We start from the raw sequence: 53,900 nt of genomic DNA on the forward strand, positions 1-53,900 counted from the left end.
GCAATATTGATCTGGTCGTCATGGCCGGTGAAGCGCAACAGAAACCACTTCTGCTCTTGCCCGCGATAGCGGCCTTTCCAGATTTTCGGAACGATATCGTGGGGCAGATCATAGGGCAGCCAGCCATCAGTCTCGGCCACCACCTCGACCAGATCAGCCGTCACGCCGGTTTCTTCCCACAATTCGCGCAGCGCAGCGTCACGCGGGTCCTCGCCCTTGTCCACCCCGCCCTGAGGCATCTGCCACGCGTCCTTGTGGCGGTCATTGCGCTGGCCGACAAAGATCTTGCCCTCGGCATTCGTCAGCATCAGCCCGACACAGGGGCGATAGGGCAGTTTGGCGATCTCTTCCGGGGTCATGCGGGGCCTCTTGGATAGGGTTCGCGACCTCTCTATCAAGCCGCGCGACAGGCGCAAAGGGGATGACGTTAGGTTTCGCGTGACAATGCTTACGCGAACGTCAATCTATTCCTCAACTTCGGAAGGGAGAGTTCGCCATGACTGCGTACCCAAACATGCTGGCCCCGCTGGACCTGGACTTTACCACGTTAAAGAACCGCGTGCTGATGGGCTCGATGCATACCGGGTTGGAAGAGACCGGCGACTGGAACCGCGTGGCCGAGTTCTATGCGGATCGCGCACGCGGCGGCGTGGCGCTGATGGTGACGGGTGGGATCGGCCCGAACCTCGAAGGCTCGGTCCTGCCGGGGGCGGCGATGATGACCACCGATAAGGACGTGGCGAACCATTCTATTGTAACCGACCGGGTGCATCAGGCGGGCGGCAAGATCGCGATGCAGATTCTGCATGCAGGACGCTATGCCTATGGCCCCAAATGCGTGGCGCCCAGCCCGGTGAAATCCCCGATTTCTCCGTTCCCGCCCAGTGAGCTGGACGAAGACGGGATCGAGAAGCAGATCAGCGACATCGTGAACGCGGCAGTCCTTGCCCAGAAGGCGGGCTATGACGGGGTCGAGATCATGGGCTCTGAGGGGTATTTCCTGAACCAGTTCCTCGTGACCCACACCAACAAACGTGAGGATCGCTGGGGCGGTTCCTATGAAAACCGGATGCGCCTGCCGATCGAGGTCGTACGGCGCACGCGTGAGGCCGTGGGTACGGATTTCATCATCATCTATCGCCTGTCGATGATCGATCTTGTCCCGAATGGCTCGACCCATGAAGAGGTGGTCGAACTTGCACAGCGGATCGAACAAGCCGGCGCCACGATCATCAACACCGGCATCGGCTGGCACGAGGCTCGGATTCCCACCATCGCAACCAGCGTTCCGCGTGCCGCCTTTGCCTGGGTGACCAAAAAGCTGATGGGTAAGGTTGGCATCCCGGTGATCACCTCGAACCGGATCAACACGCCCGAGGTCGCAGAAGAGGTTCTGTCGACTGGCTGCGCCGACATGGTTTCGCTGGCGCGTCCGATGCTGGCGGACGCGGATTTCGTCAACAAGGCGGTTGCCGGTCAGTCCGCGCAGATCGCGCCGTGTATCGCCTGTAACCAAGCCTGTCTGGACCATACGTTCGGCGGCAAACTGACCTCTTGCCTTGTCAACCCACGTGCCTGCCATGAAACCGAACTGGTCATTGGCAAGGCCGAGACGCGCAAGACCGTTGCCATTGTGGGCGCTGGCCCGGCCGGTCTGTCGACTGCAATGACCGCTGCCCAGCGCGGCCATGACGTCACGCTGTTCGATCGCGCCTCGGAGATCGGTGGGCAGTTGAACATGGCGAAACAGGTACCGGGGAAAGAAGAATTCTGGGGGCTGGTCGATTGGTACCGGACCATGATGGATGATCTGGGCGTGAAGGTGGAACTGAACCGCGAAGTCAGCGCCGACGACCTGACCAGCTTTGACGAAGTCGTCATTGCCACCGGCGTTATCCCGCGTGATCCGGAAATCCCCGGTCAGGACCGTGACAACGTCATCAGCTATATCGACGTGCTGCGCGAGAAAGCAGAGGTCGGCAAATCCGTCGCCGTGATCGGCGCTGGCGGTATCGGCTTTGACGTATCCGAGTTCCTGCTGGAGGACGGTCACAGCATCACCACCGACCTGCCAGCCTGGATGAAGGAATGGGGCGTTACCGACCCGGAACAGCACCGCTCGGGTCTGGCACCGGAAGGCCCTCAGCCTGCAGCCCCGGCGCGTCAGGTGACTCTGTTGCAACGCAAGAAACAGGCGCATGGCAAAGGCTTGGGTAAGACCACCGGCTGGATTCACCGCGCGACGCTTAAGATGAAAAACGTCAATTTCGTGGGCGGCGTGAATTACGAGCATATCGACGATGACGGCCTGCATATCAGCTTTGGTGAAGAGCGCGCCGACCCGACTGTGATTGCTGCGGACACCATCGTTCTGTGTTCCGGTCAACTGTCCGAGCGCAGCCTTGCAGACGCCCTGATCGAACGCGGGATCACGCCGCATGTGATTGGTGGTGCGGATGTCGCGGCGGAATTGGATGCGAAACGGGCCATCAATCAGGGCACCCGCCTGGCCGCTTCAATGTAGGGCGCTGAAGTCTACATGGTGTAGGTCAGGCCTGTCTCTTTCTCGAAGCGGGCCATGTAGGTTTCGTAGTCGCTGTAGGCGCGATGGAACAGCAGCCGCGCCATTCGCGTCGCCCGCCATGGCTTTTTGCCGCCGACGTAGTGCCAGATTTTTGGAGTTCTGTTTGCATCACTCAGATGCTGGCGGAAGGCCTTGGACATTTTTCGGTATTTCGGACTGTGCGCGTCAAACCAGATCTGAGGCCGCGTGTTCCACTGAATAGGCAGGCGAAACCAGCGCCCGTGAAACAGTTGGTTCATTCTGTCCTGCTCGGGCAAGTAGGGAATGTGCGGAACCAGCTTCTCGAAATCGCTAATTTCACGTAGTTCACGATCGCCTTGAATGGCCGAACAGTCCATCACCATGATACCGGCGTTGAAATACCCTTCGCCCGGTATGAACCCCAACCTAATGCTCTTGCTCACACGGCTGAGTGACTTTTTATGCTCGCGTCCCGGTCTGAAAATCTGCTGTAGGGAGGGGCGCAGAAAATCCCCTCCGCCAAGCGTCACCAACCCCATATCCACACAAGCGGCAAAGGGCTGCCCTTCAAGGTCCATGTCCAGCAATTCCCAAACATCCGAAACAACCAGAGTGTCCGCATCCACAAAAACGCAGCGCTTTTCGCATAGCTGGGGCAGGAACAGCGGCAGCATCGTGATCGCTGGGAATTTCGATTTATACTCGGAAAAGCCTGGCAGATTTTCCAGATCGAACTTCCGGTACGAAATCGTCCCCCCCGCAAAGGAGCGATTGACCTGCTCAACAATCGCAATGTCTTCGTCTGTGAAATCCTGCCCGAAGATCGTCACATCCAATGGCTTGCTGGCATTTTTGACAGCGGAATATGCGGAAAGCAGAGCCGGGAATAGAAAAGACCTGTTCACGCCATAAACCACCTGCATCGCGCTCCCCCCCTCGATCACGTCAATGTGATGAGAAGGAATAACAGCGAAGAGCAGGCACTTCAAACCCTTAGCGGCCCTCAAAACTCTTGGTTTGCGGCGTTACCCGGCGCCCCCTTTATTCGACCGAAATCGTAATCACTTCGGATACAATGGGCGGGTTGTGCGGCACGTGTCCAGCATCGCCCAGAACCAGTTGCAGCGTGTGCTGACCTGCGGGCAGATCCAGAGTGACCTCGGTCTGGCCACCGCCGAAATGCATGTGGTTTTCGTCTGAGGGCAGCCCATAGAGCAGCTCTTCCGCGCCGTCCTCGCCTTGACCCAGTGGTGGGCGGTTGATCAGCAGGTGGTGGTGGCCGGTATTGTCCGCTTCGGTCCCCGCAGGCGCGACGCCCATGCCGCTGAGGCCAAAGACCACTGTGACCGGCGATTGCACTGTGTCGCCATCGGCAAGGTTCGCGAAATAGACCTGCGCACCCGGCGCGGATGGCGTTTGGTCCTGCGCTCCGGCGACTGTGGCAAACAGAGCAACTGAAATGGTTGTAAAAATGGCTTTCATGATCTCCTCCCTCGTCACAAAAATGCCATTCTCAACCTAGCACATCTTGAATATTTTCCAGAAAACGCCAGTTTGCAGGGCATTCACCATAGCTGGAAACAGCTGTTTCCGCGTTTCTGATACGCAAACGATCCGATTCAAAACCCTGATATTATCCCATGTCCGCCCCGATTCCGCCCAGATTGAGGGGCAAAGTCGTTGCAAGTAGCAAGACCTGGGGAACGAGAATGGATCGACTGACGGAAATGGAAGCCTTTGCCAACGTGGTGGACCAAGGTGGCTTCACCGATGCGGCCAAGAAGATGGGTATCTCCAAATCAGCCGTTTCCAAGCACGTGTCCAGCCTCGAATCGCGGCTGGGGGCACGGCTGCTCAACCGGACCACTCGCCGCGTTTCTCCGACCGAGATTGGACTGGCCTATTATGACCGCGCCCGCCGGGTGCTGAACGACGCAGGTGAGGCGGATTCGCTGGTCACCGCGATGCAATCGGCCCCTTCTGGCCTGCTGCGGATCAGCGTGGCGACAGACTTTGGCGTCAATCATCTGTCGCCTGTCCTGTCGGATTTTCTAGCCACCTATCCCGACATCACCGTGAACATGGTGCTCAATAACCGCTACGTGGAACTGATCTCCGAAGGCTTTGACGTCGCCGTTCGCATCGGAGAGCTGGAAGACAGCACCCTACGCGCTCGAAAGCTGACCGAGACCATCAAGCGCATGGTCGCAGCCCCTAGCTATATCGAGAAATACGGACGGCCGCAGAAGATCGACGATCTGAACGAACACAAGCTGCTGCATTATTCCAGCCAATCCTCGGGCAATGTCTGGCGCCTAACTGCCCCGTCGGGCGAGAAACGTCAGGTGCGCACGGCCGGTTGGCTCAGCGTGAATGACGGGCAATCGTTGTTGAATGCAGCAGTCTCGGGCCTCGGGATCGCCTATCTGCCCAGTTACCTCTATGCCGACGCGCTGAAATCAGGTGAGGTTGTGGATGCAATGCCATCCTTGCCGGACGAAGTGCAAGGCATCTACGCGGTCTATCCTCCAGGCCGCTTCACTCAGCCCAAGGTACGGGCCTTCATAGACTTCCTCGTTGACGCTTATTCCGAAAAAGGCGCAATGGACTGGTAATTCTCCCGGTGAACTGGATCGGCCCGTGCGTTCTTCGTGCGGGTCTTTTTTTGTGCAGACGCGTCAGTTGACCAGCAAGACCGCCTCGACCCTACGGTTCAGATCGCGCCCTTCCGGTGTCGCGTTCGAGGTCAGCGGCGCAAGATAGCCCACGCCCTGTGCCTCGATCCGATCCGCCGCAACGCCATGCGCGTCGATCAGACGGGCGCGCACGGCCTGCGCCCGTTCAGTGCTCACCTTGATATTGGCCTGCAACGCGCCGGTATCATCAGTATGCCCGACCAACGCAAGCCGAGTTGACGGATTGTCGGCCAGGAACTGCGCCAGCAACGACAATGAGGCGAACGGGCCGTCGCCCAGTGCCACCTCGCCGGTGCGGAAATGCAAATCGTCCAGAATCACATGGCCCGACTGCTGCAACGCGTCCAAAAGGCCTTCGGTTCCGCTGGCGGATTGCTCAACGACCACAGGCGTTGGAGCCGGAGCATCAACAGGTGCAACGCGGATCAGTTGCAGATAGCCATCCGGCGGGTTACGGCTGACCAGCAGGCTGAGCGCCACGTCGCCCTTGGTGGCAGACAAAAAACGATAGTCGCGAATGGCGACATACATATCCGGTGTTGGCACCACCTCGGTTCCGAAGCGGAAATCGAACCCGCCGCAGGTCCGGGCCTCACATTCAAACAGGATGTCAAAGCCCTGCGCCACGAGTTGATCCCGTAGCGGAGCCAGCAATTGCAGCGTCGTGCTAGAGCCCGCCTGCAAGCGCCATGTCAGCCGCTCGACCCGCCCCTCGACCGTTCGAGAGGCGACTATGCCATCGGCAACGGGCCCTGTGGGCAGCTCATAGCTGTCCAGCGGCGAGGTCCTCTCGCTGATCTGACGGGCGCTGGCGGGCAGGGTCAAATCTTGCGCCAGACCCGGCCCGGCCATCAGACAAAAGGCAAGGGCGAGGCGTCCGATCATCGGGCTTGCGCGTGATATTCGGGGTTGGGCGCCATGGCGGTCGCACTGGCCACCCGGTTGGACATGTTGAAGAACCCGGTGACGTTGGCGATGTCCCAGATATCCCGGTCACTGAAGCCCTGATCGCGCAGGTGCTGGCGGTCGGCCTCTTCAATCTTGGCGCTTGCGGTGGTCATCTTGGCCGCAAAATCCAACATCGCACGCTGGCGCGCATCCAGAGGGGCGGTGCGGTAGTTCATCACCAGCATCTCGCCCAGTTGCGGATCACCGGACATCTGCCTGACGGCAGCACCATGGGCAACAAGGCAGTAGAAGCACTTGTTGATCGAGGACACGACCACCGCGATCATCTCACGTTCGAGCTTGGACAGCCCGCTCTCTGCCAGCATCAGGTCGTTATACATAGCCGTAAAGGCGTTCAGCTTGTCGATATCGAAAGCGTAGGCTTTCAGCACATTCGGCACCATGCCCAGCTTTTCGAGGCAGACATCAAAGTATTTCTGCGTCTCGGGCGGCAAAGGGTCAGCCATGGGCAGGTTCAGCGCGGTGGGTAGATCGGTCTGGGTCACGGGCTTTCTTAACTCTTTAGACACGTTGACGATAATGGTATTCCCCGACAATCTCCATCCCGAGCGCACGGTAGAGACCATTCGCCCCAGCATTGGCCTTTGTGCAGATCACGCTGAGCGTTTTCGCCCCATTGTCCCGCGCCCAGAAGGCTGCTGCCCGCATGGCCCATTGGCCTAGGCCCTGACGGCGGTGATCGGTTAGAATCTCAAGCGCATGTACCATGGCCACATCGCCTTGCATGGCCATGAACACCGTTCCCGCCGGGCGATCAGAATGCCGCAGCAGGAACGAGGTCTTGGGGCCCGCAGCACGCTCCATCACGGCCAGCCGTTCGGGGCCGATACCACCTTTGGCCCAGATCTCCTCCATGACGGCAAGCGGTGGCCAGATGCCAAACGCGGTCACGCGGGGCAGAGGCTGATCGGTCAGTTGCTCCGGCTGGCAGGCGTAGATGTTGACCGGGTCCAGAACCTCATAGCCGCGCGCTTCCAGTTGGGCGTCGAGCTTGTGGTCATCGGGCCACAGACAAAAGATGCGTTTCTGGCCCATGGTCTGCATGGCACCCTCGGCTGCGATGATATCGGCCGCGGTCGCGTCACCCAGCGCATTGGCGGCAGACACGCGTGATCCACCGCCCTGCCCTTCGCGCAGGCGGAAGGGACCAAGGACGTCATAGCGCGCAGCGGGCCATGTTCCGTCAACGATGTCGGGCCAGTTGATGCTCACAACTCGAGTTCTTTTGCCAATTGGGTCATGGCCGCGTCGATGCGCGCACCCTCTGTCCCCCGGATTACCACGTTCGCGCCGAAGACACCGTTTACCTGAAACGGATAGCAGCCGATGGACAGGTCCGAGAACGCCTCGGCCAGTGCAGACAGCGTGGCAGCAATGTCGCCTTCGCCCCGATCCACCCGCAAAGTCTGCGACAACAGCGGGCTACCGCCCGTCAGGCCCGGCAAAACACTGGCTACCATGGCTTGGAAGACCGAGGGCACCCCGGCCATCACATGCACATTTTCGATGGTAAATCCGGGCGCGGTTGAGACTGGATTGTCGATCAGCGCGGCCCCATCAGGAATGCGGGCCATCCGCAGTCGGGCCTCGTTCAACTCCAGCCCTGACTTGTCGTAATGCGCCTGCAACAGCGCCCGCGCATCATCGCGCACGTCAATCGGGGTCTCGAAAGCGCGGGCGATGCAATCGGCGGTGATATCGTCATGTGTCGGCCCGATGCCCCCGCTGGTGAAGACAGTGTCGTAAGACACCGACAGCGCTTTGACCGCCGCTTCTATAGCCGGGGCATCATCGCTGACAATACGCACTTCTTTAAGATCGATGCCATGCTTGGTCAGCTCCCCCGCAAGGTAATGCATATTCGCATCGCGCGTCCGGCCAGAGAGGATCTCATCCCCGATGACAAGCATTGCAGCGGTTGGATTGGCCATGGCGCGCGCCCCCTCTTGATCGGCTGTTGGGGCAGGTATAGGCCGTGGGGCATGAGATTTGAAACCCCCCTTGTCCCCGCCCGACTGATCCGCCGCTACAAACGCTTTCTGGCCGATTGCACGCTAGAGGATGGGCGCGACGTGACAGCCCATTGCGCCAATCCGGGCTCGATGATGGGGTTGGCTGAACCGGGCGAGAAAATCTGGCTGGAGCCCAATGACGATCCGAAGAAAAAGCTGAAATACGGCTGGCGGCTGGTTGATCACGAGAATGGCCATTTCACCGGCGTCGATACTTCGGTGCCGAACCGGGCACTGCTCGCGGCATTAGAAGGCGGCGAGATCCCCGAACTGGCCGCCTATGAAACCGTCCGGGCCGAGGTGAAATACGGGCAGAACAGCCGCATTGATTTCCTGCTGACCCAACCCGGCCTGCCGGATGCCTATGTCGAGGTCAAAAGCGTCACGCTTTCCCGCCAGCCCGGTCTTGCCGAGTTCCCCGATAGCGTCACCGCCCGCGGCACCAAACATCTGCATGAAGTGGCCGCCATGGCCGAACAGGGCCACCGCGCGATCATGCTGTATCTGGTGCAACGCACCGATTGCGACCGCTTTGCGCTGGCCGCCGATATCGACCCGGCCTATGCGGCGGCCTTTGACGCGGCGCAGGCGCAGGGGGTTGAGCGGTTGGTCGTCGGCACCACCATCTCTCCACAGGGGATCGAGGTCGATGCGGCAAAGCGGTGGGCAATCGGTTACGGCAGGAGAGTGAACTCTCCCAGATAATAGCCTCGCCCTGGTGTGCAGCCCCGATAGGTGCCATCCTCTACCTGCCCCACCACGGCGCAGAGGTCCTGATCTTTGCGGAACGTCTTCCAACGGCTGCAGATCCTGTCGCCCTCTAACCACCAAACACCAGTGTCCCGGCCAAGCCGGGGAACCTCGACTTCAAAACTCTGGTCAGCGTTCACGCGTGCCGTGCCGGTGATGCCGGCACGATTCAACGCAATCTGGCGATCCTCTACCAAAAGCGCCGCAAGCTGATCCCCCGTCAGCATCGTCACCTCTTCGCGGCACCCACAGGTCAGAACGACCAGAAAAGCAACAATCGCCCTGACCATCTAAGCCCTTGTTCCCGCTGATCCATCTTCCTTAGAACCGTGCCGCAAACCGGCGCGGATGGCCACGCGCAGACGGGATGATCAACGAAACTTGAACCTCTATTTGTGGATTTCTGGCCAAAGATCGGCGTCCAGCCCCTTCACAAACGGTGCGAAGTAATCGGCCACAGCCTGCCACCCCCCGACCGAGGCGGTGTTGACCGGTCTCCGCGCCTGAAGGTTGCTGGCCGTTTTGATCGCATCCGAGGATTTGTCGGGCGACAGCATCGCCGGTTCAAAAGGCAGGTCGCAGAGCTGGGCCAACTCCTTGGCACCGTCCTCCAGATTATTCACCAGATGTTCGTAGCTAATGTCATGGACCCGCCCCGGAAGCACGGCATGCCAGTGCTGAATATAGCGGCGATAGCGGTTGGCTTCGGCTGCCATCCAGCTCAGATCATGCGTGTAATACAGGCCACCCGCTCCGAAATGCGTCCGCCACATCGACAGCGCCACATCGCGTGGATCGCGCGTGACGTTCAGGATTACCGCGTTCGGGAAGGCCTGCGCAATCGGCCCCAGAAACGCATAATTCCCCGGAGCCTTATCGATAAAGGCGCGTGTTCCTTCCGCCGTCTGGGGCAAATTATCCGCGTAATAGTCGGCCAGCTCCTGCGCGTCACTTCCAGCGCTCGATTGGCTTTCAGCCTTGCGGGCCCAGTGATGCACGCCCGCCAACTTTCCCAGCCCCTGAACGGTGGAATGTGAGGCCAGAATCCGCTCGATCAGAGTGGTGCCAGAGCGCGGCAAGCCAACCACGAACACCGGGCGCGGGATATCGGTGCGCGGCGCTGAGGCTGGGGCAGGCAGAGGCGCGCTCAGCCGCTGGCGGCAGGCTTTCTCGGCCCGGGTTTCCCAGCTTTTAAACCCATGCTGCAACTGATCATGCGCCTTGCGCAGCTGAAGCATCTCAGTCGCGGTATCGCCATCCTGTTTCGCAAGGCTCGCGGCGGCGAAATGAACGGTGGCTGCGGCTTCCCGATTGGCGTTGCCCGCCTCAAGCAGTTTAGAGGTCAGAGCCTGCAATTCCGCCCTATCCTCAGCTGACAGGTTCGGCAGAGTTGCAAAGAACTCCAGCGTTTCGGGATCCTCGGGCGCCAGCGCAAAGGCGGCGCGGCCATGGGTTAGAGCCTCAGACATACACCCCAAACCGACCAGACCCTTGGCCAGTCGCAGCTGACCGTAGTGGAATTTCGGGTGCTTCTCGGCCACGGCCACTAGGACGTCGATGGCCTGATTCCACTGGTGCATCTCATCCAGAATATCGGCCTTCAGGCAATGGGCCTGTAGATTGCCGTTTTGGTGACGCAGTACCTCATCAACATCCTTCAACGCCTCGCTCAGCTGACGCTCCTGCAACAGGGCCATGGCGCGCACATAGCGTTGCGGCGGGGTCAGCGGGGCCTTGGCCGCAACTTTATTCATCAGGGTCAGCGCCTTGCCAGCATCGGCGCCCTTAACAAGGCTCAGCCCGAAATTCTGGATCAGGTCGGGGTTTTCCGGCTCCATCTTCCAGGCGCGTTCCAGATGGGTCTGTGCCTGTTTGAAGTCCCCCTGGTGAATGCACGCAAGACCTGCCAGCTACGGAAACGCGGGCATTTTGGGCCATTTCTTCCCAGCCTTGACCGCACACTTCAACGCCCGGTCCGCGCGCCCGGTCTTGAGCATTTCACTAATGGTGGCAATCTCGGCCCTCAGCTGGTCAGCTTTCTGCATCTGACTACCCTTCTTTTATTTAAGCACCCGCGAACTATCTTACCCGTGCTAGTTTATAACGCTGTACGCGTCCACCTGTGATCGGATCGTCAACGATCCGAGATACAGGCCTGCGACGCTGCACCCTCTGGAACTTTCTGCACAAGCAGCGTAAATAGAACACTGCGCGAAACATTTGGAGCCTCGCATCCATGAAAGAACACCGTGGCCGCCTGACCAAGGACGGTATCCGCATTTACGAACAAGGTGACTTTGCCGGCATGCATGCGGCAGGGGCTTTGGCTGCGCGGATACTGGATGACATCGCGCAACATGTCTTCCCCGGCCAAACCACCGGTGCGATCGACGGGATCATCACTCAGATGGTCGAGAACGCGGGCGCGACCTCAGCCACGATTGGCTACAAAGGCTACCAGCACGCCAGCTGTATCAGCGTGAACCACGTGGTTTGCCACGGCATTCCCGGTGAGAAAAAGCTAAAGGACGGGGATATCCTGAACATCGACGTCACCGTCATCGTGGACGGCTGGTTCGGCGACACCTCGCGGATGTATGTCGCAGGCAAACTGCCGCGTAAGGCGGAGCGTCTGATTCAGGTCACCCATGATGCCCTGTTCAAAGGCATCGAGATGGTCAAACCGGGCAACACGTTCGGCGATATCGGCCATGCGATCCAGTCCTATGTCGAAGCGCACCGTATGAGCGTCGTCCGCGATTTCTGTGGCCACGGGCTTGGTCGAGTGTTCCACGCGCCGCCAAACGTGCTGCACTATGGCCGCCCCGGCACCGGTTCCGTTCTGGAAGAGGGAATGTTCTTCACCATCGAACCGATGGTCAATCTGGGCCGCCCTGAGACCAAGACTCTGGCCGACGACTGGACTGCTGTGACCCGCGACAAGTCGCTCTCGGCACAGTTCGAACATTCGGTCGGTGTAACCGCAAATGGGGTCGAGATCTTTACCCTGTCACCCGGCGGCAAGTTCCATCCGACCTATTCTTCGTGATCGGCAGCCTGATCCCGTAGAACTTTCAGCAGCATCGTCTCAGCCCCCCACGGCGTGATCGCGTCGTGGATGAACACCGGCGCGCGTGCAGGTTTGCGCGGCGGGCCGGTTTCTGTGTCAGTGTCCTGAGCCAAACCCCAGAACAAGGGCGGTAGGGCGCGGTCCATGCCAGAAGCCTAGCACAAACCGGCCCGCGCCTCAAAACCGGATCACGATGGCGTACAGCTGCCTCTGTCAAAACGCTGCGAAGTGCCTTTGATCATCATGTCATATTCGAGACTTACAAGATCAACGGCAAAGTTGACGACCTGACCATCCTGAATCAGCAAAAACGTCAGGTTGTCCAAACCCGGCAGGATGTCCGCCTCGCCCTGCAGATCTCCGACAGTGATGTGCCCTTTGTTGGACCCGCCCGAACGGGCCAACGTCACGTTGGATTGATCCACAGACGAGGTGCAATTGGCCATAAATTCATTCGCATCTAGTTTTGTTTGCCCTGCAACAACAGGGGAGGAGCCCAGCACGATGGCTGAGGTCAGGGCAGCTCTGAGAAGCATAGAGAGTCCTTTGAGGGTTGTTCCGCGTTTCTACGGCGCCTAGAGGCGAATTTGGCCGCAATTTTGGCGGAGATGCGTCAAATTGCTGGCCACCCTAATTCAATTTTAAAACGAATTAGGACGGTCAGGATCAACCCACATGATCAAGTGACTGAAGCATCAGTGAGATATGCGTGTCGCCGTATTTTCGACTGTCCAACAACTGGAATCCATCCGGTGCCTGCATCGGGGCGTTTTCTTCCCAAACGATAAACGCCCCCTCAGCGATCCATCCTGCCTCGGAAGCCTTGGCCAGCGCTTTTTGGCCCAGAGACTTGCCGTAAGGCGGGTCCAGCAAGATCAGGTCGTAGGGCGCATTGGGGTTTTCACCCAAACGCGTCGCATCCCGGCGGATCAGATCGGTCCGGTCAGCGCTGCGGGTCAGGTCGATATTCTTGCGGATCAGGCCCTGCGCCACACGCCCGTCATCCACAAAGGTGACGTGGTCGGCACCGCGCGACAGAGCCTCAAGCCCCAGCGCGCCGGTGCCTGCGAACAGGTCCAATACACGCAGACCGTCAAAATCGATCTGATGGCTCAGGACGTTGAACAGGCTTTCACGCACTCGGTCGGTGGTGGGACGCAAATGGGCACCCGCATCCCCTTTGCCGACCGAGGCCAAGGCACGACCCCGGAACTCTCCGGCGATGATCCTCACGCTTTGAGCAACGGTTTCAGATCCGCAGCCGGATCGGCCACCACGGCAGGATCAGCGGTTTTGCCCGCGTCGATCAGGCGCTTGCCAACCATATAGGCGCGCGGGTCGTTCATCGCGTCGACTGCAATCAGCTGGTCACCCTTGTAGTACCAGAACGACACGGTCTGACCTTCGCCCTGACGGGTGACAACCTGATCATAACCCGTATTCAGACCTGCGATCTGCAGTTTCACGTCATACTGATCTGACCAGAACCACGGCGTTGCTGTATAGTCCTTGGCAGCCCCCAGCATGTTCTGAGCCACGATCTCAGCCTGATCGATTGCATTAGGCACGCTTTCCAAACGAATACGCCCCGCGCCATGCGGGAAGGAGGCGCAATCCCCTGCCGCCCAAATCGACGGATCAGATGTGCGGCCATGCGCGTCGGTTTTGATGCCGTTGTCCAGTTCAAGCCCAGCCAACTCGGCCAGTTGGGTGGACGGCGCGATGCCCACGCCGACGACCACAAATTCAACCTCGATTTCGGTTCCATCTGTCAGAACCGCGCCGACCACCTTGCCGTTTTCACCGATCAGACGATCAAGGCCCACGCCCTCGCGGATGTCCGCTCCATGACCCGAATGCAGCGCGCGGAAATAGTCGCTGGTTTCCTTGGCGGCGACGCGTTGCAGGATACGCTCGGCCATTTCTACCAGCGTCACCTTGACCCCGCGCTTAGCGCATACGGCTGCGGCCTCAAGCCCGATATAGCCGCCCCCGACGATCAGAGCGCGCGCGCCTTCAGTGACCCGAGGCTCCATCTCGTCGATATGAGCCAGATCGCGCACCACATGAACGCCTTGAAGATCACCGCCGATAGAGGCAGGCAGATAGCGCGGATCCGACCCGGTGGTCAGCGCCAGTTCGTCATAGGAGATGACCTCATCCCCCACGGTCACGGTCTTGGCCTTGGGGTCAATTGCAGTAACACGCTGCCCCAGACGCAGGGTGATGTTGTTGTCGGCGTAGAAGCTTTCGGGGCGCAAAAACAGACGCTCCAGCTCCATCTCGCCCAGCAGATAGGCCTTGGACAAGGGCGGGCGCTGATAGGGCAGATGTGGCTCGGCCCCGATCAGGGTGATATCCCCTTCAAACCCATCCTTGCGCAGTTTCGCAACAAGCGACGATCCGGCCTGCCCGGCGCCGATCACGACAATATGGCTCATGTTCATCACACCCTGTCGAATTCTCATGGTTACTTTTGTCCGACCACCTATATTGCGGCATAGCCCGACTCTGCAAATCCAAACGACAGGAGCTGATAAATGATTACAACAGGTGAGATGCTGCCCGACGCCACGCTGACCCAAATGGGTTCGGAAGGCCCCGAAGAGGTTCGGATTTCAGACAAAACCTCGGGCCGCAAAGTGGTGATCTTTGCTGTTCCCGGCGCGTTCACACCGACCTGTCATTCGGCACATGTGCCCAGCTTTATGCGCACCAAAGATCAGTTCGAAGCCAAGGGCGTGGATGAGATCATCTGCATTTCCGTCAACGACCCCTTCGTGATGAAAGCCTGGGGCGAAGCGACCGGCGCAACCGAGGCCGGCCTGACCCTGCTGGGCGACGCCGCGTCTGAGTTCACTAAGGCCATCGGCATGGATTTCGACGCCCCACCAGCCGGGCTGCTGGCACGTTCGCAGCGTTACGCGATGCTGGTCGAAGACGGCAAGGTCACTGCGCTAAACCTGGAAGAAAGCCCCGGCGCTTGCGAGATTTCAGCCGGTGAAGGCTTGCTCGAAGTAATCTGACGCTGTTCGGCCCCGGCTAAACCGGGGCCGTCCTAACCCTATTTAACTTGATACAACGCCCCAGTGTGCGATTATCAAAGGCACATAGCTGGGGAGTATGTTTATGTATCTCAAAGCCATTTCACTCATTCTGGGCGGCGCAGGCGTTCTTGCAGCTTGCGGCCCGGCCCCGACACCACAGCAACAAGCGGCACGGCAACATGAAATCGCCTGCCTGAGCGGCACCTTGGGTGGCGCGCTGATCGGAGGCGCAATCGGCAATCAGTTCGGAGGCGGTTCAGGCAAGTCCATTCTGACGGGTGCAGGTGCCGCAACCGGAAGTATCAGTGGCGCAAGATTCGCATGTTGAGGGGGACGGCAATGAAAAGAATATTCTGTATCGCCGCGCTTGCGATGGCCAGTGCCGCAGCTGCGGACGACGTGGCAGAGTTGAATGAAAAGGAGCTGACAGCCATCGACTCGAACAACGATGGCTTTCTGTCCAAGGACGAGTTCAATGCCTTTTCAGACTACGCCTTTCAGGCGATGGACGAAGACAAGAACGGCACACTCGGCCTGTCCGAGGCCAAACCCTTCCTGGACATAAAGCAATTTCAGGACGTTGACCGGAACGGCGACAGCCTTATCTCAAGGGCGGAATACGATGCGCAGATGAGCAACGATTTCGACTCTGCGGACAAGGATGGAAACGGCCGGTTGGACTAACCCCGGAGGGTGAGATGAACAGATGGATCTGGATCGGCGCGCTGGCCGTGTTGGCCGCTTGTGACGTACCGCAGGCCCCGGTTGTGACCGGTCCCGACGGGCAGGCCCGCATTCAGATCAACACCAGCGGGCTGACCTGCTATGAGAGGCGGTGTCTGGACATCAACCCAGCGGCGCGCAGTGTCCGATCTATCGGCAACAAAACGACCCGCATTCCGGGCAATATCGACGTCAGTAGTGGCACGGTCACGCCGGATGAGTTCCGCCAGATGGCGATCACGGCATCCTTGGCTGGCGGAATTGGGTCCGGACAGGATCGCGACTAGACCAGTCCGTCCATCTTGCGCGCCAGTTTCGCATCCAGCGAAGACAACCCGCCGACGTCATGAGTGGAGAGCACCACTTTGACCGTGCGGTAGACGTTGGACCATTCGGGGTGGTGGTTCCATTTTTCGGCCCAGATCGCCACTTGGGTCATCCATCCAAAAGCCGCGACGAAATTGTCAAAGATGAAAGTCTTGGTGATCGCATCCCGGCCCTCAACCATCGTCCAGCCATTGTTGAACAGCGGATCAAGAAGGGGGCCACGGGTCTCGGTCGACAAAAGCTCGGTCATTGCTGTTCCTCCGGGTTCGATTTTCTGAACGGACCGTAATCCGTCAGAATCTCAATCTCTTCTCCCACCGCGCGGCCTTCAGCGTCCAGATATTTTTTGACGGCATCGGCGAATCCCGGATCGGCAATCCAATGAAGGCTGTGCGTGCGTGTTGGCAGGTAGCCACGCGCAAGCTTGTGTTCGCCTTGCGCTCCGGCTTCGACCCTTTGCATGCCATGCGCGATGGCAAAGTCGATGGCCCTATAATAGCACAGCTCGAAATGCAGGCAGGCATGATGTTCCACACAGCCCCAATAACGACCATATAGCGTCTCACGCCCGATGAAATTCAGCGCCCCCGCGATGGGATACCCATCGCGTTCTGCCAGCACCAAAGCCATATCAGCGGCCATCGTCTGCTGCGCGATATCAAAGAACTGGCGCGTCAGATAAGGTGATCCCCACTTGCGCGCGCCGGTGTCCTGATAGAACCGCCAGAAGGCATCCCAATGCTCGGGCCGCAGGTCGTCGCCGGTCAGGGTGCGGATCTCACCACCGAATGCGTTGGCCTGAGCACGCTCCTTGCGGATATTCTTGCGCTTGCGCGAAGACAGCGCCGCCAGAAAGCCGTCGAAATCCGCGTAATCGTCATTCAACCAATGAAACTGCTGTGAGCTGCGCAGCATCAGGCCCATCTGCTCACCCGCCAGCGCCTCGTCTTCGGTGCAGAAGGTCGCGTGAAGCGACGATACCTGATTGTCTGCCGCCAGTTGCACAGCGCCCTGCACCAGCGCGGACATCCCAATCCCTTCATATCCCGGACGCACCAAAAAGCGCCGCCCGGTGGCGGGCGTGAAAGGAGCCGCGATTTGCAGTTTGGGATAGTACCGCCCGCCCGCGTTTTCATACGCATGGGCCCAGCTGTGGTCGAAGATATACTCACCCTGACTGTGCGACTTAGCATACATCGGGGCCGACGCGATCAGCATCCCATCCAGATAGGCCGTCAGGTATTGAGGCTGCCACCCGGTGCCCCGCCCAACCGAGCCGCTGTTTTCCAGAGCCAGCAAAAACCGATGCGTGGTAAAGGGATCCAGCGGACGCCCGCCATCTGCTGTTTCGGGGCAAGCGCAGGCATCCCACTCGGCCGCAGAGATTTGCGAGAGTGATCCAAGTACCTGAATTTCGATCTGCGCCTGATCCATGTGCCCTCCGCGTCTGGTCTTTATCTGTGACGAGGTGCGGCGGGTTCAACCCGGATGCTTGGCCAGATACCCCTCAAAGGTCACATTGTCGGCAACGGCGCGGGCCTCTGCCTCTTGTTCAGGCGACTTTACCGTCCAACACAGGATCGGCACACCGCGCGCTTTCAGCTCGGCCACGCGCGGACGGTCCAGATCATGAACCTCATGGCTGATGAAACTGGCCCCAACCCGGTCGAAATCGGGAATGTCGCGCAGGTGATCGCACACCGTTTGCGGCAGCAGCTCGACACTCGGCTTGTAGGAACAAGTCACGATTCCGCGCGGCAGATGCGGGGCCAGACGGGCCAACTCTGCCACACTGTTGGGGTTGAATGACATCAACGCCACTGGACCGTCGTAACCTTTTAGCGCCCGCACAGCGTCCGCCTCAAGCGGGCCGACATTGGTGCCCATGGCTCCATCCTGATCCTTGAGTTCGATCAGCAGCGGGACTTTGCCCGAGACCATCTCAAGCACCGCGTCAAGGGTGGGAATACCATCCTCGGCATACAATAGCTGCGTGGCCTGCGCCCGCGCGGCCGAGATCTGCTGGATCGGGCCGGACTGCCCGGTCAGACGCGCCATGTCGTAGTCATGAAACACCATCGCACGGTTGTCCGAGGTCCGCTGCAGATCAATCTCGATACCATACCCGGCCTCGATCGCCGCACGAATGGCCGCCCGGCTGTTTTCCGGGCGGTTATCTGTTTTGTCATGCAGCGCCCGGTGCGAGATCGGGGCCTCAAGAAACACACGCGGCAGAGCAGGTGTCATTGGACTTCGAAAATACCTTCGATTTCGACAGCAACACCAAGCGGCAGTGATGCAGCACTGACCGCCGAGCGGGAATGACGACCCGCCTCGCCCAGCGCCTCAACCAGGAAATCAGAAGCACCGTTGATCACCTGCGGCTGCGCGGTGAAATCAGCAGTCGAGTTCACAAAACCGGTCAGCTTGATCACCCGCACCAGTTTCTCGATATCCCCGTCACAGGCCGCTTTGACCTGAGCCAGCAAGTTGATCGCACAGACCTTTGCCGCCGCTGCACCCGCGTCGACGTCCATGTCATCGCCCAATTTGCCGGTGATCAGGTCGTCCGCTTTGGAAATCTGACCCGAGACATAGACAATGTTCCCCACGCGCACGAAAGGCACATAGTTTGCGGCCGGGGCCGGTGCGTCTGGCAACGATACGCCCAGGCTTTGCAGTTTTTCCGAGATGCTCATGTGATTGTCCTCACCCAAAATCGACTCGGGCGGACGCTAACCGGGATGATGCCGCTGGGAAAGCCGGAAACCGATTTTTCTGACCGTCGCGTTCAGTGGGCATATCCTGTCCTATTTCGAACTGTTGAAGTCGTGTCACTTTACCTTCGTTGATTTACCGGGTTTAACGCTATGTGTTTCATTCAAGCTCTGAAACCTCTATGTGACAACAACTTGTGTCGGTTGGACACGCAGGTATTGATTGATCGCCCAAGCGTCGTGCCGGGCCGTATTGGAGTAGCTAAGACCGTGTTGAGCAAATTTGGCTTCAAACATCTTGTTGTTCTGTCACTTATGGCTGTGTTGTCGGCCTGTGCGACGCAACCCCCGGAACAGGCTGCTCGGGGAGAGATTTTCGACCCCTATGAGAACGCCAACAGGGGAATTCACAAGTTCAACCTTGGCGTCGACAGGTTTCTGTTTCGCCCCGCCTCAAAAGGCTATGTGAAGATCGTCCCTGATCCGATGGTGACCAGCTTCAGTACCTTTGCGGAAAACATCTCTCTGCCCGGGCAGGCGGTGGATTACCTACTTCAGGGAAACCCCAAGCAAATGGGCAACGCCTTGTTGCGGTTCGTGATCAACATGACCGTCGGTGGCTTTGGCCTGTCGGCCCCGGCGGATGAGTTGAACCTGCCGCCCGTCGATACAGATTTCGGCGAAACCTTGCACGTCTGGGGTGTTGGGGAAGGCGCCTATGTTGAACTGCCGTTCTATGGCCCATCGACCACTCGTGACGCTGTAGGTGTCGTTATCAACCTGTTCTCGAACCCGATCAACTTCACTCCGGTACGCCCTGCAGACAATCTGGGGGTTTATGCCGAGGTCGTACGTCGGATGGGGGATAGGGGGCGTTTTTCTGATACAGTGGACTCGATTCTCTACGAAAGTGCCGACAGCTATGCGCAGGCCCGACTGATCTACCTGCAAAACCGCCGCTTCGAATTGGCACGCGACGACGAGGACGCCTTCCTGGATCTCTACAACGATCCATATGCCGACGCCGGAACCGACCCTGTTAGTGATCCCCTTCTCGACCCCTACGAGGACCCTTATGCTGAGTAACGCTTTAAACCGAAGACATTTCCTGAAAACCTCTGTGACCGGAGCAGCTATTGTTGCCCTGCCCCTGCCCGCTCTGGCCCTGACCGAGGCGGGTGCCAAACAGCTGGTCAACAGTGTTGTCGCGGATATCAACCGCGTGATCGCCTCGGGCAAATCCGAAAAAGCCATGTTGCGCGATTTCGAGAAGATTTTCGTGCAATATGCTGATGTTCCGATCATGGCGCGCTATGCGCTTGGGGCAGACGCCCGTTCTGCCTCTCCGGCGCAGTTGAGACAATTCACCAAGGCGTTCCAAGGCTATATCTCGCGCAAATACGGACGCAGGTTCCGCGAATTCATTGGCGGCCAGGTGGATGTGCGAAATGCGCGTAGAATCAAAGCCGGATATGAAGTGCGTACCTCGGTCAAGCTGCGGGGATCGTCGCCCTTTGACGTGACCTTCCTGGTTTCTGACAAATCCGGTCGCGACAAGTTCTACAACATGTTCATTGAGGGTGTGAACTTGCTGCTGACCGAACGCACCGAAATCGGGGCGATGCTGGATGCGCGTAAAGGTAATTTGAACCAACTGATCAAAGACCTCAACAGAACCGGGTAACAGTGCCTTTTTGTGTGACGAAACGCCTCCGCGCTCTGTGCGTTGGAGGCGATTTCGTTTCTACAACCGCAAGAAAGTCATTTTACCTTGGGACCTCACACGCGCCGAAGTTGATGCGCCGCTTTCCAAAGCTCTCATTCCACTCAAGCTTCCGCCCGTTCAACGCCCAGCCTTGATCCCCTAAGGCATATAACTTCGGACCAACGCACTGGCGATCAAAGCCCATCCATCTGCGATCACGAAAAACGCCAGCTTGAACGGCAGCGAGACGATTGCAGGCGGCACCATCATCATGCCCATCGACATCAAAACGGCAGCCACAACCAGGTCAATGATCAGAAAAGGCAGGAAAATCAGGAACCCGATTTGAAACGCACGGGCGATTTCTGACAACATGAATGACGGCATCAGAACTGAAAGCGGAGCATTCGGAGACAGGACCATCCCCTCGCCTTCAGGGCGCAAAGCGGCCATGGATTGAAACGTCTCAACGTCCAGTCGCGCGGCCATGAACTCTCGGAACGGGTTCAGGGTGCGTTCCAAGGCCGTTTCAACCTCAAGCGTTTCGTTGATCAAAGGCTCAATTCCAATGGTCCAGGCTTCGGTAAAAACCGGCTCCATGATGAAATAGGTCAGGAACAGCGCAAGGCTGACGATCAGCATATTCGGCGGAGATTGCTGCAACCCGATACCCTGTCGCAGGATCGCGAGAACCGTGATCAGGAAGGGAAAACAGGTGATCATGATCGCCAACCCGGGCGCAAGGCTGAGAACGGTGATCAGCAAGATCAACTGGATCGTCCGGGCCGAGATGGACCCGCCCTCCCCAAGCGACAGGGTCACGTCTTGAGCCGCAGCCAGCGAGGGCAGCGTAGCCACCACCACCACAATCAGCCAGAGCCACAGGCGCATCAGCCGATCCCGTTCTGCAAATCCGCGATTTCGGTCAGACGTACGGCCAGTTGACCGGCCTGATCGCCCTCCACCTCTTCCAGAATGCCACGGGCAACCAGTTGGTCGCCGACATAGAGGTCCACGGGGTCTTCGATCCGTTTGTCCAGTGTCAGCACCGCGTTTTCGCCCATATTCAGCAAGTCCCGGATCAACGGGCGGGCGCGGCCGACGGAAACTGTGACTTCGATCGGGACAGCATCAAAAGGGTTGGTTTTCTGAGATTGGGTATCAGTCATGGGTCAAAGCCTCTTTCGCCTCAAACAGGTAGGAGTCAAATGCCTGCTGCACCGAGGTCAGCAGATCCACGCAATCCACCTCGCGCCGCAAGATACCGACCTGCAGCCGCGCTTGTCCGGGTTGCAACGAGGAATCTTCGATCACACGCGGAGGCTGTGGCATATTCGATGACAGCAAATCTTCGACCTTGGCGGCGCGCCCTTCCGGCACAAGTATCTGGATGGGTTGGTCGATCTGGGTTCGTGCCATGTCTTGCAGCTGTTCCGACAGGCGGTGAGCAAAGCTGCGGTCGATACAATCCGGCAGCACCAAGTTCACCAGGCTTTGGAACATCGGCTCCAGCGACAGGGTCATACGTGTCAGCGCTTCGTGATAGGTAAAGGACATGTCTTCCAACGCCTTGGCCAGTTCTGCCGAGACCTGGCCCCGGTTCTGCTCCTGCGCTTGAACAGCGTCTTCCCATCCGGCCCCGTAGCCTTGTTCGAAGGCGGCCAGGCGCTGTTCCTCCAGCGCGTCTTCATCCAGAAGATGCAGCTTGCCGCCTTCGACCTGCGCGGTGAAATCCTCAAGAAGATGAGCAATCGACATCAGACCCGCTCCTCGCCTTCTTCAAGCCAACTGCGCAGGATCTCGACCGTTTCTTCCTGCTTGTCACCGATCATCGCCCGCAACCGATCCACAGGGTCTGCGTTGCTGTCCGACCCAAGCGCCGGCACGCCGGCCGACTGCGCTTGTCCTGGCAGAGCCGTGAACTCGGCCGACTCATCTGGCGCGATCTCACCGACCAGAACCTGCGCATCCTGTGCGTCACCACCACCCGCAGGCAACAACGCGGGGGCTGTCGCTGGTTTCATCAGGATGGGGCGAATGACGAACAAGGCCAGAACCAGCGAAACAAGTGCAAGCACCGCCATCTGGATCAGAGACATCGCGTCCAGATGAATATTCTGCCACAGGGAGGACGAAACCAGCGTTCCCTGCGGCTCTACCACCGGCAGATCAAGCGATTTCAACGTGATCACATCGCCCCGAGCTACATCGAAGCCAACGGCTGAGGCCACCAGCTCCTCAAGCGCGTCAAGCTCGGTCTGAGGCAGGGGCTCAAAGCTTTCCACCCCATTTTCATCTACCGACCGGAGGCCATTGACCAACACCGCGACTGTCAGGCGCTTGATGGCTCCGGGTGCGTTGTGAACCTCAAGCTCCGTTTCTGAGACCTCATAGTTCACGCGCTCGCGGGTCTGCGTCGCGTTCGAATTCGATTCGTCCCCGCCCGCGCCGTCACCATCCGGCAGGTTGGAGGCAACCGTCACATCGCCGGACTGATTGCGCGCACTGTCCGAGCGTTCCTCGACATCCGTGCTGATCGCGACCCGCCCTTTGGGATCAAAGCGGCGTTCGCGGATGGATTCGGTTTTGGTGACTGTGTCGACACTGACCTCAACCACGGCGTTGCCGGTGCCCACACGCGCCTCGACAAGGCGCAGCACGCGTTCGCGTAACTGACGAGATTTGTCGTCCGCGGTATCTGCCGCGACTGCCGTGTCCTGACCGCCAATCACGGCGCCGTTCGAATCTACAACCGTTACGTTTTCCGGCGCTAGACCGCTGACCGCCGAGGCGACCAGAAAGCGAATCGCCTTGGCCTGATCGCCCGTTATCTGCGCGCCCGATGGAACCAAATAGACCGAGGCCGTGGGCGCAACGCTACGCTGAAACGGGTTGGCCGAGCCATTCGCGATATGCACCCGGGCCTGATTGACATGAGGACCACCGACGATGGTGCGTGCCAGCTCACCTTCTTTTGCGCGCCAATAGGCGGCATCGAACATCTGCGAGGTGGTGCCAAACCCGCTTAGCGAATCGAGCAGCTCGTAGCCACGATTGCCATTGGCAGGCAGGCCTTCGCTGGCAAGGGTCAAGCGCAGCTCATCCCGCTGCGAGCCGGGCACGTAGATTGAGCCGCCCCTGATCTCATATGTGACACCGCGCTGATCGAGTGCACGCACGATATCGCCCGCGGCTCCGCTTTCCAGCCCTGCATAAAGAAGGGTCATGGACGGTGCCGTCACAAGACGGGACATCCCGAGAACCCCCAGAAACACCAGCGCAACCGCGCCGACGACTATGATTTGCTTTCGTCTGTCCAAACTTGCCCAGACAGTTCCGATCTGCTGCACGCTCACCTCCGACTCGCCGACATTCTGCCCGGCGCATCCCTTGTTTGAACGATTGCCCTTAACAATCGGTTAGTCCCTGCCGGGTTATGACAGCTTCAGATCGAATGAATGAGGACGTCATGACTGACGCTACAGCAGAAGAGGCAGAAGCCCCTAAGAAATCAGGGAAAATGGGTCTGATCATCGGGGTGATTCTGGCGCTCGTCGGGGCGGGTGGCGGCTATTACGCGACCACATCCGGGCTGTTGCCCTTTGGGGCTAAACCCGAAAAGGCGGAATCGATGGACGCTGAAAAAGACAAACCGGCCAAGGCCCTGCCGGATGTGGGATTCGTCGATCTTCCGCCCGTGATTCTGTCGGTGAATGCGGGTGAGTCGCGGCATCTGAAATTCCACGCGCAGCTCGAAGTTAACTCAGCCTACATCAGTGATGTGGAAAAAATGCAACCGCGAATCATGGATGTGCTGAACGGGTACCTTCGCGCGCTGGAGGTTTCAGATCTCGAGGACTCCTTAGCGCTGGTGCGTATCCGGGGGCATCTGCTGCGGCGCATTGAAATCGTCGTCGGAGAGGGTCGTGTGCGCGACGTTCTGGTGATGGAATTTGTTCTGAATTAGGAGGCGAAATTGGAGCTTATTGCAGATATTTTGCTGGTCGCGGGCGCGCTAGGTGCCGGCCTGTATTGCTTTGTCCTGTCCCGCCGCCTGAAACGGTTCACGGATCTGGAACAAGGCGTGGGCGGGGCCGTCGCGGTGCTGTCTACGCAGGCGGAAGAGTTGAAAAAGTCGCTGGGCAGCGCGCGGGCTGCCTCGGACCAATCCGGGGATGAGCTGAAAGAGCTGACGGAACGCGCGCAATCGGTTGCACAGCGGCTCGAGCTGATGATGGCCTCAATGCATGACGTCATCCCCGAAGAAAAGGCCGCGCCTGAACCGCCGGCGCCGGACGTATCGTTAGAGCCGGATGAAGAGGCTGCGGGTGCAGCCGAGCCAGAAGAGGCATCTGACACTCAGGATTCGGATGCAGATGATACGCCCGCCGAGGAGACTGGGTCCGACCAACCAGCCAAAGCACCGGAAGGTTTGATGTTCTTCCGGCACAAACGGCAGGGTGTGGAGGCTGCGGAATGAAACGCTCTGGCACGCAAAAAGGCAGGGCGCGACCCCGCGGCGGCGTGTTGGCGGTGATTGCTCTGCTGATGATCGGGTCCGCCGCGATTCGCCTTGGGCTGGAAGCCGGGCCCGCATTGGCCAAAACCGTCGAGCCGACAAAGGCCGAAGAGCCGCCGATGTCAAAACCCTCGCCGGATCTACAGGTTCTATTGACCGAACTTCTGCGCCGCGAAAAACGTCTGAAGCAGCGGGAAGAAGCCCTGGAAGAGAAGGAAAAGGCGCTTGAGATCGCCCACGAGGCCATCGAAACGCGCTTGGCCACACTACAACAGGCCGAGGAAGACCTGCGGGAAACACTGGCACTGGCAAACAAGGCCGCGGAAACGGATCTGACCCGGCTGACGGACGTCTACCAAAACATGAAACCCAAAGATGCCGCCGCCCTGTTCGAGACGATGGATCCCAGCTTTGCCGCCGGTTTCCTGTCACGCATGCCCGCCGATGCCGCAGCGGGCGTTCTGGCCGGCCTCAGCCCCGAAGCCGCCTATACGATCAGTGTCGTCATGGCGGGTCGAAATGCCAATGCCCCACAGGAATAACCGCATGCTTTTCAAAGCTATTTGGACACTTGTCGGAGATCGCAAATGATTGGAATTGTTGGAATTGTCGTCATCTTTGTGATGGTGTTCGGTGGCTATCTGGCTGCGGGCGGCAAGATGACGATTATCATGAAATCCCTGCCGTTTGAGATGATGATGATCGGCGGTGCCGCTGTCGGAGCCTTTCTGATCAGCAACGATATGGGCGGGATCAAACACACGATTAAAGACATGGGTAAGGTCTTCAAGGGGGCAAAGTGGAAACCCGAAGACTACCGGGACCTTCTGTGCCTTCTATTCTCTTTGATCCGCATCGCACGCGCAAACCCGGTCGAGGTTGAACAGCACATTGAAGACCCTGAAAACTCGAGCCTGTTTTCCGCCTACCCGAAAATCCAGTCCGACAAGGAAGCCGTGGACCTGATCTGCGACACGATGCGCTCGGCTGCGCTGAACTATGATGACCCCCATCAGGTCGAAGAAGTTCTGGAAAAGCGGATGGAGGCCAATTTTCATCACGCCATGCATTCCAGCCACGCGCTGCAAACCGTCGCCGACGGCTTGCCCGCCCTTGGGATTGTCGCCGCCGTTCTGGGTGTGATCAAAACGATGGGGTCAATCGACCAGCCGCCCGAGGTTCTGGGCAAGCTGATCGGGGGAGCTCTGGTCGGGACATTTCTAGGGGTGTTTCTAGCCTATGGTCTGGTGGGGCCCTTTGCTGGCAAGCTGAAAACCGTCGTGGAAGAAGACAATCACTTCTACCAGCTGATCAAAGAAGTTTTGGTCGCCAACCTGCACAACCACAATGCCGCCATGTGCATCGAAGTCGGCCGCCAGAACACACCAACCCACAACCGGCCTGGTTTCTCGGAACTCGAGGATGCTCTCAAGGAACTCAAACAGGCGGCGGCATGAAAGGCCTGGCTCTCTTCACGTCGATCCTCATCACAGTGGCAACCTCGGCCACTGCTGAAACGTTGGTTGTCCGATCAGGAGAACATGACAGCCACACCCGCCTCGTCGTAAAGGTTCCGCCGGGCACCGAGTGGGTACTTGCACGCCGGAAAAACGGGGCGCGGCTGACCGTTTCAATCGACGACGTCCTGTTTCAAACAGAAGGCGTGTTCGGGCGACTGACATCAAATCGCTTGTCAGCCCTGTCTCAATCGGAACCAGGTGCCGCACTTGATTTGGAGTTTGGCTGCGACTGCGTGGCCATGGCCTTTCTGTTTCAACAATCAATGATTGTCGTGGATATTTCGCAAGGCACTTTGCCTCCGCCTTTGACTGCCAACATCCCTTTGCCACCGTCTCTGCCGCCGTTGGGAGTAGAAGATCCGCCTGAACCCTTAGCTTTGCCGCTTTTGACGCTGAACCAACAGGGCTTCAAAGATCAACTCTCAGCCAGCCTACTGCAAGGTGCCGACCGAGAGGTCCTTGACCTGGACCTGGCCGCCATCGGCCCCCGCACGTCAACACCTTCGAACGACACGGACATGCTGCCGAGTTTTGCAGCGAATATGAGTGTCTCAACGATTGTGGACGAACTGGAAGGTCTTCTTGGCCCCGATGTCCCTCAAATTGAAAAACGTCCCGCCTGCATCAGCAGCGCTCGGCTAGGGTTCGACACATGGTCGGACGCGCGCCCGTTCGACGAACAGATCGCCGATCTGCGTTCTGGGTTGTATCAGGAGTTCGACCGCGTCGACGCCGATCTGGCGTTCAAGCTGTCGAAACTCTACGCTTTTTTCGGGTTCGGAGCGGAAGCTGTCTCCTCGCTTGCTCTGGTTGAAGGGCATTCCGAAGAGCAAAGCTGGGTGCAAGCCATAGCCGGGCTTGTGGATCACCGTGAGCCCGCAGAAGATAGCCCGTTTCGAGGTCTTCAGCGCTGTAGTAGCCATGCGGCTTTCTGGTCAGCACTAAGCGAGCAAACGCTGAGCCTTGATGCTGATCTGGACGCGATAGAGCAGTCTTTCTCCAGCCTTCCCCGACATTTGCGCCGCAGTTTGGGCCCAAGACTATCATCGATTTTGGTTGAAGCTGATAAGCTGGAAGCGGCGCGGCGGGTGATGCGTTCCGTTGATCGCGTTGAAACGGAGGAACAGCCCAGTGTGGCCAAGGCTCGGATCGCTCAGGCCGAAGGCGACTCTGACGTGGCCGATGCCATCTTGGAAGACGTCATTTCTGCGCCAGAAACAGCAACAGATGCCCCTCTGGCCTTGGCGCGATTGGTCGAGAAGCGCTGGGCAGAGCGAGGGGCCGTATCCTCTCAGGACGTTGCCCTTGCCGCAGCCTACGCGTTGGAGTTTCGTGGATCTGAAACCGGACCAATGATGCAGCACGCACATATCGTTGCGCTGAGTTTGAACAATGAATTCGATGCGGCCCACGACCTGATCCAAGCCCTGCCCGAGGGTGATGATCGCGCGGATGTTCTAAACCGTCACACACATCTGCTGGAAGAAAGGTCAAACGATGTAACCTTTCTGAAACAGGTGCTGTCCATGTCTGATGGCGACTCGATGGCTTTGACCACACAAGCCGCTATTGCGATTTCTGGCCGCTTGGGCGCTTTGGGGTTTGCGGCTCAAAGTTCTGCCTTTGCCAATCGCACGCATGACACGACGGACCGATCCCAACGTGCACGATTGCGCGCGCGCGCGGCACTGTTGGACGAAAAACCGCACAAAGCGATGCTGGAACTGTCCGATGATGCTTCAGCGGCCGCCAATACCCTGCGCGCTCAGGCGCTGGCGGCGATCGGCGATCTGAGCGCGACGGCAGACTTGTACCGAGACCTCGGCGAAATCGAGGTTGCGAACCGGTATTTCTGGTTGGCTGGATTGTCCGAAAATATTGAACCTGAAGGGCGGTTTGCGAAACTGGCCGAGATCTCAGGCAAGCTTGCCTTGGCGCCTCGTCGTCTTCTTGAGACGCCTCTGGCCGATGCCAACAGTCTACTGGCCGACAGCGAAGAGACCCGAGCGCATATTGCCGACCTTTTCGGTTTACTCTCCGACCCAGAACGCGCGCCCGATGAGGGAGCAGATCCCAACCAATGATACCAAAGGTCTAGCGCAGATTCCGATAATTTAATTTTACTCTAATGGCTTAGTTCCCCTTAGTGCAAAGCTGGGTAAATACCTTGATGAAAATTCTGACAGGACTTCGCGCGTTCTTTCGACCGTTTGCCACAAAGAAACATGACCAACTTTTCACCGCCGACCAAGGAAGTTGGCGACTTGCTGAGAGGTTCCGATAACAAGATTTTCCCAAAAGCGCCTCGGCACAAGACATTTTGCTTTCCGAGCCTGTGCATGGTTCACGGCTTGGAAAATGAGGTAAAGGCCGATGTCTAAACTTGTTTATCTCTAAGCCGTTGCTCTCGCCGTGACCGGCATCTACTGGGTTGGAACCCTGAGCCTACATCACGTGCGATTTGGGAAATGGGTCTCAGGCGCGTTTAATCGTTCTGAAAAAGAATGAACATCGGTGGTCTGCGAAACCCACGAAGAACGCGATTACCCCCATGGCGATACTCGGAGAAAACAAGATGCCAGATCGCGATAAAAAGGCGCTCTGCCACTCGTGTATTGAGAAGAGCAGAGCGCCACCCAGATGGTTGATCAGTAAGGTGCCTCGACGTCGTTTATCGCGACGTAGACGGTTTTCATCTCGCTGAAATGGTTGATGGCGAGCTTCGAGTTCTCGCGACCGACACCCGACATCTTGGAGCCGCCGAACGGTGCCTCAACCAGGGCGAGGTTGTAGGTATTGATGTAGCAAGTCCCGGCCTCGAAACCGGCGACGATGCGATGGGCTCGGGTCAGGTCGTTTGTGAACACTCCAGCCGCGAGGCCGAATTCAGTGTCATTGGCGCGGGACAGAACTTCGTCTTCGGTGTCGAAATCCAGAACGGACATGACCGGGCCAAAGATCTCTTCGCGGGCGATGGTCATGTCGTCGGTGACATCGGCGAACACAGTGGGTTGCATGTAGAACCCCTCGCCCGCGATCCGTTCTCCTCCATAGACCAGACGCGCGCCTTCGGCCTTGCCCTTTTCCACGTAGCCCAGCGCGATGTTCATCTGATTTTCGCTGACCATTGGGCCAAAGTTGACCTCTTCATCCAGCGGATCGCCAATCTTGGCGGTTGCCAGACGTCCGGCCAAGCGGGCTAGAAACGCTTCTTTGACACCTTTTTGGACGAACACACGGGTTCCGTTCGAACAGACCTGACCCGAAGAATAGAAATTGCCCAAAATCGCACCGGAGACCGCGTTCTCGATATCTGCGTCATCGAAAACGATCATGGGGGATTTGCCGCCCAGTTCCATGGTCACGTGCTTCATGCCATCGGCGGCCGCGGCATAGACCTTGCGGCCCGTCGGCACCGAGCCGGTCAAAGACACTTTGGCAACGCGCGCATCGGTCACCAGCGATGCACCTACATCGCCATAGCCCTGAATCACGTTGTAAGTGCCCTTGGGTGCACCTGCCTCGATCAGGATCTCAGCCACCTTCAGTGCGGAGAGCGGGGTCGTCTCGGACGGCTTGAAAACCATCGTATTACCGCAGGCCAACGCCGGCGCGCCCTTCCAGCAGGCGATCTGGGTGGGGTAATTCCATGCGCCGATCCCGACGCAAACGCCCAGCGCCTCGCGGATGGTATAGACGAAGTCGCCACCGCCCAGAGGGATGTGTTCACCGGTCAGGGACGCGGCCAGACCTCCGAAATACTCCAGCGCGTCCGCGCCCGAGGTCGCGTCGGCCACCAGCGTCTCTTGCAGGGGTTTGCCGGTGTCATGGGTTTCCAGAACCGACAGGTCGTGATTGCGGTCTCGCATGATGTCTGCGGCGCGGCGCAGAACGCGGCCACGCTCGGTCCCGGACATGGCTGCCCATTCCGCTTGCGCCGCTTTTGCACTGTTCAAAGCCTGATCAACGATTTCGGGCGTGGCTGAATGCAGCCGGGCAATGACCTCACCGGTTGCAGGGTAGATCACATCAATCGGCGCGCCGTTGGTGTCTTCGACATATGCGCCATTGATGAAATGGCTCGCCTTGGGCTGAAATTTCATGCCGGGTTCCTTTTCCGAAGCAATTTCCCAAGCGTGTATCTTTTGTTGATTGGTCAGTCAATAAAACTGAATCACGGCAAACTCCCGCTGATATGAATCGCCTTGCCCTTGAAAAAAAGAGTTAATGTTCTATTTATGTTCCACATAGTCAGAGGAACATTCCGATGTCTTACCACGCACGAAATCAGGCCCTAAACGGCCCTTCGAACGACTACCACCTGCTGCCGGTCACAGATCGGCAGATGCGCTATGCCCGCGCCATCGCCGAGCAGACCGCACTAGAAATCCCGGTGGAGGCGCAACGTGACCGCAAGTCCATGTCTGCTTGGATCTCGGCTCACAAGCCCGAGGATTCATCGCCCTTTGCCAACTACCCGACCGGCAAACAGGTCGCCTTTGCTGAACGGATATCGCGCAGCAAACGTCGCCCGATCCCGTCCGAGTGCTTTCGCGACAAACAGTTGATGTCGCGTTGGATCGACCAGAATAAATAGAGCCTAATGCGCGTGGTTTCGCGAATAAAGTGACACAGCAGCCGCAACGAACATGCCCAAAAGGATATAGCCTGTGACGGCCTCGGACACAGCCAAGCCGCGGCACAGGCCTGTTGGGCTCATGTCGCCATACCCCACTGTGGTGAAGGTGACATATGAGAAATACAGAATATCGGCAGGGCCTTCCGCCCCGAGAACGCAATTGTCGTTGTAACCAAAGGCCCCATAGACGGCCGCAAACAGGAACGGCACGACCTGAATGAAAGAAACGCCCATCAGGAACAACAACCTGCGCGGCGACTTCACTTGGGTCATGTAGTACCACGACTGCGACACTAGCCAGATCAGCAACGCGACCGAGGCAATGGTGCCGATCGTGTCCCCAGCGGTGGTCTCACTCAACCGCGACAGGCCGAACCATGCCAGAAAACTGGCCAGCACCAACCCAGCAGCGGCCAGAAAGGTCGATTTCCATTCCGCCAGAGTTGTCGGTTTGCGGGTCATTGAAGCTCCATCACAGCAATCCAGCGATAATCATCGGGATTCCCCACCGACCTGCAAGCGGAATTCAGACGCTGCCCAGATGCTCATCGCCGCGCGCGCGGGCCAGAAGGATCTGTTTCTGCCGCTCGCGGAACCGCATCTTGTCGGCCTCCGACGTCTCATCCACACAGAGATGGCAAGACACGCCATGCTCATATTCCGGGCGCTTCACATCTTCGGGCAGGATCGGGCGGCGGCACCCGTGGCACAAGTTATGCGGCCCCTCGACCAGACCGTGGCCAACCGACACACGATTGTCGAAGACGAAACACTCGCCCTGCCAGGTGCTGTCCTCAGCGGGCATTTCTTCGAGATAGCGCAGGATGCCACCTTTGAGGTGATAGACATCCTCGACCCCCTGCCCCAGCAGGAAATTGGTGGATTTCTCGCAGCGGATACCACCAGTGCAGAACATCGCGACACGTTTGTTGTGGAATCGGTCCTTGTTCTGCTCCCACCAATCGGGAAATTCACGGAAGCTGGCAGTTTCAGGGTCTATCGCACCCTCAAACGTGCCAATCGCCACTTCATAGTCGTTGCGCGTGTCGATTACGACCACATCGTCCGAGCGGATCAGATCATTCCATTCCTCGGGTTCGACATAGTTGCCGACGCGGGCGCGCGGATCGACATCCGGCTGACCCATGGTCACGATCTCTTTCTTCAGACGCACCTTCATCTTGCCAAAAGGGGGATGGTCGGCAGTGGCCTCTTTCCACTCCAGATCGGAACAGCCCGGCAGGGCCTTGATATGCGCCAGAACGGCGTCGATCCCGGAGCGCGGGCCAGCAATCGTGCCATTGATCCCCTCTTGCGCCAACAACAGGGTGCCTTTGACCGATTGCGCGCGGCTTAGGTCCAGCAGCGGCGCGCGCAGGGCGGCGTGATCAGCGAAACGGGTGAAGTGATAGAGGGCAGCGATCGTGTACATGCGCGCGGTCTAAACCTGACAGCGCAGAGTCGCAAGGGACCGGATTGACGCGTCCTGCACCGCGCCGTACCGATAGACCAAAGGAGAGATTGCCATGACCCATGCCCTGCTTGTCATCGACGTCCAGAACGATTTCTGCACCGGCGGAGCGCTGGCCGTAGCCGGCGGGGACGAGATCGTTGCCCCGATCAACGCCATGATGGACAGGTTTGATGCCGTCATCCTGACGCAGGACTGGCATCCGGCGGGGCATTCCTCATTCGCCAGTTCGCATCCGGGCAAGGCCCCCTTCGAGATGACCGAGATGCCCTATGGTCCGCAGGTTCTGTGGCCCGACCATTGCGTGCAGGGCACCGATGGCGCGGGTTTTCACCCGGATCTGCGCATGGATGGCGACCTGATCATCCGCAAAGGGTTTCGCAGCGCCATCGACAGCTATTCGGCGTTTTTCGAGAATGATCAGGCGACGCCGACCGGGTTGAAAGGGTATCTAAACACGCGCGGCATTTCGAAACTGACCCTCGTGGGGCTCGCGACCGATTTCTGTGTTCACTATTCTGCAGTTGATGCCGCGAAGCTGGGCTTTGACGTCACCGTCGTGCAAAGCGCCTGCCGTGCGATTGACATGGATGGTTCACTGGCTGCGGCGCAACAGGCTATGCAGGCCGTCGGGGTTACTCTGGCCGACTAAGGCGCTGCACCCGTTTCTGCGAGATACTTAAACACCGCGAACAGAATCACCGCAACTCCAAGACCAACACCAATCCGCCCCTTTGCCGTCCTGCGTTTGGGCATGTCAGGCTGTGGCACCGGAGGGCGCTGAACGGGAATAACCCGGACAAGCCCATCAACTGCCTCGGCGCGGCGAATGTGCCCGAGGAATTGCCGTAGATCGAACTCACCACAATATTCCCCCCGCACACCGCGGGTTTTGATGTTGTCGAACAGGGTGCGCAGTATCCGGGTTCGGTCGGGCAGGTCTTCGGTTGGAAACTTGTCCGGTACGATACCACTGACATGGGAATCGAGATCAAACCCCGCGTCCTGGAACATCATACGAATCCCTGGGGAAGCCCCTCGCAACGCGTCAGAGGTCTTCACATCTCTGAACCGCGCACAGACCTGAGCCGGAACATCCCTTTCCGCCGGTCTTACAACCATATCAAAATCGTACAGCAAACTCATTAACAACCATCAGTTTTGTCTTTCCATCCCACACCATCACTAATTGGTGAAAACACCGGACATTAAGCCCGCATTGTGACGTCAAACGGGCATTGTCACCGAATCAGCGACTCTTGCCATTCGCCGTGCTGATTGATCTAACAACGGAAATTGCAGGAGTTCCCCATGGTCGACATCGCGACCCGTGTCTACAATCACAAATGGAAGATCGACCCGATTGTGCGGTCATTGATCGACACGGATTTCTACAAACTGCTGATGTGCCAGTCAGTGTTTCGTAACAAGCCCCAAACAGATGTCGCGTTTTCCCTGATCAACCGCTCGAATCACGTGCCGCTGGCCCGTTTGATTGACGAAGGTGAGCTGCGGGAACAGCTGGACCACATCCGTTCGCTCAGCCTCAGCCGGGGGGAAAGCACGTGGCTGCGGGGCAATATGTTCTATGGCAAAAGGCAGATGTTCCGTTCGGATTTCATGGAGTGGTTCGAGAATATGCGCCTGCCGCCCTACCATCTGGAACGTAAAGGCGACCAATACGAACTGACCTTCGAGGGCAAATGGCATGAGGTCATGCTGTGGGAGATCCCGGCGCTCGCGGTGCTGATGGAGCTACGCTCGCGCGCGGTGCTGAACCACATGCGTCGGTTCGAACTTCAGGTGCTCTATGCCCGTGCGATGACGCGTGTGTGGGAAAAGATCGAACAGCTGGGTTCTATCGACGGGCTTGGGATTGCAGATTTTGGCACGCGGAGGCGGCATTCCTTCCTTTGGCAAGATTGGTGCGTTCAGGCCATGATCGAGGGACTGGGCGAGTCGTTCACCGGCACCTCGAACTGCCTGATCGCCATGCGGCGCGAGGTTGAGGCTATCGGCACCAATGCGCATGAACTGCCCATGGTCTATTCCGCCCTCGCCGACACTGATGAAGCGCTGGCGCAGGCCCCCTACGACGTCCTCAGCGACTGGCATGACGAACATGAAGGCAATCTGCGCATCATCCTGCCTGACACCTATGGCACCAAAGGGTTTCTGGACCATGCCCCCGACTGGCTGGCCGGATGGACGGGCATCCGCATCGACAGCGGCGATCCCGCCGCCGGTGCCGAGATTGCGATCGACTGGTGGGCGTCTCGTGGCGAGGACCCTAAGCAGAAGCGGATCATCTTCTCGGACGGTTTGGACGTCGACAAGATCAAAGAGCTGCACAGTCAGTTCTCAGAGCGCACCAATATCTCCTTTGGCTGGGGCACGCTGCTGACCAACGACTTCCGCGGCCTTGTTCCAGATGACGCGCTGGCGCCGTTCTCGCTGGTTTGCAAGGCGGTGTCTGCCAATGGGCGCCCGACGGTCAAACTGTCGGATAACCCGGAAAAAGCCATGGGACCTGCCGAGGAAATCGAGCGCTACAAGCGGGTGTTCGGCGTTGGCGCGCAGAAACCGATCGAGGTGATCGTTTAGCCGTGCAGGGCAGCCACCGTCTTGAGTTGCGAAAAGCCATAGAGCGCCTCGAACCCTTTTTCGCGGCCGTGGCCGGATTTACCGACCCCTCCGAATGGTAGCTCTACGCCTCCGCCTGCGCCGTAGTTGTTGATGAACACCTGCCCCGAACGCAGGCGCTTGGCCAATCGCATCTGCCGCGCCCCGTCACGCGTCCAGATGCTGGCGACCAACCCGTAATCGGTGCTGTTGGCTATGGTTAGAGCCTGTTTTTCGGTCTCAAACGGGATCAAGACCTGCACTGGGCCAAAGATCTCTTCCCGAGCCAGAGCGTGATCTGCTGGCACATCGGCGAAGAGGGTCGGGCGCACATAGGCCCCCGCTTCCGGTGCCTCCGGAACGATCTGCCCCTGCCCTGCAATTGCCAAATCCGCGCCTTTGGACAAGAACCCGGAAACGATAGCCTTCTGCCGGTCCGAGATCAGCGGCCCCACGCGAAGGTCATCCAACGCGGGCCCGACGGTCAGTTGCGCGTATGCCTCGGCCATCCGCTCCTTGACCTGCTCATACAAACCGCGCTGCACCAGAATGCGCGACGAGGCCGAACAGGTTTGACCCGCGTTCTGAATGCCCGCATTGACCAGAAACGGCAGGGCCGCGTCCAGATCGGCGTCATCGAACACCAATTGCGGAGACTTCCCGCCCAACTCCAACGTCACAGGAACCACATTTTTTCCGGCCGCCTGCTGCACCAAGGCCCCCGTCGCGACCGAACCGGTGAACGAGATATGGTCAACGCCCGCGTGCCCGGACAACGCCGCGCCAGCCTCGGCCCCCAGACCGGGAACGACATTCAGCGCCCCGGCGGGCAATCCGGCCTCAACCGCCAGATGGGCGAAGGCGAGGGCGGTCAGGCAGGCCTCTTCGGCCGGTTTCAAAACGCAGGCATTGCCCATGGCTAGCGCCGCTCCGACCGAGCGTCCAATAATCTGCATCGGGTAATTCCACGGCACGATATGCCCCGTCACGCCATGCGGCTCACGCAGGGTGTAGACGGTATATCCGTCAAGATAGGGGATGGTCTCACCCATCACTTTATCCGCCGCACCCCCGTAGAATTCGCAATACCGCGCCAAAGCGATGGCATCGGCGCGGGCCTGGGTCAGCGGTTTGCCCACATCCATGGCCTCAAGCCTGGCGAGGTCGTCCACCCGGTCCAGAACCAATTGCCCCAGTCTGCTCAGGATGCGCCCCCTCTCAAACGCAGGCATCCGGCCCCAATCTCCGTCCAAGGCAGATCGCGCGGCAGCAATACCCGCGTCGATATCGCCCTGCTGACCTCGGGCAATCTGGCAGAGTTCGGACCCGTCCGAAGGATTCACAAGCGGCAAGTATTCCCCCGCTTCCGGCGTTTTCCATTCCCCGCCGATCAGACATTTGCTGGGGTCGAACCATATCGGATTGATCATCGGGAACTCCTGTATTTAGGCTCTAACATAGAGAATATCATGTGATTTTGCGCCCGATGTCGGGTAACTGCGGCGCGGCAGAGATGAGCTTGCGGGTATAGGGGTGACCGGGATTGGCAAAGACATCCTCGGTCTCGCCCTGTTCGACGATTTTCCCAGCCTGCATCACCATCACCCGATCCGTGATCGTGCGCACGACGCTTAGATCGTGGCTGATGAATAGATAGGTCAAATCGTAGGCCGTGCACAGCTCGGCCAGAAGATCTAGGATCTGCGCCCGGACCGACACGTCGAGGGCCGAGACCGCCTCATCAAACAGGATCAGTTCTGGGCGGATGATCAATGCGCGGGCGATGGCGATACGTTGCCGCTGGCCACCCGAGAATTCATGTATGTATTTCCCGGCATCATCCGGGCTGAGGCCGACGGCGCGTAGCATCTCGGCGATCCTGTCCTGACGCTCGGGCCCGGTCGGAGCAGCTTCCAGCAGGTGAAATGGTTCCGTGATCAACCGCGCAACGCGGTGGCGTGGGTTGAAGCTGCCATAGGGGTCTTGGAACACGACCTGCATCTTCCGACGGACGTCGAGATTTGGCTTGTGGCCCGAGAAAACGGGCACGCCATCCAGCCGGATTTCGCCGGATTGGACCTCCTCCAGGCCCAAAATAGTCCGTGTTAGGGTCGATTTTCCACATCCCGACTCTCCGACCAGACCCAGACGCTCTCCGCGGTTGAGGGTGAAGCTGACCGTGTCTACCGCCCGCATGTGGGCGGGCTTTGTGAACAGTCCCTTGCGCGGTAGGCGATAGTCACGGACCACGTCGGTGACCTCAAGCAAGGGCTTTTGTTCCTGCGTCTCAGGCAGAGCAACTTGATGGTTCGAGGCGTCAAACAGCATCCGTGTATAGGGGTGCTGCATGTTTTGGAGGAGATGGTCGGTTGCGCCGCTTTCGACAACTTCGCCCCGGCGCATGACCACGATCTGATCCGCCATATCGGCCACCACGGCCAGATCATGAGTGATCATCAGAAGCCCCATGTCATATTCGCGTACAAGCCCCTTCAGCAGGTCCAGTATTTGTGCCTGCGTGGTCACGTCCAGGGCTGTCGTGGGCTCATCCGCGATCAGCAACCTGGGCCTGAGCGCAATCGCCATCGCGATGACCACACGCTGACGCTGGCCACCCGACAGCTCATGCGGGTAGCGGGACAGAGGGAAGCGGTCAGGAGGCAGGCCAACACGGCTGAGAACCTCTTGCGCGCGGGCCTCAGCTTGCGCGCGGGGCATCGCTTTGTGGATCAGGATGGTCTCCATCACCTGATCGCCGATGGTTTTGACCGGGTTCAGAGCGGTCATCGGTTCCTGAAACACCATTCCGATCGACGCGCCACGAAGGGCGCACATGTCAGTCTCAGGCAGGTTTAGAATCTCTTGCCCGTCCAGATGTATCGACCCGTCGGTGCGCGCTCCGTTTGGCATCAGTTGCATGACGGCCAACGCAGTCATGGACTTGCCGGAGCCGCTCTCACCCGTAACCGCCACGATCTGACCCGGCGCGATGGACAGGCTGACTTGTTTCAGAATCTCAGCGTCATGAATGGCCAGAGACAGGTTTTCGATCCGCAACAGGTTCATGCCCGCGCCACCCTGATACGTGGATCGAGCCAGTCGCGCAGACCGTCACCCAGCAAGTTCAAACCCAACACCGTCACAATGATTGCCAGACCCGGGATTAGAGCCAAATGCGGGGCAAAACTGACCATTGTCTGCGCATCGGCCAGCATCCGACCCCAGCTTGGCGTGGGTGGTTGCGCGCCGAGACCGACGTAACTCAGCCCCGCCTCGGCCAGAATTCCAAGGCTGAACTGGATGGTCCCCTGAACGATCAGCAGGTTGGCGACATTGGGCAGGATATGTTCTGCGGAAATCCGCGCGGCCCCTTTGCCCGAGACACGGGCGGCGAGGATGAACTCCCGCTCCCACAGGGACAGGGCCGCGCCGCGGGTGATACGGGCGAAGACGGGGATGTTGAAAATGCCGATAGCGATGATCGCGTTAATCGCACCGGCGCCGAAAACGGCAGTGATCAAAATCGCGATGACCAGCGAGGGGAAGGCAAAGACCAGATCGTTGCCGCGCATAATGACCTCATCCAGCCAAGACCCCTTGCGCGCTGCCGCCGTCAGGCCCAAGGGCACGCCCAACACCATACCGATCCCCACCGCCACCAGCGCCACGGCAATGGACGTCCGCGCGCCGACCATGATCATCGAGAACATATCACGCCCGAAATGATCGGTGCCGAACCAATGCTGCGCGTTGGGTGGCTGCAGTTTCGCGGGAATGTCCAAAGCGGCGTGGTCATAGGGCGTCCAGACAAACGACACCAGCGCCGCCAGCAGAACCAATGACGACAGCACCGCGCCAAGGATCAGGTTGCGGCTCATGTCCGGCTCCTCAGCCGTGGGTCCACGGCGGCATAGGCCAGATCGATCAGAAAGTTCACGGTTATGACGGCGAAAACCAGCAGCATGACCACAGATTCCACCACGATCAGATCACGGGCCGAGATTGCCTGAAACACCAACCGTCCAAGGCCGGGCAAGTAGAAGACCTGCTCGATAATGATCGACCCGGCCAGAAGGAACGAAAACTGCAGCCCAATGATCGTCAGCACCGGGATCAGCGCGTTGCGCACCCCGTGTCTCCACAGCGCCTGACGGCGGGAAAGCCCCTTGGCTCGGGCGGTGCGCATGAAATCCTCACCAAGTATGTCGAGCAGCGACGACCGCATCACCCGCGCCAGAATGGCCGCTTGTGGCAGCGCCAGGGCGACAGCAGGCAGGGTCAGAGAATGCAGCCCGGTCCAGAACCCTTTGTCCCAACCGGCGAACCCTCCGGCGTTGAACCAGCGCAGGTTGATGGCGAAGATCAGAACCAGCATCATCGCGAACCAGAAGTTCGGGACAGCTATGCCCAACTGCGTGGCCCCCATGACCGTCAGATCGCCCGGTTTACCGCGACGGGCGGCGGCGTAGATGCCCGCTGGGAAGGCAATCAGAGTGGACAGGGTCAGCGCATAAAGCGCCAGTGGCAAAGACACCCAGAGCCGATCCGCGATCATCTGCGAGACCGGCGTGCGATAAGTGTAGGAGGTACCAAAATCGCCGACCAGCATGCCACCAATCCAATTAACGTACCGATCAAGTTTGGACATATCCAAGCCCAACTCGGCCCTCAGAGCGGCCAGCGTATCGGGCTGCGCGTTGACGCCCAGCATGAATGAGGCTGGATCGCCCGGTGCGATCTCGATCACGGCGAAGATCACCACCGAGGCAACCGCCAGGCTGATCACCAGCGAAATCAGACGTTTGAGGGCATAGCGAAGCATCAGCGCCACGTTAGGCCGGGCCGCGCTTTGGGTCCAGCACCAGTTCCATTGTCGAGAATCAGTGCGGGTCCTATCCTGAGACCATTGTTTGAAAGGAAATTGATGATGAGAATACCTTTACATGCGGCTTTGTTTTTAGCCGCAGCGGGCGCGGTGCCCGCTCAGCAACTAGATGTGGATTTCCTGATCACCGAAGACGGGCAAGCCGCAGGATGCGCGGCCAGTATCGTCTCGGGTCTGGATCCGAACGGTGATGGCTTTCTGGCTGTGCGCACCGGGCCCGGTTCGAACTATTTCCAGGTCGACCAACTGCGCAACGGCGACACAGTCCGCACCTGCGCGCAGCAGGGGGAGTGGATCGGTGTCTACTATGGCCAGCCCCGACGCAAGGGCTGGGTTCATAGCAATTGGTTGATTGACGGGGCGGGTTAGCCCCGACAGTTACTCAGCCCAGCTGATCGCGGTCAGATCAATGGCGGCTGTTGGCGCATTCTGCCACAGCCCCTGAACGCCCGCTTTCGCCACGCCGAGCTTGGCCAATTGGAACAGGTAGCCGTTGACGTAGTCGCTGGAAATCAACCGCTGTGCTTCACCCATCAGGCGGGTGCGCTCATCCGGGTCGGTTGTGGTGTTCAGCAGCTCCATAAGCGCCTGAAAATCTGTGCTTTCATACTGGAAATAGTAGTCGGGCCGGGCGTAGATGCCGATATCCATCGGCTCGGTATGGCTGACGATGGTCAGGCCGAAATCCTTGCCCTTGAAGACCGACTCCAACCACTGCGCCCATTCGACATTGATGATCTCGGCCTTGATCCCGATCTCGGCCAATTGAGCGGCAACGATCTCGCCGCCACGGCGTGCATAGGACGGGGGCGGCAGATGCAGCGTGGTTTCGAACCCGTCTGCCAAGCCGGCCTCAGCCAGCAGAGATTTGGCTTTTTCCGGATCATAGGCGGATTGCCCGGTCAGATCGACATAGGCCGGGTGATGCGGCGCGAAATGGGTGCCGATGGGGGTGCCATAGCCGAACATGGCACCGTCAATGATCGCCTGACGGTCGATCGCGTGGGCCAACGCCTGCCGAACGAGGATATCGTCAAAGGGCTCCTGCTTGTTGTTCGTAGACAGGATCGTCTCACCCTCGGTCGAGCCGACAAGCACCTGAAAGCGTGGATCGGCCTCGAACTGAGGCAGGTTTTCCGGCGCGGGGAAATTGTCGAACACATCCACATCCTCGGCCATCATGGCTGCAAAAGCGGCGGTCGGATCCGAGATGAACTTGAACGTAGCCGTCTCTAACGCTGGCTGATCGCCCCAATAATCGGGATTGCGGTTCAGCGTGATGCTGTCGCCCTGCACCCATTCGCCAAAGGTGAACGCCCCAGTTCCGACCGGATTGGTCTTGATGTCGTCGATACTGTCTGAGGCCACGATCACGGCGTCGCCCCAGGCCATGTTGAACAGGAAATTCCCATTTGGCTCGGACAAGGTCACCTTGACGGTCAGGGGCTCCACGGCCTCGACGCTTTCGATGCCAGCGAACAGCGCCTTTTGCGCATTCGCACTGTCCTCGGCCATAGCGCGATCTAGGCTGAACTTGACGTCCTCGGCATCCATCGTGGTGCCATCGTGGAAGGTCACGCCATCGCGCAGCTTGAAGGTATAGACGGTGCCGTCGTCTGAGATCTCCCAGCTTTCCGCCAGCCCCGGCACGACCGAGCCGTCGCCCATGAAACGGGTCAGACCTTCGAAAATATTGGTGTAAACAACCGAATCAATGGCCTGTGCGGCGGCACTGGTCGGGTCCAGATGCGGTGGCTCCAGCTGCATGGCGATGGTGATGTCGGATTTCGCCAATGCCTGCGTCGCCAGCACACTGGCGCTGAGCGCCAAGACCGATCCGAAGGTTCGAAACATCTGCTTTGTCATGAAAATCTCTCCCCGTTGATGTCAACGTAGCCGCGTATTTTGGGCCTATCGGAGGCCAGTGTTCCCTTAAACCTAGGGTCATTCAAGGAAATGTTCGCGCAACCGGGGTTTCGCGGGCCCGGTCCGATCTGATATGCCGCGCTGCAACATGAACCGTGCCGGAGCCGAGCATGAGCGCCACAGCCCGCAAAAAAGCCCCGAACGCCGAGGATATCCGCGCGCGAAAAGGCGGCGATCCTTTGGTCAGTCTGACGGCCTACACCACACCGATGGCCCGACTGATGGACGCCCATTGCGACTTTGTCCTTGTAGGCGACAGCGTCGGAATGGTGCTGCACGGTTTGGAATCGACCCTTGGCGTGACGATGGAGATGATGATCCTGCACGGTCAGGCCGTCGCGCGTGGGCTGGAAGGCGCGATGATGGTGATCGACATGCCCTTCGGCAGCTACGAGGAAAGCCCCGCGCAAGCCTTCCGCAACGCCGCTCGCCTGATGGCGGAAACCGCGGCTGGCGCGGTTAAACTGGAAGGCGGGGTCGAGATGGCCGAGACCATCCGCTTTCTGGTCAAGCGCGGCATCCCGGTCATGGCTCATATCGGCCTGACGCCTCAATCCATCAACACGCTGGGCGGCTACAAGGTGCAAGGCCGCGACGAACAGGCCGAGGCGGTGCTGGCTGATGCCGCCGCCGTGGCACAGGCAGGTGCGTTTTCGGTCGTGTTAGAGAAAGTTCCGCAAGGTCTGGCCGATCGGATCACGGCTGAGGTGGCAATCCCTACTGTCGGCATCGGGGCCTCGGCCGGCTGTGATGGGCAGATCCTTGTGGTCGACGACATGGTTGGCTTTTTCACTGCGTTCAAACCGAAATTCGTCAAACGCTATGCGGAACTTGGCCCCTTGGCCGAAGCCGCCATTGCTGAATACGCAGCCGAAGTACGCGCCCGCACCTTCCCGGCGGATGAGCATGTTTTTGCGGATCAGACCCCCAAGGGCACCGGCACATGACCGCGCCTATTCTGCGCCGATTGGCGGACCTGCGGGCCTTGACCACGCAATGGCACCGTGACGGAGAGATAGTCGGCGTCGTCCCCACAATGGGCGCGCTGCATCAGGGGCATTTGTCACTGGTCGAGGCGGCCAAGGCCGGATGCGACCGCGTTATTGTCACGATCTTTGTGAACCCCAAACAGTTCAACAACCCCGAGGACCTGGCCAACTACCCGCGCACCGAGCATGAGGATGCCGAAAAGCTCGCCCCCTATGGTGTTGACGCCATCTATGTGCCGGACCCGGATCAGATCTACCCCGAGGGGTTCTCGACAACGGTTTCGGTCGCGGGCCTGACCGATGTGATGGAGGGGCCCTTCCGCCCCGGTCACTTCGAAGGCGTCGCCACGGTGGTCGCCAAACTGTTCCTGCAAACGCAGGCGGATCGAGCCTATTTCGGGGAAAAAGACTATCAACAGCTGTTGGTCGTGCGGCGCATGGCCCGCGATTTGGATATCCCGATCGAGGTCGTCGGCTGCCCCACCGTGCGTGAGCCGTCGGGCTTGGCGATGTCCTCGCGCAATCTGCGCCTCTCAGCCGAAGGGCTGCAGATCGCGGCGCAGAAGAACCAGATCATGCGCGGGATGGCGGAAAAGCTGTCACAGGGCGCGGATTTCGCGCCGATTGCGCAAGCTGCGCGCGACACCCTGATTAAGGCGGGCTTCACCGAGGTCGAATATATCGACCTGCGCTGTGCCGAAACGCTGCAGGCCCTGCCTTGTGCCGACCGCCCGGCCCGCCTGTTCGTCACCGCCTGGGCGGATGGCGTGCGGCTGATAGACAATATCCCGGTCGCTGCAGCCTGATTTCTGCTCTGGCCCCTGTGCGAGTGTTTGCGCTAAAGTCCCGCAAAACACCACCGGGGGAGGAACGCGGGCATGACATATATTCTGGCTATTGATCAGGGCACGACATCATCGCGAGCCATTTTGTTTGACGCTCAGATGCAGCGTGTGGGCACGGCCCAGCAGGAATTTCCCCAGCATTTCCCGCAGGAAGGCTGGGTTGAACATAATGTCGAGGATATCTGGAACAGCGTTCTGAGCGTTTGTCAGGAGGTGATGGAGAGCACGGGCACAACGCCTGCGCAAATCGCCGGGATTGGTATCACCAACCAGCGAGAAACCACCGTGGTCTGGGACAAGACCACCGGCAAAGCGATTTACAATGCCATCGTCTGGCAGGACCGCCGCACCGCCGATATCTGCGCCCGCTACAAACAGGCCGGGTGCGAGGATGATGTGACCCTGCAAACCGGGCTGCTGTTGGACCCGTATTTCTCGGGCACCAAGGTGAAATGGCTGCTGGATACCGTTCCCGGCGCGCGCGAAAAGGCCGAAGCCGGAGAGCTGCTGTTCGGCACCATCGATAGTTTCCTGATCTGGCGGCTGACCGAAGGGCGCAATCACGTCACCGATGCAACCAACGCCGCCCGGACCCTGTTGTTCGACATCCACAAAGGCGCATGGAGCGCCGAGATTTGTGATCTGCTGGACGTCCCGATGGCGATGCTGCCAGAGGTGCTGGATTGCGCCGCTGATTTCGGCATGACCACGCTGCTCGGCGGCAATATCCCTATTCTGGGAGTGGCTGGAGACCAGCAGGCCGCCACTATCGGACAGGCTTGTTTCCAGCCCGGCATGATGAAATCGACCTATGGCACCGGGTGCTTTGCCCTGTTGAACACCGGTACGCAGCCAGTTGCGTCAAAGAACCGTCTGCTCACCACCATTGGGTATCAGTTGGATGGGCAGCGGACTTATGCGTTAGAAGGCTCGATCTTTATCGCCGGGGCCGCCGTTCAGTGGCTGCGCGACGCGCTGCAAATCATAGACTCGGCCCCGCAGAGCGGCGATCTGGCCAAGCAGGCCGATCCGAACCAGCATGTGGTGCTGGTGCCCGCCTTCACCGGTCTGGGCGCGCCCTACTGGAAACCGGATTGCCGTGGCGCAATGTTCGGACTGACCCGCAACTCGGGCCGGGCCGAAATCACCCGCGCCACACTGGAAAGCATCGCCTTCCAGACCCGAGACCTGTGGCACGCCATGCAGGGCGACTGGGGGGCTGAGGCAGAGGTAATCCTGCGCGTCGATGGCGGGATGAGCGCATCTGACTGGGCCATGCAGGGCCTCTCCAACATTCTGGGTGCACCAGTCGATCGCCCCGTGATGCAGGAAACAACCGCCTTGGGGGCAGCTTGGTTGGCGGGCATGAAGGCCGGGATCTATCCCGATCAGGACGGTTTCGCCGAGACGTGGCAGTTGGATCAGCGATTCGAGCCTGACATGCCGCAAGAGGACCGCGACGCCGCCTATGCCCGTTGGCAACGCGCCGTTCAGGCAGCCATGGCATTCTGACGGGTCTCCAGACACCAAGAAGGCCGGGCTTCAGCCCGGCACCGACCTCAACAGCGTTTCGAGTTAGCTGTGATCTTTCATCAGCCGCTGCTTCTGCCGCGACCAATCCCGCTTGGCCTGCGTTTCGCGCTTGTCATGCAGCTTTTTACCCTTGGCGATCCCGATCTTCAGCTTCGCCCGGCCCTTGTGGTTGAAATACAGCACCAGCGGCACCAGCGTCATGCCCTTGCGCTGGGTTGCATTCCACAGGTTCGACAGCTCTTTGCGCGACACCAGCAGCTTGCGGCGGCGGCGCTCTTCATGCTTGAACACCTTGGCTTGCTCATAGGGTGCAATGTAGCTGTTGATTAGCCATAGCTCTCCGTCATCGACCGAGGCGTAGCTTTCGGCGATGTTCGACCCACCCGCCCGTAGGGATTTGACCTCAGAGCCCTCCAGCACGATGCCGCACTCGATATCCTCTTCGATTGCGTAATCGAAGCGGGCGCGCCGGTTCTCGGCGATGACTTTGTAATTCGGGTCTGTCTTCTGCTTGGCCATGACGCGATGATGTAGGCGGCTTGAGCGGTCCTTGCAAGGCGCAGCGCCTACCTCTTGGCCGAGATGATCAGATCTGGGCCAAAAATCGTGTCGGCATGGTTGGCGAGGTAGATCTTGAGCCACGGCGTGAAACGGGTGGGATGACGGCGCACTTCGGCCAGCAGATCGTGATAGTCGATCCAGCGGATATCCATCACTTCGTCCGGGTTAGGCGCGATTTTCAACTGTCCCCGGACATGGGCGAGGAAGACATCAACGACCTCATGTTCCACCATGTTGTTGCCGACATCAGCGTGATACTCCAGCCGGTGGCGGTATTCCGGGTAGAGGCCGGTGATGCCCATTTCCTCACGCAGGCGGCGCACGGCACAGGCCGAGGCGCTTTCGTTCCAGTCAGGATGCGTGCAGCAAGTATTCGCCCAAAGACCCGGCGTGTGATATTTGCCCATGGCGCGGCGCTGCAGCAGAATTTCGGTGCCCCGCACGACAAAGACAGACACGGCCTTGTGCTTGAGGCCCTTTTCATGTGCCTCCAGCTTGTCGACGGGGGTCAATTGGCCATCAACCCAGGCCGGAATCATCAATCCCATCTGTCATCTCCTGATGCCGATCCGCCGGAACAGCGGGAATTTGGGGTTATGCAATGGCCAGATCGGCGTGGCGGTTCGGTGTCATAAGGCTGAGCACAGGCACCGCATGGAACGAAAGTGGCAATGATTGGTCATGTTATCAATCGCACGAAAGGCCGCAGGTATGCGGCCTTTCGTCATGTCTAACAGGATTTTAGGCCAATTTTACTCGCCAGAGACGCTCACGATGTAGGCATAGACATCCTCGCCGCCGTTTTTCAGACGGAAAGACATCTTGGATTTGGCCGAGGTCTCGCCCAGGTAATCCTTCAGGAACGCTTTAGGGTCCTGCGAATAAGCGACGAAACTCTCTTCGTCCCAGACCAGCCCGTTTTCACCGGCAGCAACGATGCTGTCGCCGTATTTGAACCCTTCATAGGTGCCCGCAGTCCGACCTGCGATGCCATAGAGGTTCGGCCCGGTCTTGCCGCCCTTGACGATCACTTCACCCTCGGGATCCGCGATCATGTGGCAGGATTTGCACTTGTTAAAGGCTTTCTTGCCAGCTTCGGCGTCGCCTTCTGCATAGGCTGGCAGGGCCAGCAGGCCGATGATTGCTGTAGCTAGGATGCGATTCATATTTTGGCTCCGATACTTGGTGGCTTGCGCAGATGGTGCTTTTGAGCGGCCCAGAGTCAACGGGCAGATTGCCGCGCATACGCTCCTCTCGGCGTTTGTGCGGGCGTTTCTAGTCTGTTGCGTTCAGCGTGGACCAGCAAGGTAGCAAATCGTCGTAGACGGGTGTCGCAAGATAAACCGCCCGCGCGATCGCCCGCGCCAGGCAGAGAGAGGCCGCGTGGCCGATCTGCCCAAGCTCGGCCTCTGAGGTCATCGGCCTTGCCCCGGTGCTGACGCCAAACACCAGATCCCCATCGCCCGGCGTATGCGCAGGAACGATTGCGCGCGCGATCCCATCATGGGCGGCGACCGCCAGTCTCTGACATTGAGGTTTGGACAAGGCCGCGTCGGTGGCGACGATGGCAATCGTCGTGTTGGCTTTTTGCGGATCGGCACGCATGGCCTGCGACTTACGGCTGATTTGCGGTTGACCCAGTCCGGTGCTGGGATCAGGCCCTAAACCGCCGAATTCATCGCCAATCTCGAACGGGGCGGCCCAGAAATGGCGATCACCCGGCGTTGCGACACTTCCCAGCGGGTTCGCCGCCACCATGGCGCCAACAGTCACTCCGCTGGCCAAAACAAATGAGGCCGAACCCAACCCGCCCTTGTGCATCGCCGCCAAGGCTCCGGTCCCTGCCCCAGTTGTGCCCAGGGTGAAATCCTCGCTGGCGGTTTCGAAAGCCTTGCGTCCCAAAGCGCGGTAAGGGTTTTCGTCCCATGACTTGTCACCGCCGTTCAACAGGTCGAACAGGATTGCGCCGGGAACGATTGGGACCTTGATATCGCCGACAGGAAATCCCCGGTCTTGTGCCCGTAGCGCGTCCGAGACGCCCGAGCAGGCATCCAGACCAAAGGCCGATCCACCGGACAAAGTGATGGCGTCGACATGGGTGACGGATTTGTCGGGGGCCAGCAGGTCGGTTTCGCGCGTGCCGGGGGCCCCGCCCATCACGTGGACCGAGGCTGTGAATGGCGTGTCGGCGGTCAGGACCGTTGTGCCAGACTTCAGCGCAGTGTCCTGCGCATTGCCGACCTTCAGGCCGGGGACATCGGTGATAAGGTTTCGGGCTCCGGGGGTCATTTTCGCCTTTTGTGTTGGGCCGAAAGCGCGCTAGCGCGCGCTGCCTCCGGCGGAGGTATTTTGGGCCAGATGAAGAGCGGATCAGATACAGCGGCCACCGTCGACCTCAAGCGCTGTGCCGGTGATCATGCTGGCCTCGTCCGAGCAGAGAAACAGGGCCGCGTTGGCCATGTCCTGTGGGGTTGAAAAGCGACCAAGCGGGATGGTTGAGAGGAACTTGGCGCGAATCTCGGGCGTATCTTCGCCCATGAAGGATTTCAGCAGCGGCGTTTCCCCCGCAACCGGGCAGATGGCGTTGACCCGAACGCCAGAGGGGGCCAATTCGACTGCCATGGTTTTCGTCGCGGTGATCATCCAGCCCTTGGAGGCGTTGTACCAGTTCAGATTGGGGCGCGGCGACAACCCGGCGGTTGAGGCGACGTTGAGGATCGCCCCGGCGCCGCGCGCTTTCATCGCCGGGACAAAAGCGCGGGCAGTCAGGTATAAGGACTTCATGTTCACGTTAAAGACGCGATCAAAATCCTCTTCGCTCACGTCTTCCAGCGGGGTGGGCAAATGGGTGACGCCCGCATTGTTGACCAGAATGTCGAGATGTCCAAAGGCAGCCTGAGCCACATCAGCCATCGCCTGAACCGACACGCCATCACTGACATCCACCTGCTGCGCCATGGCGGCGGAACCCAGTTGGACCGCCAAGTCCTGCGCCGCGTCGCCGTTGATGTCAGCGATCATCACGCGCGCGCCTTCGGCCAGAAACGTGTGTACGATCCCGGCCCCGAATCCAGATGCGCCGCCGGTTACGATTGCCGTTTTCCCCCCTAGCCTCATGGCGTTACCCTCCTGCCGCTTTTGCGGGTCAGAGTATCAACGGGTCGGCAAGATACCAGATCAATCTTCAGATACTTTGCCGCGCAGCGCCTTGACGTCGCCACGGGCCTTTTTCGCGGCCAGACGACGTTTGACCGAGCCGTAGGTGGGCTTGGTCGCAATCCGCCGCTTAGGTTTGACCAGCGCCCGAGTGACCAGTTCTGCCAAACGCGCGCGCGCAATCTCGCGGTTGCGGGCCTGAGAGCGGGTTTCTTCACATTGAATAATAATTGCGCCATCCTTGGTCCAGCGTCGCCCGGCCAGACGTTTCAGGCGGTTCTTCACCGGCTCCGGCAGGGATGGCGAGCGCGCGGCCTCAAACCGAAGCTCGACAGCGGTTGAGACCTTGTTGACGTTCTGCCCACCAGGACCGGAGGAGCGGACGAAGCTCTCGGTCATTTCCCAATCATGCAGAATGATATCGTCAGTGATGCGCAACATGGGGCGGACCTTACAAGGCGTGGTTGGAAACAGAAAGGGCCGCCCCGGTGGGACGGCCCGTCGAAAGTTCAGGAAGTCGGGTCGGTTAGATCAATCGACCAGCCGGAGCGAGCGCTCCGCCAAGGGCTGCCCTAGCAGGCTTTCCCCCCGGTTGTTCCGACACCTCTCTCCAATCTCTTTCTTGACACTGGATCACCTCCTTTTCTATCTGTTGCGGTTAGTTTTGAGCCTGACACAAGATGCGCCATTCTCAAAGCACTTTTTTACGCAGGCTGTGCGGCAGTCAGACGGGCGACGATCACCTTGAACGGGATCAGGGCGATCAAAGCCAATGACAGCTTCACGAGCCAGTCGGCAAAGGCCAGTGTAACCCACAGCGGAGCCATCGGGCCGGACAGCATGAACGGCACAGGCTCCCAAGCCCAGTTGATCGCGGCGTCGGCGTTTGCGCCGAAGAAGGTGACCGAGGCCGAGAAGGCCAGCGTAAAGAAGATCGCGGTGTCCAGTGCGGATCCGACCAGAGTCGAAACCAGCGGCGCGCGCCACCAACGGCCGCCGCGCATCGCGTTGAACACAGTGACGTCGGTCAGCTGCGCGATCAGAAAGGCGGTGCCCGAGGCAACAGCGATCCGCAGCGGTACGGCGGCATAGGTGAAACCATCGCCCTGCAGCATGATCTGGCTACCGATCAGCGAGCAGATGATACCGGTGACAAACCCGGCGAACACGACCTTGCGGGCCGGACCCACGCCGTAGACGCGGTTCATGATGTCAGTGACCAGAAAGGCCAGCGGATAGGTGAAAGCACCCCAGGTCAGCAATCCGTCGAGGATCAGGAACTGGACCAGAATGTTCGAGGCCACAACGATGGTGGCCATGGCAAGAATGCCGGGAATGTAAGCGCGTTGCATGTTTTGATGCCCGTTTTGACAAGGTAGCGGCGACTTGGCCAAGGGCTCATCCCAAGGCAAGCCGTGCGTTTAGACCCTTGGTCGCGACGTGTCAATCGGGCAGTAGGTATTCTACAAGCTCTGTCCGTTGCAGTGCCAGAAAGTTGTCGTCCGAGATCATGGTTGCGCGCAGGCGGTTGTGATCGTCGCGCCAGACCGACAGACCTTCGAGGTTGTCATGTGTGCCGGTTTCGGTTTCCAGCAGAACCTCCTCGGCGCGTGGTGTGTCGTTTGAGACGTCCCATCGACGCAGGCGGGTGCGAAATCCGATGAATGCAACCGAACGCTCAAGCACATAGAAGCGCCCATCTGGGCCGAAATCAGCGGCAACCGGCAGGAAGCGATCCCGCTGCGGTAGGGTAAAAGGGGTGGACCAGGTGGTCGCGTCCCAGCGAAAAACCGGAATATCGCCGCTCGCCGTGCGGGTTTTCTCCGGTAGGGTATAGAGGTGCCCTTGCCCGTCAATCGCCAGCCCTTCGAACGAGCCATTGCGATTCAGCACGCTGAAGGCGTGAGGGCGCGGCAGAACCAACGCGTTGGCTGCCGGAGAGCTATAATAGGCCACGCGATGAACACCTTCGAAGGACACGAAAAAGCCGCCACCTGGCGCAAGGGCGATTCCTTCAGAGTCCCCCGCCCGGCCGCTCAGCTTACGCCCCATGCTGGACAGAAGCGGCCCGCGGTTTTGCACTTCGACACCCGATATCGCATCTCCATCGCGCGTGATCCGTGCCGTGACCAGGGTAGCTCGGTCACTCAGGAGGGTGGCTTGGGAGCCGTCGTTGCTCAGGTGTATGGCCGAGAAGCCACCGAACCAATCGGTAGCCTCGACCCATGTGTAGCTGCCCAGAAATGTGGCGCTTTTGACCTCAACCGCTGCGACCTGACCGGCCCACAAAGCAGCGGCAATCAGTTGGACGACAAAACGGCAGCGCATTGCTGGGGCAGATCGGCCAAAACATATTCGCGACGTTTCTTTGGCGCAGGCGCGTTCGGATCTGGTGGCGGAGGGTTGAGGATATTGTTGACCCATTCCTGCGCCTGTGCGCAGCCATCACCCTTTGGCGGCGGGTCCTGATTGACGCAGCCTTTAGACCCGCGCGGGCATTTCAGGCGCACATGGAAGTGGTAGTGATGGCCCCACCAAGGCCGGATCTTGCGCAGATAAGCCCGGTTGCCCTTTTCTTCCTTGCACATCTGAACCTTGGCACCTGGGAACACAAAAATCCGCGCGACGCGCTTGTCCTTTGCGGCTGCTCGCAGAACGGCGTGGTGCTGTTTGGTCCAGTTTCCGTTGACGAAGGCTCCGTTCGCGCGACGCAGGGAAATGGACGAGATATTCTCACGCGCGTTGCGCGACAGCCGCATGTTGTCTCCGGGCAGCATCCAGATATCGATATCCAGCCCCAACTGGTGCGAGCGATGGCCTGAGGTCATCGGCCCGCCCCGCGGCTGGCTGATATCCCCGACATAGAGACCATTCCACCCCGGCTGCTTGGCCGCAAACCGGCTGAGGTCCTGCACGTAATCTATTGCCTCGGGGTGGCCCCAGTTGCGATTGCGGGACAGGCGCATCGCCTGCCATGTCGGCCCGGTTTCAGGCAGTTGCACCGATCCGGCGGCGCATCCGCGCGAATAACTGCCGAAAGCGGCTGGTTTTTGTTGTGAGCTATGCTTTTGCGCCCCGAACAACTGCTTGGCCAGGGGCTGCGCCCCCGCCGTGCCTGCCCATGTGATCGTGGCTAATAGTGCCAAAAAACGTAGTAAAATCATCTGCTCTGATCCCCTTCCGGCTTTACCCAGCGCATCAGGAATAGACCCAGAATAAACAACAGAATGATCGGTGACACCCCTAGTCTTGCACTACCGGTCACAGTTGTTGCCACTCCGATCAGCAATGGCGCGGCAAAGGCGGTCGCACGGCCGGACAAGCCATAAAGCCCAAAGCTTTCTACCGGAGCCGCGGGATCGGTATGGCGCACCATCATTGAGCGGCTGGCGGATTGCAAAACCCCTCCCATCCCGCCGATCAGGATACCACAGCCGAAAAACACCATGTCGGGCAGTCCGGACCCTTCAGGTAGCGCTATGCCATAGATCTGCGTCCGGTCCATCGAAACGACGGTGATACAAACAAAGATCAGCACCCAGATTGCAACCAAAATGACCGGTTTAGGGCCGTATTTCCGATCCAACTTGCCCCCGATCCACGCAAAAATGGCGGAGGCCAGAACGCTGACAATCCCGAAGACACCGATCTTGATCAGATCCCACTCAAGAACCAGCCGCGCATAGACTCCACCAAAGCTGTAAAGCCCGTTCAACGCGTCGCGATAAAACATCGACGACCCGAGATAAGTCGCCAGACTTACCCGATGCCGCAGGTTCGAGATGGAGTGCCCCAGCAGGCGTAGCGCCTCGGCGAAACTGCCGGTTTTCTCGGCTTTTGGGTCATCACGTACCCACAGGAAATATGGCACCATGAACAAAACGAACCACGCGGCGGTGAAAGGCCCAACAAAACGCGTGCCCTCACGCGTGGCGGCATCAAGGCCAAGCGCAGGCTCCATCCCGATCAATGTCTTACCGCTGGGTTGTTCGACAAACAGCGCCAGAATGATCGCCAGAGAAATCAGCCCACCAAAATACCCGAAGGCAAAACCCGAACCCGAGATCTCACCCACCTGATTATCATCGCCCAGTTCAGGCAGCTGCGAGTTGATGAAGATCAGCGCATATTCCGCCCCGACAAAGCCCAGCCCGAAGGCCGACAGCATCAGCCACATGTTCGAGCCGTCGGGCATGGTGTACCAAAGCGCAGCGGACCCCATCGCATACATAGCCGAGAACGCAAAAATCCACGGTATGCGGCGACCCGAAACATCTGCCATCGCCCCCAGCAAGGGCGCGCCAAAGGCGATGATCAGCCCGGTGATGGTCAGGCAATTGGCCCAGACCGTCTGCGCCCGCGCGGCGGCGGCTTGCGGGTCCAGCCCGGCATCGGTGAAATACCCTGCGGCGACCCCGGCGAAATAGGGGCCGAAAACAAAGGTAACCAGCAGTGTATGATATGGCTGAGACGCCCAATCAAAAAACCACCAGCCCCAGATGCGCTTGCGATTGGAAATCTCTGCCATGACTGCCCCAGTTTTTCTTTTGTCCAATAAGACGGGTGTTTGGTCCAATTCGCAAGCTTTCAGTTGGCGCAGGCTTGCTCTTTGCGGCGTGTGTGCTTAGGTCTTTTTCGGTGAAAGAACGGAGTACCCATGCTGTCGCTGATCC

Annotated in this window: 64 protein-coding genes (2 of these 64 running past the window's edge); 23 read left to right on the top strand and 41 right to left on the bottom strand. The window is 59.2% G+C overall.

Annotated features, from left to right (window positions below):
* Positions 1-359, bottom strand: the 5' portion of a protein-coding gene (locus ACR0NO_RS14430) for an RNA pyrophosphohydrolase (protein WP_480724446.1). The gene continues 127 nt to the left of window position 1, outside the view; 359 of the gene's 486 nt are visible here — the first part of the coding sequence; its start codon is at positions 357-359; its stop codon lies off the left edge, out of view.
* A 137-nt stretch (positions 360-496) separates the two neighbouring features.
* Here ACR0NO_RS14430 and ACR0NO_RS14435 point away from each other — a divergent pair, with 137 nt between their 5' ends.
* Positions 497-2,524, top strand: coding sequence for a 2,4-dienoyl-CoA reductase FMN-binding domain-containing protein (locus ACR0NO_RS14435; RefSeq protein WP_480724447.1), 2,028 nt, complete (start codon positions 497-499; stop codon positions 2,522-2,524).
* Between the two features lie 11 nt (positions 2,525-2,535).
* On the opposite strand, the gene ACR0NO_RS14440 is transcribed toward ACR0NO_RS14435, so the two are convergent.
* Complete coding sequence (locus ACR0NO_RS14440) at positions 2,536-3,468, bottom strand: glycosyltransferase family 8 protein (RefSeq protein WP_480724448.1); 933 nt, start codon at positions 3,466-3,468, stop codon at positions 2,536-2,538.
* 118 nt (positions 3,469-3,586) lie between these two features.
* Positions 3,587-4,027, bottom strand: coding sequence for a DUF4399 domain-containing protein (locus ACR0NO_RS14445; protein ID WP_480724449.1), 441 nt, complete (start codon positions 4,025-4,027; stop codon positions 3,587-3,589).
* A 227-nt stretch (positions 4,028-4,254) separates the two neighbouring features.
* Between ACR0NO_RS14445 and ACR0NO_RS14450 the strand changes: the two genes are divergently transcribed.
* Positions 4,255-5,160 carry a LysR family transcriptional regulator gene (locus tag ACR0NO_RS14450; protein WP_170492834.1) on the top strand — a complete coding sequence of 302 codons (906 nt, stop codon included), beginning with the start codon at positions 4,255-4,257 and terminating at the stop codon, positions 5,158-5,160.
* Between the two features lie 63 nt (positions 5,161-5,223).
* On the opposite strand, the gene ACR0NO_RS14455 is transcribed toward ACR0NO_RS14450, so the two are convergent.
* Genes ACR0NO_RS14455 through ACR0NO_RS14470 form a run of 4 tightly spaced genes read right to left on the bottom strand, consistent with a single transcriptional unit; the run spans position 5,224 to position 8,141 of the window.
* Positions 5,224-6,126 carry an OmpA family protein gene (locus ACR0NO_RS14455; RefSeq protein WP_170492837.1) on the bottom strand — a complete coding sequence of 301 codons (903 nt, stop codon included), beginning with the start codon at positions 6,124-6,126 and terminating at the stop codon, positions 5,224-5,226.
* On the bottom strand, positions 6,123-6,695 hold the full coding sequence (locus ACR0NO_RS14460; protein WP_480724450.1) for a peroxidase-related enzyme: 573 nt from the start codon (positions 6,693-6,695) through the stop codon (positions 6,123-6,125). The genes ACR0NO_RS14455 and ACR0NO_RS14460 overlap by 4 nt, the downstream gene beginning before the upstream one ends.
* Positions 6,696-6,711: 16 nt before the next feature.
* The gene (locus ACR0NO_RS14465; RefSeq protein ID WP_480724451.1) at positions 6,712-7,422 is read right to left on the bottom strand and encodes a GNAT family N-acetyltransferase; all 711 of its coding nucleotides are present in this window, start codon (positions 7,420-7,422) and stop codon (positions 6,712-6,714) included.
* On the bottom strand, positions 7,419-8,141 hold the full coding sequence (locus tag ACR0NO_RS14470; protein ID WP_170679429.1) for a molybdopterin-binding protein: 723 nt from the start codon (positions 8,139-8,141) through the stop codon (positions 7,419-7,421). The genes ACR0NO_RS14465 and ACR0NO_RS14470 overlap by 4 nt, the downstream gene beginning before the upstream one ends.
* A 51-nt stretch (positions 8,142-8,192) precedes the next feature.
* On the opposite strand from ACR0NO_RS14470, the gene sfsA reads away from it, so the two are divergent.
* Entirely contained in the window at positions 8,193-8,927 is a 735-nt protein-coding gene (sfsA, locus tag ACR0NO_RS14475) for a DNA/RNA nuclease SfsA (protein WP_480724452.1), read from the top strand.
* Here sfsA and ACR0NO_RS14480 read toward each other — a convergent pair.
* The 3 genes from ACR0NO_RS14480 to ACR0NO_RS14490 all read right to left on the bottom strand — a co-directional run bounded on the left by ACR0NO_RS14480 (position 8,897) and on the right by ACR0NO_RS14490 (position 11,017).
* Complete coding sequence (locus tag ACR0NO_RS14480; protein ID WP_480724453.1) at positions 8,897-9,262, bottom strand: hypothetical protein; 366 nt, start codon at positions 9,260-9,262, stop codon at positions 8,897-8,899. The genes sfsA and ACR0NO_RS14480 overlap by 31 nt on opposite strands.
* Positions 9,263-9,361: 99 nt before the next feature.
* Positions 9,362-10,882: a tetratricopeptide repeat-containing sulfotransferase family protein gene (locus tag ACR0NO_RS14485; RefSeq protein ID WP_480724572.1), complete on the bottom strand. Its 1,521-nt coding sequence runs from the start codon at positions 10,880-10,882 to the stop codon at positions 9,362-9,364.
* Complete coding sequence (locus tag ACR0NO_RS14490) at positions 10,883-11,017, bottom strand: hypothetical protein (RefSeq protein ID WP_480724454.1); 135 nt, start codon at positions 11,015-11,017, stop codon at positions 10,883-10,885.
* A gap of 191 nt (positions 11,018-11,208) precedes the next feature.
* On the opposite strand from ACR0NO_RS14490, the gene map reads away from it, so the two are divergent.
* Positions 11,209-12,021 (top strand): type I methionyl aminopeptidase, encoded by an 813-nt coding sequence (map, locus tag ACR0NO_RS14495; protein WP_480724455.1) that lies wholly within the window; start codon positions 11,209-11,211, stop codon positions 12,019-12,021.
* Here the strand turns inward: map and ACR0NO_RS14500 are convergent.
* The 4 genes from ACR0NO_RS14500 to ACR0NO_RS14515 form a co-directional block, all read right to left on the bottom strand.
* Positions 12,009-12,188 carry a hypothetical protein gene (locus ACR0NO_RS14500; protein ID WP_170379405.1) on the bottom strand — a complete coding sequence of 60 codons (180 nt, stop codon included), beginning with the start codon at positions 12,186-12,188 and terminating at the stop codon, positions 12,009-12,011. The genes map and ACR0NO_RS14500 overlap by 13 nt on opposite strands.
* Before the next feature lie 42 nt (positions 12,189-12,230).
* Positions 12,231-12,578, bottom strand: coding sequence for a hypothetical protein (locus tag ACR0NO_RS14505; RefSeq protein ID WP_170692155.1), 348 nt, complete (start codon positions 12,576-12,578; stop codon positions 12,231-12,233).
* A gap of 130 nt (positions 12,579-12,708) precedes the next feature.
* Positions 12,709-13,275, bottom strand: a complete 567-nt coding sequence (rsmD, locus tag ACR0NO_RS14510) for a 16S rRNA (guanine(966)-N(2))-methyltransferase RsmD (protein ID WP_480724456.1) — start codon at positions 13,273-13,275, stop codon at positions 12,709-12,711.
* Positions 13,272-14,483: an NAD(P)/FAD-dependent oxidoreductase gene (locus ACR0NO_RS14515; RefSeq protein ID WP_170679688.1), complete on the bottom strand. Its 1,212-nt coding sequence runs from the start codon at positions 14,481-14,483 to the stop codon at positions 13,272-13,274. The genes rsmD and ACR0NO_RS14515 overlap by 4 nt, the downstream gene beginning before the upstream one ends.
* 99 nt (positions 14,484-14,582) lie before the next feature.
* Here ACR0NO_RS14515 and ACR0NO_RS14520 point away from each other — a divergent pair, with 99 nt between their 5' ends.
* The 4 genes from ACR0NO_RS14520 (at position 14,583) to ACR0NO_RS14535 (ending at position 16,099) form a co-directional block, all read left to right on the top strand.
* Positions 14,583-15,068: a redoxin family protein gene (locus tag ACR0NO_RS14520; RefSeq protein ID WP_480724457.1), complete on the top strand. Its 486-nt coding sequence runs from the start codon at positions 14,583-14,585 to the stop codon at positions 15,066-15,068.
* Between the two features lie 103 nt (positions 15,069-15,171).
* A complete protein-coding gene (locus ACR0NO_RS14525; RefSeq protein ID WP_170679448.1) occupies positions 15,172-15,417 on the top strand; it encodes a glycine zipper 2TM domain-containing protein in 246 nt (81 codons plus the stop codon).
* A gap of 11 nt (positions 15,418-15,428) precedes the next feature.
* Positions 15,429-15,773 carry a penta-EF hand family protein gene (locus ACR0NO_RS14530; RefSeq protein WP_170667349.1) on the top strand — a complete coding sequence of 115 codons (345 nt, stop codon included), beginning with the start codon at positions 15,429-15,431 and terminating at the stop codon, positions 15,771-15,773.
* 14 nt (positions 15,774-15,787) lie between these two features.
* Positions 15,788-16,099: a hypothetical protein gene (locus tag ACR0NO_RS14535; protein WP_170379420.1), complete on the top strand. Its 312-nt coding sequence runs from the start codon at positions 15,788-15,790 to the stop codon at positions 16,097-16,099.
* Here the strand turns inward: ACR0NO_RS14535 and ACR0NO_RS14540 are convergent.
* Genes ACR0NO_RS14540 through ACR0NO_RS14555 form a run of 4 tightly spaced genes read right to left on the bottom strand, consistent with a single transcriptional unit; the run spans position 16,096 to position 18,838 of the window.
* Complete coding sequence (locus ACR0NO_RS14540) at positions 16,096-16,389, bottom strand: 4a-hydroxytetrahydrobiopterin dehydratase (RefSeq protein WP_480724458.1); 294 nt, start codon at positions 16,387-16,389, stop codon at positions 16,096-16,098. The genes ACR0NO_RS14535 and ACR0NO_RS14540 overlap by 4 nt on opposite strands.
* The gene (locus ACR0NO_RS14545; protein ID WP_480724459.1) at positions 16,386-17,573 is read right to left on the bottom strand and encodes a GNAT family N-acetyltransferase; all 1,188 of its coding nucleotides are present in this window, start codon (positions 17,571-17,573) and stop codon (positions 16,386-16,388) included. The genes ACR0NO_RS14540 and ACR0NO_RS14545 overlap by 4 nt, the downstream gene beginning before the upstream one ends.
* A gap of 45 nt (positions 17,574-17,618) precedes the next feature.
* The gene (locus ACR0NO_RS14550; protein ID WP_480724460.1) at positions 17,619-18,386 is read right to left on the bottom strand and encodes a glycerophosphodiester phosphodiesterase family protein; all 768 of its coding nucleotides are present in this window, start codon (positions 18,384-18,386) and stop codon (positions 17,619-17,621) included.
* Positions 18,383-18,838 carry a RidA family protein gene (locus ACR0NO_RS14555; RefSeq protein ID WP_170459597.1) on the bottom strand — a complete coding sequence of 152 codons (456 nt, stop codon included), beginning with the start codon at positions 18,836-18,838 and terminating at the stop codon, positions 18,383-18,385. Before ACR0NO_RS14555 ends, ACR0NO_RS14550 begins: the two co-directional genes overlap by 4 nt.
* A 333-nt stretch (positions 18,839-19,171) precedes the next feature.
* Here ACR0NO_RS14555 and ACR0NO_RS14560 point away from each other — a divergent pair, with 333 nt between their 5' ends.
* Entirely contained in the window at positions 19,172-19,942 is a 771-nt protein-coding gene (locus ACR0NO_RS14560) for an MlaA family lipoprotein (RefSeq protein ID WP_170473255.1), read from the top strand.
* A complete protein-coding gene (locus ACR0NO_RS14565; RefSeq protein ID WP_480724461.1) occupies positions 19,932-20,540 on the top strand; it encodes an MlaC/ttg2D family ABC transporter substrate-binding protein in 609 nt (202 codons plus the stop codon). The genes ACR0NO_RS14560 and ACR0NO_RS14565 overlap by 11 nt, the downstream gene beginning before the upstream one ends.
* A gap of 180 nt (positions 20,541-20,720) precedes the next feature.
* Here ACR0NO_RS14565 and fliP read toward each other — a convergent pair whose 3' ends face one another.
* Genes fliP through fliF form a run of 4 tightly spaced genes read right to left on the bottom strand, consistent with a single transcriptional unit; the run spans position 20,721 to position 23,911 of the window.
* Positions 20,721-21,452 carry a flagellar type III secretion system pore protein FliP gene (gene fliP, locus ACR0NO_RS14570; protein ID WP_480724462.1) on the bottom strand — a complete coding sequence of 244 codons (732 nt, stop codon included), beginning with the start codon at positions 21,450-21,452 and terminating at the stop codon, positions 20,721-20,723.
* Positions 21,452-21,730, bottom strand: a complete 279-nt coding sequence (locus tag ACR0NO_RS14575) for a FliM/FliN family flagellar motor C-terminal domain-containing protein (protein WP_170555390.1) — start codon at positions 21,728-21,730, stop codon at positions 21,452-21,454. Before ACR0NO_RS14575 ends, fliP begins: the two co-directional genes overlap by 1 nt.
* Complete coding sequence (locus tag ACR0NO_RS14580; protein ID WP_480724463.1) at positions 21,723-22,319, bottom strand: FliH/SctL family protein; 597 nt, start codon at positions 22,317-22,319, stop codon at positions 21,723-21,725. Before ACR0NO_RS14580 ends, ACR0NO_RS14575 begins: the two co-directional genes overlap by 8 nt.
* Positions 22,319-23,911 (bottom strand): flagellar basal-body MS-ring/collar protein FliF, encoded by a 1,593-nt coding sequence (gene fliF / locus ACR0NO_RS14585; RefSeq protein ID WP_480724464.1) that lies wholly within the window; start codon positions 23,909-23,911, stop codon positions 22,319-22,321. Before fliF ends, ACR0NO_RS14580 begins: the two co-directional genes overlap by 1 nt.
* Before the next feature lie 119 nt (positions 23,912-24,030).
* On the opposite strand from fliF, the gene ACR0NO_RS14590 reads away from it, so the two are divergent.
* The 5 genes from ACR0NO_RS14590 to ACR0NO_RS14610 are packed head-to-tail and all read left to right on the top strand — an operon-like array spanning position 24,031 to position 28,684.
* On the top strand, positions 24,031-24,528 hold the full coding sequence (locus ACR0NO_RS14590) for a flagellar basal body-associated FliL family protein (protein ID WP_170492883.1): 498 nt from the start codon (positions 24,031-24,033) through the stop codon (positions 24,526-24,528).
* 9 nt (positions 24,529-24,537) lie between these two features.
* The gene (locus ACR0NO_RS14595; protein ID WP_480724465.1) at positions 24,538-25,041 is read left to right on the top strand and encodes a hypothetical protein; all 504 of its coding nucleotides are present in this window, start codon (positions 24,538-24,540) and stop codon (positions 25,039-25,041) included.
* On the top strand, positions 25,038-25,622 hold the full coding sequence (locus ACR0NO_RS14600) for a MotE family protein (protein ID WP_170528696.1): 585 nt from the start codon (positions 25,038-25,040) through the stop codon (positions 25,620-25,622). The genes ACR0NO_RS14595 and ACR0NO_RS14600 overlap by 4 nt, the downstream gene beginning before the upstream one ends.
* 45 nt (positions 25,623-25,667) lie before the next feature.
* Positions 25,668-26,537, top strand: coding sequence for a flagellar motor stator protein MotA (motA, locus tag ACR0NO_RS14605; protein ID WP_170459582.1), 870 nt, complete (start codon positions 25,668-25,670; stop codon positions 26,535-26,537).
* Positions 26,534-28,684 (top strand): hypothetical protein, encoded by a 2,151-nt coding sequence (locus ACR0NO_RS14610; protein WP_480724466.1) that lies wholly within the window; start codon positions 26,534-26,536, stop codon positions 28,682-28,684. Before motA ends, ACR0NO_RS14610 begins: the two co-directional genes overlap by 4 nt.
* Before the next feature lie 564 nt (positions 28,685-29,248).
* Here ACR0NO_RS14610 and betB read toward each other — a convergent pair.
* Positions 29,249-30,703, bottom strand: coding sequence for a betaine-aldehyde dehydrogenase (betB, locus tag ACR0NO_RS14615; protein ID WP_480724467.1), 1,455 nt, complete (start codon positions 30,701-30,703; stop codon positions 29,249-29,251).
* 164 nt (positions 30,704-30,867) lie between these two features.
* Between betB and ACR0NO_RS14620 the strand changes: the two genes are divergently transcribed.
* The gene (locus ACR0NO_RS14620; RefSeq protein WP_170379451.1) at positions 30,868-31,197 is read left to right on the top strand and encodes a hypothetical protein; all 330 of its coding nucleotides are present in this window, start codon (positions 30,868-30,870) and stop codon (positions 31,195-31,197) included.
* Between the two features lie 3 nt (positions 31,198-31,200).
* On the opposite strand, the gene ACR0NO_RS14625 is transcribed toward ACR0NO_RS14620, so the two are convergent.
* Positions 31,201-31,701, bottom strand: coding sequence for a potassium channel family protein (locus ACR0NO_RS14625; protein WP_170379453.1), 501 nt, complete (start codon positions 31,699-31,701; stop codon positions 31,201-31,203).
* A 64-nt stretch (positions 31,702-31,765) separates the two neighbouring features.
* A complete protein-coding gene (trhO, locus tag ACR0NO_RS14630) occupies positions 31,766-32,671 on the bottom strand; it encodes an oxygen-dependent tRNA uridine(34) hydroxylase TrhO (RefSeq protein ID WP_480724468.1) in 906 nt (301 codons plus the stop codon).
* Positions 32,672-32,765: 94 nt separating this feature from the next.
* Here trhO and pncA point away from each other — a divergent pair, with 94 nt between their 5' ends.
* Positions 32,766-33,362 (top strand): bifunctional nicotinamidase/pyrazinamidase, encoded by a 597-nt coding sequence (gene pncA, locus ACR0NO_RS14635; protein ID WP_480724469.1) that lies wholly within the window; start codon positions 32,766-32,768, stop codon positions 33,360-33,362.
* On the opposite strand, the gene ACR0NO_RS14640 is transcribed toward pncA, so the two are convergent.
* Positions 33,359-33,724 (bottom strand): hypothetical protein, encoded by a 366-nt coding sequence (locus ACR0NO_RS14640; RefSeq protein ID WP_480668774.1) that lies wholly within the window; start codon positions 33,722-33,724, stop codon positions 33,359-33,361. The genes pncA and ACR0NO_RS14640 overlap by 4 nt on opposite strands.
* A 297-nt stretch (positions 33,725-34,021) precedes the next feature.
* Here ACR0NO_RS14640 and pncB point away from each other — a divergent pair, with 297 nt between their 5' ends.
* A complete protein-coding gene (pncB, locus tag ACR0NO_RS14645) occupies positions 34,022-35,314 on the top strand; it encodes a nicotinate phosphoribosyltransferase (RefSeq protein ID WP_480724470.1) in 1,293 nt (430 codons plus the stop codon).
* Here pncB and ACR0NO_RS14650 read toward each other — a convergent pair.
* From ACR0NO_RS14650 to ACR0NO_RS14665, 4 genes are read right to left on the bottom strand one after another with little or no spacing between them, the layout of a single operon-like run.
* On the bottom strand, positions 35,311-36,762 hold the full coding sequence (locus tag ACR0NO_RS14650; protein ID WP_480724471.1) for an aldehyde dehydrogenase family protein: 1,452 nt from the start codon (positions 36,760-36,762) through the stop codon (positions 35,311-35,313). The genes pncB and ACR0NO_RS14650 overlap by 4 nt on opposite strands.
* A gap of 37 nt (positions 36,763-36,799) precedes the next feature.
* Positions 36,800-38,398, bottom strand: a complete 1,599-nt coding sequence (locus ACR0NO_RS14655) for an ABC transporter ATP-binding protein (protein WP_480724472.1) — start codon at positions 38,396-38,398, stop codon at positions 36,800-36,802.
* Positions 38,395-39,210: an ABC transporter permease gene (locus tag ACR0NO_RS14660; RefSeq protein WP_480724473.1), complete on the bottom strand. Its 816-nt coding sequence runs from the start codon at positions 39,208-39,210 to the stop codon at positions 38,395-38,397. Before ACR0NO_RS14660 ends, ACR0NO_RS14655 begins: the two co-directional genes overlap by 4 nt.
* Positions 39,207-40,154 carry an ABC transporter permease gene (locus tag ACR0NO_RS14665; RefSeq protein ID WP_480724474.1) on the bottom strand — a complete coding sequence of 316 codons (948 nt, stop codon included), beginning with the start codon at positions 40,152-40,154 and terminating at the stop codon, positions 39,207-39,209. The genes ACR0NO_RS14660 and ACR0NO_RS14665 overlap by 4 nt, the downstream gene beginning before the upstream one ends.
* 105 nt (positions 40,155-40,259) lie before the next feature.
* Here ACR0NO_RS14665 and ACR0NO_RS14670 point away from each other — a divergent pair, with 105 nt between their 5' ends.
* Positions 40,260-40,586, top strand: a complete 327-nt coding sequence (locus ACR0NO_RS14670) for an SH3 domain-containing protein (protein ID WP_480724475.1) — start codon at positions 40,260-40,262, stop codon at positions 40,584-40,586.
* Positions 40,587-40,595: 9 nt separating this feature from the next.
* On the opposite strand, the gene ACR0NO_RS14675 is transcribed toward ACR0NO_RS14670, so the two are convergent.
* The gene (locus ACR0NO_RS14675; RefSeq protein WP_480724476.1) at positions 40,596-42,083 is read right to left on the bottom strand and encodes an ABC transporter substrate-binding protein; all 1,488 of its coding nucleotides are present in this window, start codon (positions 42,081-42,083) and stop codon (positions 40,596-40,598) included.
* 170 nt (positions 42,084-42,253) lie between these two features.
* Here ACR0NO_RS14675 and panB point away from each other — a divergent pair, with 170 nt between their 5' ends.
* The 3 genes from panB to glpK all read left to right on the top strand — a co-directional run bounded on the left by panB (position 42,254) and on the right by glpK (position 45,489).
* Positions 42,254-43,090 (top strand): 3-methyl-2-oxobutanoate hydroxymethyltransferase, encoded by an 837-nt coding sequence (panB, locus tag ACR0NO_RS14680; RefSeq protein WP_480724477.1) that lies wholly within the window; start codon positions 42,254-42,256, stop codon positions 43,088-43,090.
* On the top strand, positions 43,087-43,938 hold the full coding sequence (panC, locus tag ACR0NO_RS14685; protein ID WP_480724478.1) for a pantoate--beta-alanine ligase: 852 nt from the start codon (positions 43,087-43,089) through the stop codon (positions 43,936-43,938). Before panB ends, panC begins: the two co-directional genes overlap by 4 nt.
* Before the next feature lie 72 nt (positions 43,939-44,010).
* Positions 44,011-45,489, top strand: coding sequence for a glycerol kinase GlpK (glpK, locus tag ACR0NO_RS14690; RefSeq protein WP_480724479.1), 1,479 nt, complete (start codon positions 44,011-44,013; stop codon positions 45,487-45,489).
* 63 nt (positions 45,490-45,552) lie between these two features.
* Here the strand turns inward: glpK and smpB are convergent, their stop codons facing one another.
* From smpB to ACR0NO_RS14740, 10 genes are all read right to left on the bottom strand, one after another.
* Positions 45,553-46,029, bottom strand: a complete 477-nt coding sequence (smpB, locus tag ACR0NO_RS14695) for an SsrA-binding protein SmpB (protein WP_170453563.1) — start codon at positions 46,027-46,029, stop codon at positions 45,553-45,555.
* Between the two features lie 47 nt (positions 46,030-46,076).
* Positions 46,077-46,619, bottom strand: coding sequence for an isopentenyl-diphosphate Delta-isomerase (gene idi / locus ACR0NO_RS14700; RefSeq protein WP_480724480.1), 543 nt, complete (start codon positions 46,617-46,619; stop codon positions 46,077-46,079).
* A gap of 204 nt (positions 46,620-46,823) precedes the next feature.
* A complete protein-coding gene (locus ACR0NO_RS14705) occupies positions 46,824-47,237 on the bottom strand; it encodes a c-type cytochrome (RefSeq protein ID WP_480724481.1) in 414 nt (137 codons plus the stop codon).
* A 109-nt stretch (positions 47,238-47,346) separates the two neighbouring features.
* Positions 47,347-48,360 (bottom strand): P1 family peptidase, encoded by a 1,014-nt coding sequence (locus ACR0NO_RS14710; RefSeq protein ID WP_480724482.1) that lies wholly within the window; start codon positions 48,358-48,360, stop codon positions 47,347-47,349.
* 81 nt (positions 48,361-48,441) lie between these two features.
* On the bottom strand, positions 48,442-49,188 hold the full coding sequence (locus tag ACR0NO_RS14715) for an SDR family oxidoreductase (protein WP_480724483.1): 747 nt from the start codon (positions 49,186-49,188) through the stop codon (positions 48,442-48,444).
* A gap of 60 nt (positions 49,189-49,248) precedes the next feature.
* Positions 49,249-49,668, bottom strand: a complete 420-nt coding sequence (arfB, locus tag ACR0NO_RS14720; protein WP_480724484.1) for an alternative ribosome rescue aminoacyl-tRNA hydrolase ArfB — start codon at positions 49,666-49,668, stop codon at positions 49,249-49,251.
* Between the two features lie 263 nt (positions 49,669-49,931).
* A complete protein-coding gene (locus tag ACR0NO_RS14725; RefSeq protein WP_480724485.1) occupies positions 49,932-50,579 on the bottom strand; it encodes a queuosine precursor transporter in 648 nt (215 codons plus the stop codon).
* A gap of 91 nt (positions 50,580-50,670) precedes the next feature.
* Positions 50,671-51,555 carry an esterase-like activity of phytase family protein gene (locus tag ACR0NO_RS14730; protein ID WP_480724486.1) on the bottom strand — a complete coding sequence of 295 codons (885 nt, stop codon included), beginning with the start codon at positions 51,553-51,555 and terminating at the stop codon, positions 50,671-50,673.
* Positions 51,528-52,391 carry a penicillin-insensitive murein endopeptidase gene (mepA, locus tag ACR0NO_RS14735; RefSeq protein ID WP_480724487.1) on the bottom strand — a complete coding sequence of 288 codons (864 nt, stop codon included), beginning with the start codon at positions 52,389-52,391 and terminating at the stop codon, positions 51,528-51,530. The genes ACR0NO_RS14730 and mepA overlap by 28 nt, the downstream gene beginning before the upstream one ends.
* On the bottom strand, positions 52,388-53,755 hold the full coding sequence (locus ACR0NO_RS14740; RefSeq protein WP_480724488.1) for an MFS transporter: 1,368 nt from the start codon (positions 53,753-53,755) through the stop codon (positions 52,388-52,390). Before ACR0NO_RS14740 ends, mepA begins: the two co-directional genes overlap by 4 nt.
* Before the next feature lie 129 nt (positions 53,756-53,884).
* Here ACR0NO_RS14740 and ACR0NO_RS14745 point away from each other — a divergent pair, with 129 nt between their 5' ends.
* Positions 53,885-53,900 carry the start of a YggT family protein gene (locus tag ACR0NO_RS14745; protein WP_170472916.1) on the top strand. 272 nt of this gene lie beyond the right edge of the window, so only the first 16 of its 288 coding nucleotides appear in the window; its start codon is at positions 53,885-53,887; its stop codon lies off the right edge, out of view.

The sequence above is a fragment of the Ruegeria sp. CL3 genome, from assembly GCF_056536505.1.

Bases quoted from the DNA above. Each gene is read 5' to 3' on its own strand.
- ACR0NO_RS14435 (WP_480724447.1), top strand. From the start codon at position 497: ATGACTGCGTACCCAAACATGCTGGCCCCGCTGGACCTGGACTTTACC.
- ACR0NO_RS14440 (WP_480724448.1), bottom strand. From the start codon at position 3,468: ATGCAGGTGGTTTATGGCGTGAACAGGTCTTTTCTATTCCCGGCTCTG.
- ACR0NO_RS14445 (WP_480724449.1), bottom strand. From the start codon at position 4,027: ATGAAAGCCATTTTTACAACCATTTCAGTTGCTCTGTTTGCCACAGTC.
- ACR0NO_RS14450 (WP_170492834.1), top strand. From the start codon at position 4,255: ATGGATCGACTGACGGAAATGGAAGCCTTTGCCAACGTGGTGGACCAA.
- ACR0NO_RS14455 (WP_170492837.1), bottom strand. From the start codon at position 6,126: ATGATCGGACGCCTCGCCCTTGCCTTTTGTCTGATGGCCGGGCCGGGT.
- ACR0NO_RS14470 (WP_170679429.1), bottom strand. From the start codon at position 8,141: ATGGCCAATCCAACCGCTGCAATGCTTGTCATCGGGGATGAGATCCTC.
- sfsA (WP_480724452.1), top strand. From the start codon at position 8,193: ATGAGATTTGAAACCCCCCTTGTCCCCGCCCGACTGATCCGCCGCTAC.
- ACR0NO_RS14480 (WP_480724453.1), bottom strand. From the start codon at position 9,262: ATGGTCAGGGCGATTGTTGCTTTTCTGGTCGTTCTGACCTGTGGGTGC.
- ACR0NO_RS14490 (WP_480724454.1), bottom strand. From the start codon at position 11,017: ATGCAGAAAGCTGACCAGCTGAGGGCCGAGATTGCCACCATTAGTGAA.
- map (WP_480724455.1), top strand. From the start codon at position 11,209: ATGAAAGAACACCGTGGCCGCCTGACCAAGGACGGTATCCGCATTTAC.
- ACR0NO_RS14500 (WP_170379405.1), bottom strand. From the start codon at position 12,188: ATGGACCGCGCCCTACCGCCCTTGTTCTGGGGTTTGGCTCAGGACACT.
- ACR0NO_RS14505 (WP_170692155.1), bottom strand. From the start codon at position 12,578: ATGCTTCTCAGAGCTGCCCTGACCTCAGCCATCGTGCTGGGCTCCTCC.
- ACR0NO_RS14515 (WP_170679688.1), bottom strand. From the start codon at position 14,483: ATGAGCCATATTGTCGTGATCGGCGCCGGGCAGGCCGGATCGTCGCTT.
- ACR0NO_RS14520 (WP_480724457.1), top strand. From the start codon at position 14,583: ATGATTACAACAGGTGAGATGCTGCCCGACGCCACGCTGACCCAAATG.
- ACR0NO_RS14525 (WP_170679448.1), top strand. From the start codon at position 15,172: ATGTATCTCAAAGCCATTTCACTCATTCTGGGCGGCGCAGGCGTTCTT.
- ACR0NO_RS14530 (WP_170667349.1), top strand. From the start codon at position 15,429: ATGAAAAGAATATTCTGTATCGCCGCGCTTGCGATGGCCAGTGCCGCA.
- ACR0NO_RS14535 (WP_170379420.1), top strand. From the start codon at position 15,788: ATGAACAGATGGATCTGGATCGGCGCGCTGGCCGTGTTGGCCGCTTGT.
- ACR0NO_RS14540 (WP_480724458.1), bottom strand. From the start codon at position 16,389: ATGACCGAGCTTTTGTCGACCGAGACCCGTGGCCCCCTTCTTGATCCG.
- ACR0NO_RS14545 (WP_480724459.1), bottom strand. From the start codon at position 17,573: ATGGATCAGGCGCAGATCGAAATTCAGGTACTTGGATCACTCTCGCAA.
- ACR0NO_RS14550 (WP_480724460.1), bottom strand. From the start codon at position 18,386: ATGACACCTGCTCTGCCGCGTGTGTTTCTTGAGGCCCCGATCTCGCAC.
- ACR0NO_RS14555 (WP_170459597.1), bottom strand. From the start codon at position 18,838: ATGAGCATCTCGGAAAAACTGCAAAGCCTGGGCGTATCGTTGCCAGAC.
- ACR0NO_RS14560 (WP_170473255.1), top strand. From the start codon at position 19,172: ATGGCTGTGTTGTCGGCCTGTGCGACGCAACCCCCGGAACAGGCTGCT.
- ACR0NO_RS14565 (WP_480724461.1), top strand. From the start codon at position 19,932: ATGCTGAGTAACGCTTTAAACCGAAGACATTTCCTGAAAACCTCTGTG.
- fliP (WP_480724462.1), bottom strand. From the start codon at position 21,452: ATGCGCCTGTGGCTCTGGCTGATTGTGGTGGTGGTGGCTACGCTGCCC.
- ACR0NO_RS14575 (WP_170555390.1), bottom strand. From the start codon at position 21,730: ATGACTGATACCCAATCTCAGAAAACCAACCCTTTTGATGCTGTCCCG.
- ACR0NO_RS14580 (WP_480724463.1), bottom strand. From the start codon at position 22,319: ATGTCGATTGCTCATCTTCTTGAGGATTTCACCGCGCAGGTCGAAGGC.
- ACR0NO_RS14590 (WP_170492883.1), top strand. From the start codon at position 24,031: ATGACTGACGCTACAGCAGAAGAGGCAGAAGCCCCTAAGAAATCAGGG.
- ACR0NO_RS14600 (WP_170528696.1), top strand. From the start codon at position 25,038: ATGAAACGCTCTGGCACGCAAAAAGGCAGGGCGCGACCCCGCGGCGGC.
- motA (WP_170459582.1), top strand. From the start codon at position 25,668: ATGATTGGAATTGTTGGAATTGTCGTCATCTTTGTGATGGTGTTCGGT.
- ACR0NO_RS14610 (WP_480724466.1), top strand. From the start codon at position 26,534: ATGAAAGGCCTGGCTCTCTTCACGTCGATCCTCATCACAGTGGCAACC.
- betB (WP_480724467.1), bottom strand. From the start codon at position 30,703: ATGAAATTTCAGCCCAAGGCGAGCCATTTCATCAATGGCGCATATGTC.
- ACR0NO_RS14620 (WP_170379451.1), top strand. From the start codon at position 30,868: ATGTCTTACCACGCACGAAATCAGGCCCTAAACGGCCCTTCGAACGAC.
- ACR0NO_RS14625 (WP_170379453.1), bottom strand. From the start codon at position 31,701: ATGACCCGCAAACCGACAACTCTGGCGGAATGGAAATCGACCTTTCTG.
- trhO (WP_480724468.1), bottom strand. From the start codon at position 32,671: ATGTACACGATCGCTGCCCTCTATCACTTCACCCGTTTCGCTGATCAC.
- pncA (WP_480724469.1), top strand. From the start codon at position 32,766: ATGACCCATGCCCTGCTTGTCATCGACGTCCAGAACGATTTCTGCACC.
- ACR0NO_RS14640 (WP_480668774.1), bottom strand. From the start codon at position 33,724: ATGTTCCAGGACGCGGGGTTTGATCTCGATTCCCATGTCAGTGGTATC.
- pncB (WP_480724470.1), top strand. From the start codon at position 34,022: ATGGTCGACATCGCGACCCGTGTCTACAATCACAAATGGAAGATCGAC.
- ACR0NO_RS14650 (WP_480724471.1), bottom strand. From the start codon at position 36,762: ATGATCAATCCGATATGGTTCGACCCCAGCAAATGTCTGATCGGCGGG.
- ACR0NO_RS14655 (WP_480724472.1), bottom strand. From the start codon at position 38,398: ATGAACCTGTTGCGGATCGAAAACCTGTCTCTGGCCATTCATGACGCT.
- ACR0NO_RS14660 (WP_480724473.1), bottom strand. From the start codon at position 39,210: ATGAGCCGCAACCTGATCCTTGGCGCGGTGCTGTCGTCATTGGTTCTG.
- ACR0NO_RS14665 (WP_480724474.1), bottom strand. From the start codon at position 40,154: ATGCTTCGCTATGCCCTCAAACGTCTGATTTCGCTGGTGATCAGCCTG.
- ACR0NO_RS14670 (WP_480724475.1), top strand. From the start codon at position 40,260: ATGAGAATACCTTTACATGCGGCTTTGTTTTTAGCCGCAGCGGGCGCG.
- ACR0NO_RS14675 (WP_480724476.1), bottom strand. From the start codon at position 42,083: ATGACAAAGCAGATGTTTCGAACCTTCGGATCGGTCTTGGCGCTCAGC.
- panB (WP_480724477.1), top strand. From the start codon at position 42,254: ATGAGCGCCACAGCCCGCAAAAAAGCCCCGAACGCCGAGGATATCCGC.
- panC (WP_480724478.1), top strand. From the start codon at position 43,087: ATGACCGCGCCTATTCTGCGCCGATTGGCGGACCTGCGGGCCTTGACC.
- glpK (WP_480724479.1), top strand. From the start codon at position 44,011: ATGACATATATTCTGGCTATTGATCAGGGCACGACATCATCGCGAGCC.
- smpB (WP_170453563.1), bottom strand. From the start codon at position 46,029: ATGGCCAAGCAGAAGACAGACCCGAATTACAAAGTCATCGCCGAGAAC.
- idi (WP_480724480.1), bottom strand. From the start codon at position 46,619: ATGGGATTGATGATTCCGGCCTGGGTTGATGGCCAATTGACCCCCGTC.
- ACR0NO_RS14705 (WP_480724481.1), bottom strand. From the start codon at position 47,237: ATGAATCGCATCCTAGCTACAGCAATCATCGGCCTGCTGGCCCTGCCA.
- ACR0NO_RS14710 (WP_480724482.1), bottom strand. From the start codon at position 48,360: ATGACCCCCGGAGCCCGAAACCTTATCACCGATGTCCCCGGCCTGAAG.
- ACR0NO_RS14715 (WP_480724483.1), bottom strand. From the start codon at position 49,188: ATGAGGCTAGGGGGGAAAACGGCAATCGTAACCGGCGGCGCATCTGGA.
- arfB (WP_480724484.1), bottom strand. From the start codon at position 49,668: ATGTTGCGCATCACTGACGATATCATTCTGCATGATTGGGAAATGACC.
- ACR0NO_RS14725 (WP_480724485.1), bottom strand. From the start codon at position 50,579: ATGCAACGCGCTTACATTCCCGGCATTCTTGCCATGGCCACCATCGTT.
- ACR0NO_RS14730 (WP_480724486.1), bottom strand. From the start codon at position 51,555: ATGCGCTGCCGTTTTGTCGTCCAACTGATTGCCGCTGCTTTGTGGGCC.
- mepA (WP_480724487.1), bottom strand. From the start codon at position 52,391: ATGATTTTACTACGTTTTTTGGCACTATTAGCCACGATCACATGGGCA.
- ACR0NO_RS14740 (WP_480724488.1), bottom strand. From the start codon at position 53,755: ATGGCAGAGATTTCCAATCGCAAGCGCATCTGGGGCTGGTGGTTTTTT.